The sequence below is a fragment of the Priestia sp. FW507-14D1A genome, from assembly GCF_058781295.1.
Map to the genome: position 1 here is coordinate 57,672 of NZ_JBYSWQ010000002.1, position 57,671 is coordinate 115,342.

The window sequence follows — 57,671 nt, forward strand, 5'->3', positions numbered from 1 at the left end:
CCCCTACTCCGTATTTTTCAGTGGCTTCGTTGCACGCGTTAATAAGCCTCTTGTCTGTAGCAAGCCCCAAATAATTGTTGGATGATAAATTAATTAATTGCTTTCCCTCAATTTGAATCACAGGTCCATTGGGCCCCTCTACCGGATTAATGACATTGTATAATCCTTTATCTTTTAAATCTTCTAAATTATTATTCAAGAATTCTTTTAAACGTCTGCTTGTCATCTTCCATACCCCCTCATTGTTGTTCAACACGTCTTATAAACTTCTCTTTTCCCCATTAAAAGATTCATCTAAGCACTTACAGTATATGAGTTAAAAATCAAGTGTATTCCTGAGAAAGACAAATGTTTCTCTTGAAAGCGCTTAAAATTCAATGCTTATAGAATTCATAATAATCAACAACTAGGTAAATGTCCATACTAAAAAAACAAAAAATAAAAAATTTTCTGCATTGATAAAAATCCTTCTTATTATGAATAAGTTTGCGGGAACGTTATCAGACAATATCTTTTTTCTTTCTTTGATATTTTTTTAAAAGAAGAAACTGATATATAACGAAATCAATCCAATCAACAGCTAAAAGCAGCTAGATATGTGAAAGCTACATTCACCATACCTATAAAAAAATCCGAACGAGTTTGATTCCTAATCAAACTCGTTCGGATTGTCCTTCAACTAAAATATTTGTGTTTCAGCCTCTTTCGTTACTTTTGCACAGATATATTTTTTATTTTTTCATGTCTTGTTTTTACTAGGAAGCATGAAACAGCAAAGCTTAGTAATGCAGCTAAAAATGTTCCACTGTAAATAATGTGAACACCTGATGCAAGAATTTCATGCAGCTTTGACAGTTCTTCTGCTGGTACTCCGCCTGTCTCAAACGAAGCATTTAAATTTTCTTGCCCTAATTTCTTTGCTTGTGAAAGTGTCACTAAGTTAAAGATTGTACCAAACACCGCAGAACCTAGCGTTTGACTAAATGTATTTGTAAACGTATTAAGAGCCACCGCTACTCCTCTTTTGCTAGCCGGGACCGCTGATTGAATAACCAGCATAAAAATAGGCGTAATAATACCCATTCCTAACCCAAGGACCCCAACGGCTACATAAATTAAAAATACGGGTGAGTGGGTGGAAACTAAAAACAGCATAAAACAAGCCGTACTTACAATGGCCGTGCCCAGCGTAAGGATGGAGTGCGTTTTAAGACGCCCTACTAAATTCCCTGAAAGCAGTGAACCAATCGTCCAGCATACTGGCATAGGCATTAATACAAAACCAGCAGCGGTTGCACTTTTCCCCAGCACTCCTTGACTCCAAATTGGAAGGTAGACCGTAATACTAATAACTACTGATCCGACAAGAAGTGTTAATAAGTTTATAACAGATACACTTCGAATGGAAAACAGTTCAAGCGGGATAAGAGGTTCGGGCGATTTCTTTTCTATATAAATAAAGCCAATGAATGTCAGAACAGCTAGAACAAATAACCCTATAATGGTCGGATCTCCCCAGTTTTGATGCTGACTTCCGGTTAAAAGGGCATATAAAAACGCAATTGTTCCCACTGAAAACGTCACCGCTCCAATATAATCGATATAGCGTTTTTCTTTTACCACTTCTTCTTTATAGTTTACTAAAAGAACAAAAAAAGCCATTAGTCCAAACGGTATATTCAAAAAGAAAATATAGCGCCAAGACAGCGTATCCACTAAGAATCCCCCAAGAAGAGGTCCGAGAACTCCCGCAACTCCCCAAACTGCGCTAATCCATCCTTGCGCTTTGGCTCTTTCTTTTGCTTCTTCATACAAGTCGCCAATAATAATCATTGTAAGCGGCATAACGACCCCGGCGCCCAGCCCTTGGATAGCTCTATAGACAATTAATTGCTGCATCGAAAAGCTAAGTCCGCAAAGTATCGATCCGATTAAGAAAATAATGATTCCAACAAGCATCACTTTTTTGCGGCCGAATAGATCCGCTAACTTTCCGTATATAGGTGTAGATACAGCAGTTGTCAGCATATAAATGGCATATACCCAGCTAACTAGCTCAATGCCCGACAAATCACTTGTAATTCTTGGAACAGCCGTACTGACAATGGTTCCTTCCATTGCAGCTAAAACAGTGACAAGCAGCAGCGCTGTCATGATTCGTTTTCTCATCTTTCTCTCTCCTTGCAACTGCGGGCATACCATGGTTTTTCTTCTAAAACATAAAAGCGGTTTCAATATACGTATACCCTTTTAGCCTTTATATGTATGTGATGCCCCGCATATAGTTGCTGCCATATGCAGCCAAATAATTATTTTACTATAAATTTTTTCAAAGCGATAGATAATTTCAAAAATATGACTTTCCTCACATTGATAGAAACATGCGTACATGATGTTTTATTTCCTTTTCAAATTACAAAAAAGCACCCCGTAACACCTGGTACGGGATGCTTTTTTGTAATTTGTATGATTAACTTAGTCGGGGATCTTTTAATAAACGTTCCATTTCTTCCATATGATTTGTTTCATCTGCAATCATATCTTCAAGCTTTACAACAAGCTCTGTTAACCCTAACTCTTCCGCTTGTTTTTTACGCTCTTCGTAGCGCTGGATAGTTTCTTTTTCAGCCTTGCTCGCTTCTTTAAGCATTTCCGTCACGTTTGAAACGTGCTTCACCTCAGCCGGCTTTGTTGTTGGCTCACCGCCAAGGTTTTTGATTTTTTCCGATAAATAAAGGGCGTGTCCTTGCTCGTCAGGAATTTCTCCTTCAAAGAAAGGTTTTAAAATTTGATATTCTAGGCCGGTTACTGTAGACGCATAGTAAGTGTACTGAATAACCGCCGAATATTCACCCGCTAAATCGGTATTAAGTCCCTCTATTAGTTGTCTCATTTTCTCTTCCATTTGAATAAACACCCTTTCATTTGCTGTTAGTAGACATGTACCCTTTCTGCCTAGTCCTAAACCACAATAAGGCGATATTCTGCTCCTTCTTTTTAAAAGTAGGGAAATTACTGAATGGAACGAAAATGTTTGATTTCTATATTTTTAAAGAGAGACGTTCCTCCTTGAGAGAAAAGCGTAATTCCTTGGTCGTTGTGACGCGGAAACATTTCGCTAGAATGCACGGTTTTTCCATCATCAACAAAGACTTCAATGCTTGTTTTATCTACTAATATCTTCAAATGAACATTTTTCTTGCCTGCATCAAAGTAATCACGGCTTTCCACATACTTTTTGCTTTGATCAGGCTGATTGCTATAGCTTCTGTTCACATATGAGACGTTATCTTTTGCAAAAATACCCACATCAATGTGCCGCTTTTGATCGGCGGACTCTCGAAGTCGTAAGCCTACATTTTCTGCATCTGACCATGAAATATCTGTATCAAGCTGATAAGCCTCACCTTTTATCTTTAACTTTTTCTCTCCATTCACTTCTACTTGCTCAAAAGAGTTTGTTGAATCAGTTAGCTGATTTAATTCTTCGACAGGCTTTGATAACAGGCTGTACTGATTGTCGTCTTGTTTTGAAAGCGTAATTTCACGGGTTACTGAATCGAAGCCGTTAAACCCTTCTTTCATCGTTGGCGTCTTATCTGGATAATCCCAGTTGTTCATCCATGCAAAAGCGTAGCGTTTTTTTAAGGAACCTTTATTTTTACCGTCTTCAAACGTGACTGCTCCGTACCAATCGAAGCCATGATCGAGCCATTGCGGCTCGTCCAGATCGGGAGTGAATGTTGTTCCATCGTAATTTCCTGTCCAATAAGCATAAGTGTTTGGCTTTCCGCTTTCTTTTCCATTTGCACTTGTCCCGAGAACCCACTTAACTGTCCCGTCATCTGCCTTCATTTGAAAAAGGTCTGGACATTCGGTAATGCCAATATCTTTAGTTACAAATCCTCCCGTATATGTCCAATCCTTTAGATTAGAAGATTCATAAAATCCGATTTTTTCACCTTCTGACATGACGAGAACCCACTTGTCATGTTCATTATCCCATATGACTTTGGGATCTCTAAAATCTTTGGTGCCTGGATTAGGCATGATAGGATTTTTGCTATATGATTTAAAGGTTTTTCCTCTATCGGTACTATACCATAAATACTGTTCTTGCTTTTGTCCATCGGCAGAAGGCTGAGTCATAATCGCTACAATTGCGCCTTTACCAAAGCCTGCTGTGTTCTCTTTATCTTCTACAACCGATCCGGACCATATATCGCCATTTTTATTTGTATACTTTGGAATAGCTACTCCTTCATCTTTCCAATGAACCAAATCTTTAGACGTTGCATGTCGCCATTCCGTCCCGTTCCCTTTAGGATAATCATGATTGTATAAGTAATAGTAATGATATTTCCCGTCAAAATAAATGGGCTTTTGGGGATCATTTTTCCATTTATCAGGCGTGCTGAAGTGATACACTGGGCGATAAGTGGATTCACTTTTATTCTCTTTTTCTTTTCCTTGGTCTTTTGTATCCTCTTTTTTGGATACGGCTGCTATAATGAGTCCGGCTATTACAACTAAAAGAACGGCAAGCGCTATCCATTTATAAGCACCTTTTTTCTTCAAACAAACCCCACCTTTCTCTTTTTTGTCTACATCGAATAAAACAAAAGAAAATGGTGATTACAATCACCATTTTCTTTTGTTGCTATTGCAAAGCCCTCAGTCTTCATCTACTGTTAACTGACCTTGCTCAAGAACACTATCTTTTACAACAGATGTTTTTGAACCGTCAATGTTCACTAAGAAGCTTGGTGCAAATGTAGAGTGGTTGTCTTCATAAAAGCCTCTATTTGTCATGTAGCTTGTAATAACGACATTATCGCCTTTTGTTTGCGGTACAGCAAAGTGAGAATACGTAAATGTTTTATCATTAGGATCTAAATCCATATGAAGAACTAATCCTGTATCATTTAAAGGCTTATATTTTCCTGTTAACGTATTTGAAACATAGCCTAGCATATACACATCATCTTGTCCGATTCCATCAATCGTCATTTTAGATCCGCGAGAATCGGTGAACAAATACCATTTTCCATCTTTTTTGAAGATGTTTGCACGTTCAATTTCGTCTGTAACTGTGTTTGATGTAATAAGCGGCTTCATTACTTTTTTAAGCGTATAGTCGTCATTTAACTCAATAATGCCTAAAGCCCCATTTGCTAAAGAAGCTTTTTCTTTATTAGATCCTTCAAGAAGCTTTTTCTTTTCAGATTGGAAGAAAGGATTGTTTCCTCCATAGTATGCTCTGTTATATAAAGAGTCTTCGCCTTGGTAGCCATCTTCTGTTCCAGTGTTCGCTTCGAAAACAAGGTACTTATGTCCGTTGTCTTCTATGTAGTGAGGATCTCTTAGCGTATGGTTATCTCCTGTGTCATACCCGCCTTCATCAATAAACTGCTGAACCGTTTGATAAATCTTTCCGTCGCCATCAAAGATTGACTTGTAATCTTCTACTCCGTCAACTTTTAACGTAGTATCGTCTGGCTGAGACATGTTCACTTGAGCTGTCGTTAACGTTTGTTTTCCGTATTGTTTACCTGAATAATCCGTATAGAATAAACGAACTTTACCATCTTTTGTTAACGTGGCAGAACCAGACCATTCTTGTGTTTGATTTTTAAGATGCGGGTCATTCGGAACGAATTTATCGCTGTCTTTAAACACTCTTCCAGCGTTTTTCCAGCTGTCAATAGATTTGTCTCCAGCTTTTTTATAGAAAAGATAAACAGACGTGTCATTCGAATCTTTTGGGTCACCTGCTAGGGCAAACACAATTTGATATCCATGATAAGTCGCCACTGTTCCATCAGCATTTTGTAATGGCCAGCTGTCCCATACATCTAAGTCAATTGTATTTCCTGATGCATCTTTTCCTTTAGCAGAAGCAATGTTTTTAATAGTTGATTCATTAAAAGCAGGAACTTTAAACTGATCACTGTTTTGCTGCTGTGGAATTTTCACCATATTATCGCGAGTAATATGCGAAATGCCGTAGCTATTATTAAAGTCTTTACTGTCATTTCCTTTAGCAAATGTTTGATATCCTCCACCTACTAGTAGGGCTGCAGCCAATGTAGCAGCAGTTGTATGCTTAGCAACTCGTTTCATTTTCATATGTTTTCTCCTTTTGTGTTAGTAAAGAATATAAATTTATTAATTCAATTAGCTATCAAAAATCCGAAAACAGAACCGGTTCCGTTCAACCAAAAGATTACTTGGATAAATGACGAAAGTCAAACATGCCAAATGTAGCTATTTCTCATTTTTATCTTTTTCATTGAGCTGTAACTAGGACCAAAGTTTACGTGTAAGAGCCCTTTTTATGTAACCGTTTTCCCAACGAAAGTGTACGGCTTTTTTTACATTTCAAACCACGATTTCCAGACGTTTCGTTTTATACTTCTACATGATTAAACACTTTATCTTTCCAGCATTGAAAACGCTATTCCGTTTTTTATACTTTCCGACCATTCTGTTTTCATTAATCTCTTAAAAAATCACTACCTTTTTTTTTATTAGCCGGACATGAAAACGTTCTATTCTTTTTCCTTTCTGAAGATTAGGCTGATAATAATAAAGGTCTAAAGTATGTTTTCAGAAAAAAATATTCCTTCTTTTTACCTACTCATTTTTATCTTTTTTAATGCATTGTACGCCCTCTCTTTTTACAAAAGAGAGGGCGTACAATGCATTTTTTAACTATTAAGAGTCTAAGCCAGTTGCTTTTCCTTCACGGCTGGAATCAGCTGCTCCAAATAAACGGCCGTTTTCTTTATCGATTTGAATCCCTTGAACATTTCCGATTGGGAATGGCTCATCTCCAAAATTAAATCCCATGGCTTCTAGCTCTCCTTTGGCATTCATATCCACTCCGGCTTCCCAACCGATAAGTGATCCTGTACTATTAAAAATTCTTGGTTCTTCAATCGCTTCTTTTATATCCATTCCATAGTCTAAGACATTCATAAGTGTTTGAAACACAGACCCTACAATCGTTGGTCCGCCTGGAGAACCTAGAGTGAGTACAGGTTCGCTATCTTTAAAAACGATGGTTGGACTTTTACAGCTAACCGGACGCTTTCCTGCATCTGCTTGATTTAATCCTCCAGGAATAGCATCAAAATCAGTAAGCTCGTTGTTGAGTAAAAACCCATGGTCTTTAACCATAATTCCTGTACCAAAAGGATGTTCCACAGTTGATGTACAAGCGACAATATTACCCCAGCGGTCAACTACGGTGAAGTGAGTTGTTTCACTAAGCTCACGTTCAGGTTCATAAGGCTGACGCACAACGTTCACTTTTTGGCCTTTCTCATAATCCCACGGGTTGCCAAAATCAACTTTCTCATTTTTATGTTTCCAATTAATTAATTTTTGACGTTCCTTTATATATTCGTCATTTAAAAGCCCTTTTAGTGGAATGTCACTGTAGGCTGGATCTCCAGAGAATGCAATTTTATCTGAAAATGCAATGCGCATAGCCTCTGCAAACAAATAATACTTTTCCCAAGATTTCACGTCGTATTGAGACACATCAAAGTCCTCTAATAGCTTTAAGATTTGCAGCACGGTGGTTCCTCCTGCACTAGGCATGTTGGAAGAAGCAATTCGGTATCCTTTATAATCTCCCCACACGGGCTCATCGATCTTAATCTGGTATTCTTTCAAATCCGACAGTTCCATAAAACCGCCGTGCTCTTTGATCGTTGAAATAATGGCTTCTGCAATTTCACCTTCATAAAAAGCCTCGATACCTTTTTCTTGAAGAATACGAAATGTTTTAGCAAGATCTTTTTTATTAATCATATCTCCTTCTTGCATAGGCTTGCCGTTTGGAGAATATAGCTGCTTAGCATGTTCTCCTAGTCGGTAAGCGTATGTTTTTAAAATATCTCCAAGAACCCAGTTTGTTTCCACACCTGCTTCTGCTGCTTTGGCAGCCGGTTCAATCAATTCAGCAAGGGGTTTTGTTCCATACTCTTTACGAGCTGCTTCCATCGCCTTTAAAATCCCTGGAATTCCAATTGCCGTTGCATGAGTAGAACGCTTTCTAAACGGAATAACTTCTTTATTTTCATCAAGAAACATTTCAGGATAAGCTGCTTTAGGAGCCTGAGAATGCCCATCAAAAATTTTAGTTGTTTTGCTTTCATTGTGATACACCATAAAAAAGCCGCTGCCTCCAATACCGGTCATCATCGGTTCTCCGACGTTGAGCCCAAACTGAACGGCAATTGCTGCATCAATTGCGTTGCCTCCAGCTCTTAGCACTTGTTCTCCGGCGTCTGTTGCAATTGGATGAGCACTGGCTACCATTCCTGTTTTTCCAACCGCTGTTTCTCTTCTATATGAACTCTTTCCTGAACGAGATAAGCTTTTTCCGTTAATCATCTTTTACGACCTCCTAGTTACTTACTTTATCTGGGATATTGTTAAAATACCCTATTGCTTTTGAGATAAAACTGTTTAAATATGTATTGATTACCTTAGTAATCACGTTCATAGACCGATATCCCTAGAGTTATTTTTAAGCTCTCAAAAGCCATAAAATAAAAAACACCAGCCTTTTTATTCAGAGGAAAGGACTGGTGTTTTTTTGTTTCTTTTATTATATATTTTACACTTGTAATGAAGCTGCTTCATTACTTACGTTCAGCAAGTCATAAAGCTCTTGAAGTCTTCCTATTTCGTAGGTTGACACCCACTTTGTATCGTTCTTTTTTGCCTGAGGATTAAACCAGCATGTATCAATACCGGCTAGCTGCCCGCCTTGAATATCTGCACTCAAAGAATCTCCGACAATTAATGTTTTATGTACGGACAGCTCTTCTATATGTGAAAAAACATAATCAAAATATTCCTTCATAGGTTTTTGAAAACCTGTATCTTCTGAAACAAATACTTCTTTAAAATAAGGATATAGGCCTGAGTCTTGAAGGCGCTTATACTGTGTAGCCGAGACTCCGTTTGTAACAACGTACAAATCATAGTACCTGCTCAGTTTTTTAATTACCTCAATTGCTCCGTCAATTAGCTGATGGCCATTATTCAAATACGTTCGGTACTCTGCTTCAAGTAGCTTTCCGTCTTTTTCTATTCCATATTCTTTACATAGAGTAGAAAAGCGGGTATTTACAACTTGCTCACGGCTTATTTTATTCTCTTCAAAAGCTGTCCATAACCCCTGGTTAATTAAACTATAACGTTTTTTGCTTTCCTCAGTCAGCGGAATATCGTGGTTAGCAAAAAGAAGCTGTAAAGCCTGCTCTTCGGCTGCGTTAAAATCTAAAAGCGTATTATCAATGTCAAATAGCAGCGTTCGGTATGTTTTCATTCTTCTCTCTCCCCTTCAACTAATCTATTACTTTTTCTACTCGTATATATTGTCGTTTGCTAGACAGCTCAGTTTTTCCTTATCTTTGAGAATAATGGAGCCTTTCTTTTTTTCAATAACTCCTTGCGCTACAAATTTTTGAAGAACACGATTTAAATGCCGGTAAGTCGTTCCGATTAAATTAGCTATATCTTTTAAGCTTTCTGTTTTTTGATTCATAACCAAATGCGATTCTTCACAAAAAATAGAGAGCAAGTAACTAGCCAGCCGCACTTCCACTGGGTACATTAAATTAAAGCTTAGCGAGTTCGATTTTGCGCAAAACTTTTTTGTGAGCATTTCCAGTAAAAACGTCAGCAGCTGTGGATCATTGCTCGCATGCTGTTTTAATCGTTTGTATGGTATGCCGATAACAACTAAAGGTGAAACGGCTTCAACCGTATTCATAATCTCAACATCTTGTACATACTCAATATCGCCTATTACTTCAAGAGGCTGTTTAAAGGAAAGAACAAGTGTCTTGCCTTCGGGCGATATGGTATAAACTTTAACCTTGCCTTTCATCAATATGTACAAACAGTGAGACGCATCTCCTTGAGAACAAAGACGTTCCCCTGCCTCGACATCATACAGTGACAAATGCGGTAGTAACTCTTTTTTGAAAACCGACTCTAATTTATAAGTATTTATATACTCCATCAGCTGTTTTTCACTCGTAATTTCCCTCATGTTTTCCTCTCCATCATAACGGTTTCTTTTATTAAACAATAACACTTCCTAAAATAAAAAGGACATATGTCTCAAATAAAGTTTTAATTTTTACGTTATGTTCATAGATCACTTTCAAGAGAAATATATACACAAAAAAGACTCTAGCTTGTTCGCTTAGAGTCTTTTTGTTAAGCGCTCTTGTTCTTTCTGGCGTATCCAACGTAAATAAAGACGCCAATCAGCATCCAGCCGATTGAATACATCCACGTTTTCATTGATAAGTTGAACATGAGAAAGATACAGCAAAGAATAGCAATAATCGGAATAAATGGTACAAAAGGTACTTTGAAACCGCGTTTTAAATTAGGCTGACTTTTTCGCAGAGCCAAAATCGAAAATGAAACGGCAGCAAACGTGACGATCGCCAGCATATTCGCTAAATCTGCCAGCTGTTTTAAATCAACAAAACCAGCTACGATCGCGCCTAACGCCCCGACAAGCCATGTGGATATGACAGGTTCACTGTTTTTTCGGTTTACTTTCGCAAAAAGAGACGGCAATAATCCATCATGGCTCATTGACATCAGTATGCGAGGCACGACAAACAAATAAGCAAATACGACGGCCATAATACCAATAACCGCTCCTATAGATACAATGAGCGCTGCCCATTCTTGTCCTACGCTATTGAGCGCATATGACAACGCATCGCCTACGTTTAGCTCTTTATAAGAAACCATTCCTGTTAATACTAATGCAATTACTACGTAAATGACTGCACAAACACTCAGTGCAATCAAAATACCTAGCGGCAAGTTTCTTTGCGGATTTTTCACTTCTTCTGCCGAAGTAGAAATGGCATCAAATCCGTTATAAGCAAAAAAGACGGAAGCTGCGCCTGCAAAGATTCCTTTCACACCAAAAGGGGTAAATGGGTGCCAGTTATTTGTATGAATAAAAAAGACGCCCACGGCTACAAATAAAAGAACAATACCTATCTTGATTAAAACCATTAAGTTATTTATTTTTTTACTTTCTTTTACCCCTCTTGTTAATAAAAACGACATGCACAGCACAATAAATACTGCAGGAAGATTGATAATACCTCCATTGCTTGGTATGGCCGTGAACGATTCAGGAAGTCTAATACCAAATTCAGTAAGCACATTATTCACATAAGATGACCATCCGCCCGCTACAGAAGCTAAAGATACCGTATAGCATCCTACGATGGACCACCCTATCAAATGCGCTACAAATTTTCCTAGTGAAACATATATGTATGTATATGCGCCTCCCGAACTTGGAACAGCTGAACCAAATTCTGCATAACACAGCGCAACAAGAATACAGGCTACTGCAGAAATAACAAAGGAAATGGAGACCGAGGGCCCTGCATCCCTGGCGGCAACTAGCCCTGCTATAACCAGAACTCCTGTCCCAATAGTTGCTCCTACTCCCATCAAAATAACATCAAATAACCCTAGTGTCTTAGTTGATTCTTTTGCTGCATTTTCCTCTAACAGCTTGTTAACATCTTTTTTTGCAAACAGATTACTCATGATGACTAACCTCTCTTCATCTCATTACGAATGACTACTTTTCAGTGGTAGATCTTTCTATATATGTAACAGTGAATTATTTTACTACATTTAATTTTCTGTGTAAAATAATTTAGTTTTTGAACTTTTTAATGATTAAAATAAATTTACTAGTGATGTTTTTTATAACACCATTATGATGTACCCGAACAGACTAAAAATATGTGTTAACAACTTTCTCAAATTTGGCTTCATTCACGATTGCTTTTGTACTATACTAAAGAAAAACTTCATAGGAGCAACGTAAAAGATGAACTTATTTTATTTTCTAAAGGGGTTAGTGATCGGTTTTTCCGTTGCTGCTCCCGTCGGTCCCATTGGTATTTTATGTATCAATCGCACGTTATCTAAAGGGCGATTACACGGATTTGTATCCGGGCTGGGAGCAGCTACAGCAGATGCTCTTTATGGATGCATCGCTGCGTTTGGCCTAACGTTCATTACAACCTTTTTACTAACCCAAAAGATTTGGCTTCAGCTGATTGGGGGATTATTTTTATGTTATTTAGGTGTACAAACTTTTCGTTCTCGACCTGCGGAGCACGCTGCCGCTGCTAAAGGAGAAGGTTTACTTCGTTCTTATACATCCGTTCTTTTTTTAACAGTTACGAATCCAATGACGATCTTATTTTTTATTGGCGTATTTTCTGGTGTAGGCATTAGTAAATCAGCATTTGATGCTGCTTCTGCTTTGACAATGGTTGCAGGCGTATTTTTAGGATCGGCCTGCTGGTGGCTTTCGCTCAGTTTTGCTATTAGTCTTGCCCGTTCGAAGTTTACGAATAACAGCTTAATTTGGGTAAATCGTATTTCGGGAGCGGTTGTACTGACTTTCGGGATATTTGCGTTATACAAATTGCTATAAAAAGTCATTTGTCTACTTTTCTGGGGACGAATGACTTTTTTAATAGAAAAGAATAATCTTAAAAAATACCCTAAACGCTCTGTTTTCTGTATAATAGATAAATAGAAAAACAGAAAAAGTATAAAAAATGCTTGAAAACTACATACTCAATCATTAGTCTTCAAACATAATAAGGGGAAATAAAGCATGACCATTCTTCTAGTAGATGACAATCAAGTCAATCTATTTGTGATTGAAAAAATTTTAAAAGGCGCTGGCTACGATAACTGTGTGTCTCTTACGTCTGCCCATGCCCTTTTTGACTATCTTAACCTGGACGATGAGAACTCAAAAACGAATTCGGTCGATTTGATTTTACTTGATATTATGATGCCTGAAATTGATGGAATCGAAGCCTGCAGGCGAATTCAACAGGTAGAACGCTTAAAACATATTCCAATTATCTTTGTCACAGCCCTAGAAGACAGCAGCAAATTAGTAGAAGCTCTAGACGCCGGCGGAACAGATTACGTTACAAAGCCGATCAATAAAGTGGAACTGCTGGCTCGTATGCGGGTAGCCTTACGTCTTAAAGCAGAAATTGACTGGCACACGGAACATGAAAAGAAAATTCAAACTGAGTTAGATTTAGCTACGCACGTACAGCAAAACTTACTCAGTCCCCCTTTACGAGAGAAAAATATTCAAATGGAAGTTTCATATTATCCTTCTTTTAAATTAGCGGGTGATATGTACTATTGGCACAAAATTGATGAGCACCGGTACGGGATTATCCTTTTTGATATGATGGGGCACGGCATCTCTGCCTCGCTTGTTTGTATGTTTATTTCGTCTGTGCTCAGAGAAGCTATCAAGTCTCTCGTAGACCCTGAGCAGGTTATTACAGAGCTGAATCGCTACATGGAATTATTGCACAGCGAAAAAGATGAAATCCCTTACTATTTCACTGCTATTTATTTAGTGATTGATACGGAAGCTAAGACAGTAGAATATGTGAATGCCGGGCATCCAGAAGGTTATATGTTAGTGGATGAACATACGCTTGTTCCTCTTCAACGAGGAAGCTGCCCTGTAGGGTTTTTTGAAGAAATGGACGTTCAGAAATCTGTTGTCAGCTTTGAGAACGATGTGCAAATTTTGCTATTTACAGACGGAGCTCTTGAATCAATGGGCCCTTGCGAAAATGAATCTGCCCTTCGTCTTCAAAAGCTTACTGAACAAAAATGGACAAATCCACAGACATTTATGAATGAAATTTTTTCAGAAGAACAAAAGTTAAATCAGCCTGATGATATGTGCGTGCTTATGATTCAAGCCCAAGCACAATAAAAAAAGACCTCATAAATGAGGTCTTTTTTTATTGCTTTTGATAAATGCGCTCGTTCCCTGCAAACTCGATATAAGAAGCTGCTCCTTCAGCAAAGCGAAGCGTTTCTTTATCACCAAGCCCAAGAAATCCTTTTGCACACAGGCTTTCTGAAAATAAATTATACACTTGATTTTGCAGCTGAGCTGTAAAATAAATAAGGACGTTTCGGCAAATGATGACGTGAAATTCATTAAATGACTGATCCGTGACTAAATTATGCTGAGCAAAGATAATATTTTTTAACAGCGACGGATGAAAATATGCATAGTGATGATCCGTCTGATAATATTCTGAGAAGGCGTTCTTTCCACCGGCTTGAATATAATTTTTTGTATATGACTTCATTTTACGTAAAGAAAAGGCACCTTGTTTTGCTTTTTCTAACACATCTTCGTTCATATCGGTTGCGTAAATGACCGTTTTATCCATTAACCCTTCTTCTTCTAAAAGAATCGCCATAGAAAATACCTCTTCACCCGTTGCACAGCCAGCGTGCCAAATGCGAATTTCCGGATAATCCTTTAATACCGGAATCACTTTTGTGCGAAATGCTTTAAAAAAGCTTGGATCGCGAAACATCTCTGTTACATTTATCGAAAAATCATTTAAAAGCTGATTCATAAATTCTTCTTCGTGAATCGCTTTTTCTAGCAATCGAGACACAGTTGGAATACGTTCAATTTTCATTCGATTATAGACCCGGCGACAGATAGAAGATTTAGCGTACTGTCTGAAATCGAATCCTGTTAATCGATAAATAGCCGTCAGCAGTAAATCAATCTCCAAATCTGTTTTTTTATTCATAACTAAGTCTTCACTTAAATCTAGGTGCTTCATATCCATTTATGTTTCATACCCCGCTTAATTTACTAGCCATACACGCATAACGGAGAACAGCTGATTTAAATCTAAAGGTTTGCTGATATAATCTGATGCTCCAGCTTCCAAGCATTTTTCACGATCATTTTTCATCGCTTTAGCGGTTAATGCAATAATAGGCAAATCAACAAGCTTTAGCTCTCCTCTAATTTTCTGCATCGCTTCATATCCGTCCATTTGCGGCATCATAATATCCATTAAAATGAGATCAAATGGTTCACTATTCTTCATCATTTCAAGACACTCTATTCCGTTATGAGCTGTCATAATGGTCATACCTTGTTTAGCTAGCGCAGTTTTTAAGGCAAAGATGTTGCGCTGGTCATCATCTACGATGAGCACTCGCTTATCCTGAAATACATTTTCATCATCTTGTAATGAAGGTTCAACTGGTTGTACAGGATGATCAACTTCAGTTATTTCTGCTTCAGGTTTAGCTTCTTCTACAGCTTCTTCTACAGATACTGCTACTTCTTCATATGCAAAATTTACTTTTTCATAGTCAACAAGACCGTTAGAGAGACTAGGAAGATAGAGTGTAAACGTACTTCCTTTTCCTACTTCACTGCTTAGGGAAATCCAGCCGCCCAATAATTTTGCAAACTCACTGCAAATAGATAAGCCAAGTCCCGTTCCTCCGTACTTGCGAACCGTAGCTCCATCGGCCTGCTGAAACGCTTCAAAGATAAGCTGATGCTTTTCTTTTGGTATACCAATCCCTGTATCAGCTACAGCTATTTCTAGCCAGCAATCCGTATCGACTGTACGCATAGCTGTTGTAAGACGATGGTCAGCTACTTGTTGAATAGATACTGTGACAGATCCCGATTCCGTAAATTTAAATGCATTTGATAAAAGATTTTTCACAATTTGCTGGAATCTCTTTTCATCTGTGTGAATGATGTCCGGTACATCTTGTGCTTTATTAATTTTTAATTTTACTTCTTTCTGTTCAGCAACGTGGCTGAAATTACGTTCAATTTGATCTGGAAGCTCACTCATATTCATCTCAGCAAGCAAGACATCTAGTTTTCCAGACTCTACTTTTGATAAATCCAAGATATCGTTGATTAATGCCAACAAGTCTTTTCCTGAAGAATGGATAATACGAGCATATTCTTCTTCATCTTCAGATAGCGTTTTAGCTGCGTTTTCCTCAAGCATTTCAGACAAAATAAGAATGCTGTTAAGCGGTGTTCGAAGCTCGTGCGACATATTAGCAAGGAATTCAGATTTGTATTGAGAATTCAATTCCAGCTGATGAGCTTTTTCTTCTAAATCTTCTTTTGCAGCCTCTAATTCAAACGATTTTTCTTCTGCATCTTTTGTTCTTTCTTCTAGCTGTTCATTAATCATACGCAGCTCTTCAGACTGCATTTGCAGTTCTTCTGATTGTGTTTGAAGTTCTTCAGACTGAGCCTGGAGCTCTTCTGTCATCGCCTGAGATTCTTTTAATAGACGGGCAATTTCCATCCGTCTGATTACACCATTGATAGTGAGACCAAACGTTTCAATCACTTGACTAATAAGTTCTTGCTCTAAAACTGTAAATTCGTGCAGCGATGCCAGCTCGATAACTGCAATTACCTCATCTTCAAATAAGACGGGCACAATAAAAATACTCTTAGGTTTTACATCTCCTAATCCTGAAGCAATGAGCTGGTACGTGTCAGGTACATCGTTTATGACAAGGGTTCTTTTTTCTAAAGCAGCTTGTCCAATGAGCCCTTGGCCTATCAAAAAGCTCTCTCTTCCCGCATCGCCTTTTCTATCTGCAAAAGCAGCTTGTTTGACGAATAGATCTCCTTTATCATTTTCCTCTCGAACATAAAATGCTCCGAAAGAAGCTCCTGTCATTTCTGAAACCGTAAAGAGAAATTTTTCCGCAAGCTTGTCTACAGATGCTATGCCTTGGTACATCGTTACAGCATGAGCAATGTTCGTTTGAAGCCAGTTTCGCTCTTCAATATTTTCTAACAACGCGTTCGTGGCTATCCCTAAATCTTTAATTTCATCATTAGATCGAACTTTAATTCTTCCTTTTAACTCGCCTTTTGAAGCCGTAATTCGTTTGATCGTTTGCGTAACTTCTTTAATCGTATTCACAATGGAATTGGACAAAACAATAGCGATAGCAAGTGAAATAAGCGTAACAAATAACAGCAAACCGTAAAGTCCAATTTTTATTTTTTGATTTTTCTCGTCTAACTCTGTTGCTCTTGTTTCAGTCGATTTTTTCTCTACATTTCTAAAAGAAGTAAACTGGCTGCGTATATCATCCATATACTGGCGCCCAGGATCTTTCTCAAAAAACTGCTGAAGCTCTTTTGTATTATTTTCTTTTTTTAATGCAATGGTCGGTTCACCAGCAGCTTCAATCCAGTCTTGAATGCTTCCTTTAATCTTCTCCAGTTTCTCCTGCTGATTTGGATTATTATTTAGAAGCTGATACAGCGCATTATAATCTTTTTCCCAACTTGATGCTGCGCTGTTATAAGGTTCTAAGTAACTCGCTTCTCCTGTAATAATATAGCCCCTTTGTCCGGTTTCCATATCGAGCAGGTGTTTTTCAATTCGATTGGTCAAATCATGCACTTCAATATCATGATCAATGATAAAATTTCGTTCTTTTTGCAAAGATGAAATTTGACTGTTTAAAACAATAAATGCAATGAATAAACAGACAATAACAATTAAATATCCAACAATAATTTTGGATTTGATGCCAAACCTCATTTTCTTTTCCATAATGTTCCTACTTTCATTCTAGATATTCTTCTAGAAGCATTCGAAAAACATGTTTATTTTTGCTGCTGGACAATTTCACTTTCAGTACACACTCTCCACTCCATCTTCCTTTGCTTGATAAGGCTCTCTCTTTTTCCTATCAAGTCAACATTCCTATTATACACTCTATTTTTGTACAGAAGAATATTTATTGTACAAGAGGGAAAGATTAATTTTCCAGTTTGCAAATACCTATTTTCAAGCTGTCTATAAAAATAGGCCCATGCTGTTAAAAGCATGAGCCTATCTTACAATATTTTTGTACACAATAAGGTAATGAAAAGTAATTTATGCTTTGGGGAATCACATAAATTATGACAACATAGGTATAAATAAATACTTACATGCGAAACGTAAAGCATTCATTATTTAAATTGTACTTGGATAATAGAAAGCAATGCCACTTTTTTTAATTTAAATATATTTTTTTAATTTACATATCAGGTTAAAAAACTTTCATTTATTGAGATTTTACCGAACTTAATCCGTTAGAAAAACTGCAGATAAAAAGTTCTCCCCCAAAAAAACAGTCTCTAAGTTAATAGCTTCACTTATGAGACAGCCTTTTCTTTTCCATCTATTATTTCACCCAGCTTTCCGTCACTTTTTTATTTTTAGAAATCCAGTTTTTCACACCTTTTGTTTCGTCTTTTGCACTGTTAATTTCTGATTCTAAAGATGCTAGTTGATCGGCACTAATAGAAAAATCTTTCAGCCACTTTGCTGCTTCTGGATAATCTTCTTTAAATGCCTTTTTGCTAATCGACTGTATTTTTTCAGGTCCAGTTGGATTCATCGTATTTTTGGGATCTTTTAAGTATCTAAGATTATACTTTTCAAAAGCCCAGTGGGGGCGCCATAACGTAACAACAATGGGTTCTTTATTAGCAATGGCTTTATCTAACTCCGATAACATGGCGGCTGTGCTGCTTTCTACTAAATTCCAATCTGTTAACCCATAGCTTGGCATCGCATGATCTTTAGTAAGGCCGTTTATTCCAGATCCTGGTTCAATACTAATAATCTTTCCGTTAAACTCATCTTTCTTATTTTTTAAATCAGCTAGTGACTGCGCGTCTACGTAGTCGGGAACGGCCAATCCGCTATCTGCTTGATCATACCAAGTACCGAGCACGTCAACTTGTTTTCCAAATCTTTTCATATAAGCACTATGGGTGGTCGGCATCCATACATCCAAAAATAAATCAATGTTTCCTTGAGCAACTCCTGAGAAAAGCGGAGCTACGTCGCTTTGAACTGCTTTAACTTTATAACCTTTTCCCTCTAATAATTCCTTCCATAGAAACGTAACAGCTACGGCTTCGTCCCATGGTATGTATCCAATTGTAATTTCTTTTTTAGTCGTCGTGCCGCTTGCTGTATTGCTATTGCCACATGCGGAGACAAGCAGCATAATGACGATTGTTAGCATAATAAAAGAAAATTTTTTTGATTGTTTCATATACTCCCACCTTTATTCATTTTATTTACTTGATTGAATACCTTTTCTTTTTTGAGTAGAAAGGTGCGTCAGACGATCTAAAATAACGGCAATAATGACAACCGCAATCCCACCGATAAATCCTAAGCCTACATCCAACATACTGATGCTTCTTAATACCTCAGCACCCAAGCCACCTGCACCGACCATTGAAGAAATAACAACCATCGAAAGAGATAGCATAATAACCTGGTTTACACCCGACATAATCATAGGCAAAGCGAGCGGCAGCTGGACTTTAATTAATTTTTGCCATTCCGTCGCTCCAAAAGCTTCTGCTGCTTCTAAAGTGGTTTGGGGAACTTGCTGAAGTCCAAGCAGCGTCAGACGAACCGCAGGCGGCATTGCGAAAATAAAAGTAGCAATAAGAGCTGTAACATTCCCTAATCCAAATAAAAGTACGGACGGAATTAAGTAAACAAAAGCAGGCATTGTTTGCATAATATCAAGAATGGGCTTTATCACTGCTCCAACTTTGTTAAAGCGGTGTGATAATATGCCTAAAGGAACGCCAAATAGAAGTGAGATAATAGTAGAAGCTAAAACGAGAGATAAGGTCAGCATCGATGCTTCCCATAAATTCAAGCTAATAATAAGAAGTAAACCAAAACACGTAAATACAGCTATCTTCCAATCTGTTAACCATAGCGCTAATAGAACAAAAACAAGGACCGTTACTAGTGGAGGAGAAGCCGTCAATGCCCATTCGAGACTGCTTATTAAGCTGGTCATTATCTGGTTGATTCCAGTAAATACACCTGAAAAACTATCAATCATGTAATCAACAAATGAATTTGCCCATTTATCTAAAGGGATGCGAGGAATCGTCGCGGAATTTACCATCATATTTATCGGACCTCCATTTGATATGACTTAACTTCTTGTTGCTCGGTCACTGAAGTACGTTCAGTGAGATTTGCAATAAGAGTGCTTGGGGAAATCATACCTTGTAGGCGATGATAGTTATCAACAATGACTACAGGCGAATGACTGTCTGTAAATAGAGGAATCATTTCTTGTAAAGACATATCAGGATTAACACAATGCGGCTGTGTCATTTCTTTTCCTTTTAAATCATGCTTATGAGCTTCTATCAGCTCCATCACTGTATAAATGCTCATTAAACCCAATAAGCGATCAGCGCTATCAAGAACAAAAATAGTAGATAAATGATTGGTTCTCATTCTTCTTAATACGACTTGCGGTGATTCATACTCATAGGCAGCCGTTTCTACCGGAATCACCGCGTCTTTAGCAAGGCGAATTTTGCCGTAATTAACGTCTTGAACAAGCAGCTTTACATAATCAGTTGCCGGTTGACTTAAAATATCTTCAGCGGTTCCAAGCTGTACAATTTCCCCGTCTTTCATCACGGCAGCCCGGTGGCCTAAAGTTAATGCTTCATCCAAATCATGCGTCACAAAAATAACTGTTTTTTGTACTTCTCCCTGAATATCAAGAAATAGCTTTTGCATATCTCTTCGAATAAGAGGATCTAAAGCTGAAAAAGGCTCATCCATCAGCAAAATCTCCTGTTCAGAAGCAAGAGCTCTGGCTAGTCCAACCCGCTGCTGCATACCTCCTGATAATTCATAAATTCTTTTATAAGCTTGTCCATTTAAGCCCACCATTTCAAGCGCCTTTTTCCCTCGCTTTTCTCTTTCGTTTGCTGATACACCCTGTATCTCTAGACCAAACGTAATGTTGTCAATCACAGTACGGTTTGGAAGGAGGCCCACATTTTGAAAGACCATCCCAATTTTATTTCTCCGGACTTCCTGAAGCTGTCTTTTTGGCATATGAGAAATATCTGTGTTTTCTAGATATATCGTCCCTTCTGTCGGTTCTACAAGCCCGTTCAAGCATCGAAGTAAAGTAGATTTTCCGCTTCCTGATAATCCAATTAACACAAAGGTTTCTCCCTTTTTCACTTCGAAATGAGCATTGTAAATAGCAACGGTTGTCTTAGTAGCTTGTTCGACTTCATATTTACTTTGTCCAGCTTCTCGCAGCTTAAGAGCCTGTTCTTTTTGGCGACCAAATACTTTTGAAACATCGGTAACGCAGATAATGGGTTCTGTTAGTTTAGAGCTTGTACTCAATTTATTTCCCCCTTATTTTAAAGTAGATTGTTAGAGGTGGTCTGACACCTCAAGGTAACGTGTCAGACCACTTCTACTTACTATTCGACCTTCATACCGATTGCTTCCAATACATAATTGTAAAAATGAGAAACGTGCTGTTCGATAGGTACTAAAATACCTCCTTCTTTATAAGATTTTGAGCTCATATTTTCTTGACACCACTCACACGCTTCAAAGTCTTGTAAATTCACGCGGTGAAATAATTCCACAGCATCTTTTGGGTCAAAATCAGGCTTAGCCATTTCCTCCGGGTCGAATAACCATTCACAAATCACTTTAGACTTTTCTGCACTAATTGGAATAATACGATGAATAATAACGTGATCCGGTGTTAAATTGATAAATACAAGCGGCAGAACGGTAATGCCAAAATACGTGCGGTCATCTTCAGGAAGCAATCCTTTTAACATAGGGCGGCTTCCTTTCCCGCTGATTGAAAAAGCTTCTAATTCATCCCCAAACTTAGCTCCGCCTCCCACGGAACTTTGAGTGCCGACTCCCGAACGAAATTCAGGCAGCGTTGCCGTAAGTTCAGGGTGAATAGAGGAACAGTGATAACACTCTTGAAAGTTTTCTACAATAAGCTTCCAGTTTGCCTCAACTTCATATTCTTCACGGTGAGCAGATTTCAAGTTTTGAATTTCATATCTAGTAAACGTATAAAGTTCTCCAAAACGATCAAAAATTTGTGCGTCTAGCTGGTATTCAACAGACATAGGATTGTCAGATAAATTAACCCAAACCATGCCGTGCCACACTTCAATGTGAACGGATGTTAGTCCATAATTTTCATTATGCACGAGTTCCTCTCGACAGTGGCTTGTGTTAGGAACACCTACTAAATCACCATCTAAGCTATAGCTCCACGAATGATATGGACAGCGAATGACACCTGCTTTACCGGATGCCTGGCTGCACAGCTTAGCTCCTCGATGCCGACATACGTTCAAGAATCCACGCAGCACGTGATCTTTTCCTCTAGTAATTAAAATATTTTCGTCTTCAACTCTCGTCGTAATATATTGTCCTGGCTCTGCTACTTCGTATTCAAATGCAACTAAACTCCATGATTTAGAAAATATATGATCTTTTTCTAACTTAAAAATGTCCGAAGATGTATACAGCTCTCCTTTCAACGTGGGCTCAAGTCTCCCATTATCATTCACTAAACCATGTTCCATAACCATCTACTATTCCTCCTTCGCTTCTTTAGAAACATTTAAATAGAACCATTCGCAAGAGCTGACGACGATTTATACTATTTTATTCGCCGCAAATCGCTGCGGAGTAAACAAATCAATTGGGTGATTGGTTTTTCCCTCTATCACTAAATCTGCTAAAATCTCTCCTACTACGCTTGCAAACTTAAAACCATGTCCAGAAAATCCAGCTGCAATCGCTACTTGAGGATATTCAGGATGCAGTGAAATGACAAAATGCTCATCTGGTGTGTTGGTATACATGCACGTTTTCCCTTGTAAAAATCGACCGTTAAGCTGTGGAACACCTTGAGATAGATAGTGCCGCATCATGTTCACTTCGTCTTCATATATATTTCGATCAATCGTTTCCGGCGTACACGCTGTTCCTTTTCGAAAAAACGCCACTTTTGCTCCTTCAGCCTTTAATCCAAAAGAAGGGAAACCATACAACTGTACATAATCATCTGCTTCCCAAATATAAATCGGCTGTTTTCCCACTGAAAAAATATCTATTCCTTGTGTTGGTTCAAAAAACATTTGCACATGACGCTCTACTTGTAAGCTAACACCTAAATCCCGTAATAAATCGGGTGCCCAAGCGCCTGCAGAAATAATGATTTTTCCAGCTTCATATATTCCATTAGCTGTTACAACGCGCACGCCTTCACCAGAAGGGTGAGCTTCCCACGACATCACTTCTTCAAAAAAATGAAGCTCAGCTCCGTACTTTTCTGCTTGAAGAAGGTGAGTATATACGCTCGCTTCCGGCCTGACGAATCCAGCTCTTTCTTCATATAGAGCAACCGTAGCAGGTGAAGGTGTAAACACCGGAAACCGTTTGTAAATATCCTTTGCTTCTAGAATCTCATACGCAAGATTCCACTGTTTAGAGCTTTCGATGCTTCCAGCAACCGTCAAGCTATCAGGAGGTCCCATCATAAGTCCACCGGTAACTGTAAGAATTTCTTGACCGCTTTCTCTTTCAATTTCATTCCATAATTCATAAGCGCGAAGCAATAATGGAACGTAAGCGGGGTCTTCAAAATACGACTGTCGAATGATTCTAGAACCGCCGTGACTCGATCCTAGGTCATGAGCGGGACCGTATTGTTCTAACCCCAATACCCGCTGACCTTTTTTGGCGAGCTGATAAGCAGCCGTACTCCCCATAGCTCCTAATCCGATAATAATGACATCATAATGTGTTGACATCTGCATTCCTCCTGTCTTTGGATTGATCAATTAAACTACTGCCGGGGAGTGTGTCATCATTGTTGCTTTATAACGCTGACCAAAGTATTCAACTTCTAAAACCATTTCTTCATGTACAGCTTGAGATAATAAAGTGTGTACAATTCCTTTTCCTAAGCTGTATGAATAGCCGGCACTTGTCACAAATCCGAGGGCTGTTTTTCCATAAAAGACCGGTTCATATCCCATTACTATCGCTGAAGGATCATCTAATATGAGCGTCGCTAATACTGTATCAGAGTCTTTTCGCTGACGATCAAGCAATGCCTCTTTTCCAATAAAAAATGGTTTTGTTAAATCAACCATTTTATGAAGGTTAACTTCATATGGATGATGCTCGCTCCAAAAGTCTTTCCCGCTTTTTAACGAAAAAGATTCAATCCGAAGATTTTCAAGAGCTCGGTCTCCCGCGGCAATCAGCTGATAAGGCTGTCCTTGTTCAATTAATAAATCCCATAAATTCAGGCCTTGATCAGAAGTCGTAATCAACTCCCAGCTCTCCATTCCCCCGTAGGAATCACGCAGAGCAAGAACTAAAATATTTTCGATAAACATCGTTTTCGCTTGTCCTTCAATCCAAGTGCTGCTAAGGTCTGAGCGTTGAACCACGGACTTCATTACTCCTGTAGCTTTAGGACCAATTAATGCTATACTGCATGTCCCTGACGTTACATCTTGAAAAACAACTTGACCGTTTTGAGGCACGTGTTTTTGAATCCAGCTTGCTTCTACAGCTCCCGTACAAACAATCAAGAAAGTGGATATATTTTTGCGGATAACCGTTATTTGATCTTTTATGCCGCCTCGCTCATGCAACATACACGTACGTATGCTTTGCCCTACTGTAATGTCTATATTTCCTGTCGTTAGCTTCTGTAAAAACTGGAGAGCTCCTTCCCCTTTAATTTCCAACCTTTTCTTTGCTGCCGTTGTATCGTAAATCGCTGCGTACTGACGAGTATGCAACTGTTCAGCCTCGATAATCGGTGACCAATATTCAGCGGACCACCCCTTTCTTATTACCATCTTCTTTTCATACGTGGATATAAGCGGATAGTTAGCTTCATACCACTGCGGCTGCTCCCACCCTGCTTTTTCGTTAAAATACGCTTTTAGTTCTTGCTGACGCATATAAAATGGACTTACGCGCATGTTTCGCGATACTTTTCGCTGCATAAATGGATGATGAATGCTATAAACCTCTTCATACTCTTCAATAGACCGCTGTTTGTAATAAACAGGGCTGCATGCATACGTATCGAAACGATTAATATCGCATAGCTCCAAATCCACAGTCGGTGCACCATTCATCATCCATTCAGCCATTTGCCTAGCGACACCTGCAGAGTGCGTTACCCATATGGCTTCGGCTACCCAAAATCCCCCTACTGCTTGTGATTCGCCAAGCAGCGGCATCCCATCAGGTGTGAAAGAAAAAATGCCGTTTATTCCTTTTTTTATCCCCCCTTTTTTTAATGCCGGAATTAATTCCATTGAATCTTCCCACGGTTTTTCAAAATCTTTTGGTGTAAAAGGTTTAACAGAAGGCATTTCTTTTGTTTCTCCGTATTTTGTAATGTCACTGAGTTCGATTGGAAACGGCTCATGCTGATATGATCCAATCCCAAGCCCTTTGTCTACCTGACGAAAATAAATTGCATTATCCTGATCTCGAATAAGAGGAGTCGCGACTTCTTCCGTTTCTCCGTTTAATTCAAGTAAATCATTTGTAAACACATATTGATGAGCCATCGGCTGAAGAGGAATCGTTACACCGACCATTTCCCCGATGCGAGGTCCCCAAAATCCAGCACAGCACACGATTACATCTGCTTCAAATTTTCCAGCGCTCGTGTACACTGCTTTTACTTGACCATTTGTCACTTCAATATTCGTCACTTCTGTATGACCGTAAAATTCTACTCCGCACTCCTTAGAAAAACGAGTCATTTTATCAACGGCATGCAAAGGTTTGGCAATACCGTCTGACGGAACATAGAGACCTCCGCAAATACGCTCAGGACAAATCAGCGAATTTTTTTCTGCGCATTCTTGCGGTGAAAGAAGAAAAGCTTCGATTCCCCATGAGCTAGCAACACCAGCCTTTCTCTTTAGGTCTTCTAATCGCTCGGATGTACGGGCAACTTCTAAACTGCCGACAGGATAAAACGAGCGCTGTTCATCTGTACTCAACTCTTTAAAGGTCTCGACTGTTTGAGAAGCTAGTGTTGTAAGGATTTTTGAAAAGCTAAGCTGAAATACAAGCCCCGGAGCGTGAGAAGTAGATCCTCCCGTTTCAAACAAAGGGCCTTGCTCAATCACTGTTATGTTTCTTTGCCCCATTTTGCTTAAATAGTAGGCAATGCTGCACCCGACAATTCCAGCTCCTATCACTACTATCCTCTTATGTTCCATCACTTTATATCTCCCTCCTTTTTTGGTTTAAAGATGTTAAATATTGTCGATAGTTAATTATATTTTTAATTTTTATAATTTTCAAAGTATTTTGTTAAAAAGTGTGACATAGATTTTTTTTGCACTTTCTTTTGCTAATGTTCGGATAACGCTTTCTTAACTTTAAAATCCCAGAAAAACCGTCGTCTTTTTCTTTCGAATAACGAATTTTAAAGAAACTATCTATCTATCAAAATGAATCTTATCAATGAATGGTTATACTAAAAATGACGGAAATAAGATAGCTAAAATAACTTAGCTATCTTATTTTTCAACCATTTACCGATTAATTAATTTTGAAGGTCTAAATACTTTTGCTTATTTTTAGACCAAAGTTGCTTGTTTGACTACTTTTTTCATTTCTTCTGCAACGTTTCTTTTGTCTTTTTCACTTGTAATCCCCCCGCCTACAATCACAAGATCCGGCTGTGACTGCACAACTTCAGGAAGTGTATTCAGTTTAATGCCCCCTGCCACCGCTGTTTTTGCATTTTTCACAACTCGTTTAATCGTTTGAAGCTGCTCGAACGGGGTTTCTCCTTCAGCTTGAAGATCATACCCTGTGTGTACACAAATATAGTCAACACCGAGTGCATCGACTTCTTTTGCACGTTGTTCAAGGTTTTTTACATTAATCATATCAACAAGAATTTGTGTTCCTTGTTTTTTTGCCTCTTCTACAGCGCCTTTTATAGTCGAATCATCAGTAGCGCCAAGAATGGTAATAATACTAGCCCCCGCTTCAGAAGCTTTCATTACTTCATAAGCACCTGCATCCATAATTTTCAAATCAGCTAATACCTTTAAAGACGGAAAGGCTTCCTTGATTTCTTTGACTGCTTTTAGCCCTTCGTTAATCACAACTGGAGTTCCAATTTCTACAATATCGATATACTCTTGAACCTCCTGCACTACTTCTTTTGCCTCTGAAATATTTACAAGATCCAATGCTAATTGAAGTTCCATACTGACTTCACTCCTTCATTAAATAGGGTTGTCTAGCATGAATTCATTGTAAAACCGTTACTTTCAAAAAAAAAGTAGGCACTTTTAAAACATATAGTCACTAAAAATATACTATGGACGCTTCAATGCAGCGTATCATTTTTATTTATAGAAAATTCCGAATAATAAGGACAGTTTTATCCTTTTCAACAAAAGATTTTAACCCATATGGCTGGAATTGTTCATTTCAGGCTCTATAACGGTTTCCATATAATTTTTCCCCCACTCATCCATGCTCTTAAGGATAGGCATCAAGCTTCTCCCGTGTTCAGTCAAGGAATATTCAACTTTTGGAGGGACAACCGGATAGACTTTTCGGTGAACGATTTGATCTTCTTCTAATTCTCGCAGCTGACTTACTAACATTCGCTGAGTAATTCCCGGCATCATGGACTTTAACTCCCCAAATCGTTTCGTCCCTTCTTTTCCTAGGTGCCACATAATCAACATTTTCCACTTTCCACCAATGATCGTTAACGTTAATTCCTTTTCACAGTTAAACGTTTTGCTAAAGAGTCTGCTCAATCCTTTTTCCTCCCTTTTTATGCGTAATAGTATAGTTTTAGACACTATATGAAAATAAAGTGTCTACTTATAAAGGAAAATTGTACCTGCTATACTGTAATCTGTAAAGGTGATAAAAGACTATATTCACTGCACTAGACCGTTAAAATAAAGGAGGAGATCAATTGGGCAGTGTAGCTCGTTCACGTGATAATTGTCTCAAGTCTCATTCACCACAAGCGTCAGAAGTGGATTCCATGACCTTTATCTTATTTGGAGCAACAGGAGATTTAGCTAAAAGAAAAATTTTTCCTGCGTTATATAATTTATTTTTAGATAAAAAGCTTCCTTCTTCCTTTTCTATTGTTGGTACGGATAGAAGCAACTGGTCTGATGATGCCTTTCAAATATATGTAGAAGAATCAGTAAAGACTTTTTCAAGACGCTTTAGACAAGGTGAATCCAGGATAAGAGAATTTCTTAAGACAGTTCGCTATCATAAAATGGATGTTACCAATAGTGATGGATATGAACAGTTGCTGCATGCTATTCAAGAAGGCGAAGTAGAATTAAATATTCCTGAAAATCGTCTTTTCTATTTATCAGTGGCTCCTGAATTTGTAGACGTTATTGCTTCAAATATAAATAGCGGCGGATTGGGATCTACAAAAGGCTGGAAACGTCTTATTATCGAAAAGCCTTTCGGACACGATTTACAATCTGCTCAAGTGTTAAATCAAAAGCTTACTGAAACGTTCAATGAAGAAGAGATTTATCGTATCGACCACTATCTGGGAAAACCCATGATTCAAAATTTGGAGGCTCTAGCATCTGCAAACCCTATTTTACAAGCACTATGGAACCATCACTACGTTGCAAATGTTCAAATTACAGCTAGTGAAACAGTTGGTGTAGAAGAAAGAGCGCCTTACTATGATCAGTCTGGTGCAATTAGGGATATGTTTCAAAACCATATGCTTCAAATGCTTATGATGACTGCCATGCAGCTGCCAAAGACACTTAACATCGCAAAGACTCGCCAACAAAAGATAAAAATTATGAAAAGCCTTCGCCCTCTACAAAAAGAGTTTATCCATTCGAACGTCATAAGAGGTCAATACGAAGCGGGAAAAATCCAAAATCGTTCCGTTATAGGATATAAAGATGAGCGCGGCATCAATGCTGCTTCCGTTAATGACACATTTATAGCAGTGCGGGTATGGATTGATCATGAGCTTTGGAAAGGAGTACCTTTCTATCTTCGCACAGGAAAAAGAATGAGTAAAAAATGCACGCGTATCGTCATTGAATTTAAACATCCTTTAAAGGATGTTTATACAGATGAAGAAGTTATTCCCAACCTTTTGGTTGTCGAAATAAGCCCAAATGAAGGTATATCACTGCAATTAAACAGCAAAAACCCTTTGAATGACAATAAAATCGAACCTATTTTTATCAATTTCTCAACAAATCAAAAAGAAGTACCCGAAGCTTATGAACTGCTGTTAGTTGATGCTTTACAGGGAGACTCCACATTTTTTGCTCATTGGGAAGAAGTTGAATTATCTTGGAAATGGGTGCAACCTATTTTAGAAGTTTTTAATGATGAACGCTTTCCTCTTCATTTTTATCCTGCGGGTACGATGGGACCAGCAGCTTCAAATCATTTGTTAGAAGACGACGGGTTTAAGTGGTGGTGATTACTTTTAATCTGGTTAAAAAGAGGCTGGGGTAAAAGTATTTTATTTGAAGAAAGATCCGAACGATGAAGCGAGATTCTTGATGGAGAATCGAACTCGTTCGGATTTTTTCATTGTGGTTGTAAACGCAGGTTTACTGTATGTAGTTGCTTCTAGTTGTTGATTGGAGGGCAAGACGAAGACTCCTGCGGGAAAGCGGAACAGGTGAGACCCCGCAGGAGCGTATGCGACGAGGAGGCTTACCGGCCTCCCGCGGAAAGCGAAGTCTTGCACGGAAATCAACTGCGGTGTAACAAGCAGTCGATACTAGCTCATGTATTCAATTTGTGCGTCTTTAGATTGGGTTAATGTAGTTATATCTTAATCTCGTTTATCAATGTTTCAAATACATTCAATTGGCTAAATCTATGTTACTTAAAAAATTAAGCCTTCGTATCTTCTTTATTTAAGATCAGCCATTTGATTTTTCGATCTCGCTCTTTTTTTTCTTGTTCATCAACCAAATCATATTTCTTCAGCAAGTGAAACATCTCGTTTAATGTTGTTTGCGAAGGATTTCGTACGAGAAACTCATGAAATAACGAGCGAATATCTTCTGGCAGCCATTGTGACTGCGAGTTAAACTTCTGTTGGACATCTTCTGCCGAGTGGTCTAAATTACATTTACCCATCCCTTTTCCTCCCTTTTTATGTAACTGTTTTGCATTTTTAGTCTTCTTTGCGTTTAAACGTACTTGGCATAACAACTGCCACAACTTCTCCGGTCGCAACAATGATGTCGCTTGCATATACTTCTGTTTTAACTCTCCATTTCTTCGGGTGAATTTCTTCAACCGTTCCTATTGCTTTTAGTACTTCACCCTGCGGCGTTGGTTTTTTAAAATCTACGTGGAGAGAACCGGTAACAAATCGCGGCGGCTCTGCTGAATCTCCTATTTCGTAGCCATTTTTACGATATAGAGCAAGAGATGCAGAGCCTGTTCCATGGCAGTCAATCAGTGATGCAAGAAGTCCGCCATAAACAAATCCTGGTATGGCTGTATGTTCAGGCTTAGGTGTATAAAGGGTAATGGTTTTTTCTTCTAACCACCCTGTCCGAAAATGATAGCCTTCTTGATTTAATCGGCCGCAGCCGTAACACCATGCAAAATCATCCGGATACTCGTCTTGAATCGCTTTTACTACTTTTTCCATGGTTCACCACTCCTTTTTCCGGAATATTTTAACACATTTTCTCCTACAATCGTTAGAACTAAACGGACTATTTTCAAGCTTAAATAACTAAAAATCATAATAGAAGAAAAGCCTCACTTAAAAAATAATCGATTAACTAGGGTTTTATTTATAAATGATGGTGACGAGAAAGCATCTTTCTAATTGAAAGGTGCTTTTTTATTTCTTATAAAAATATAAAAAAGAGGAGAGTTTTTATGAAGAACATTTTCATGAAATCAATGACCGTTCTTACCTTATTAATGGTCGCATTATGTGGAGTAAATCAGGTGAAAACAGAAGCAGCAAGCAAGCCTACGAATCAAGATTTGATATTATTAACAAGTACTACAACAAGCTTGCCTATTTTCACAATGGCTATATTGAAATGTTTGATCCAGTAGCAACGGGAAAAACATGGGATAAAACACCTGTTGGCTTCTTTAAAGTGGTAAACAAAATTAAAAACCGTCCTTACTATACAGGACATATTCCTGGGGGCGATCCTCGCAACCCATTAGGAAAAAGGTGGTTAGGATTAAATGCAAACGGTACGTATGGTGATACATACGGTATTCACGGCAATAACAATGAAAGTAGCATTGGAAAATATGTGAGTCAAGGGTGCGTAAGAATGCATAATGCAGACATCGAAAAGCTTTATGATAAAGTCCAAGTAGGCACACCGGTTGCTATCACTTATTCCTATAAGAGCTTTGTAGAGTTGACGAGCGTGTACGGTTACGAGTTCAAAGGGTATCATTTAAAAGAAAATTAATCAAAAAGCAGTATTAACAATTTTTCTATGATGCAGGCATTAACCATGAATTAAGAAGCTGACTTTTTATACTCTACTGACATCTTGCAAATTAACCGAGCGTTTGAAAAATTAACTGTAAAGAGCTTAAAGCGTTACGCTGCTTATGCTGTTGGAGGACTTGCTTTGACAGCCGTTGTTATACTGGCCTTTACAATGGAGACAGGAACAAGTTCCAATTCAGTTACAGGTTCTGAAAAAGCTGTGGTAGTTGAAAATGTAACTCTCGAACAAAATAAGTAAACAATATGGGCGGCCTTTCTCGTTAGAGAAAGGCCACTTTTTTTGTAAGGCTGATTTTTACTTGTTCTTAAGACTCAGTCCATCCTCAAAAGCATTTCCTCTTTGGCCATTTCATCTAACCAAAATGAGACTGTGAGAGTTTTCTTTACCGATTTATTTAGTCTGTACCAGGTCCGTGATTAAATTTAGTACCTTTTCCAATAGCATAGAATTGACCGCCAGCAACATAGTGTATTGTACGCAATTCATCAGGAGCATCATCAAAAATCCAATGTCCGTTGTTGAATACTCGATCATCACTCCAAGCACCAACAATTTCACCCATGAAAAGATCATGTTCTTGTTCATTTTCAGAATTTGGAAGAACCTTGCATACTAGCCAGCCAGCGGAACCTTCAACTAGTGGTAAATCAAACTCTTCTTGGTAAAATAGTGAGATCTTATCAAGTTTATTGTCTATTTCTTTAGAGCTGTGCTCACCAACATACAAGACAGTTTCCATTTGTTTAACAGTTGGAACATGTACTACAAAATAACCACTCTTTTCAACGAGTTCACGTGTGAAAGCTTGTTTGCCGATAAACGCCATCACTTTATTATTTCCCACCAGACCGACCCAAGCGGCTGCCATTACATTTTCTATCCCATCGTGTTTAGCAGAAATCATGGTTGTTGGACCTACTTGTAATAAACGGTATGCTTTCTTTAAATCAACAGGCTTAATTGCCATTATTCATTCTCCTTTTGTTTTATATTTTGATATTTCTAGAAATATAGATTTAAGTTCATACATTAACCGAGCGTTTGAAAAATTAGCTGTAAAGAGCTGATTTTTGCACGTAGACAAAGGGACCTTTACAATTTCTTCAGAAATGTTTTATAAAGGTGACACAACATGAATTTAACGCGCTTATAATAACGATAGATGATTTGCTTTAGCCTTTTTATCTAAAGTACTAGTAATGGATATACTCAGAATTTAGATGAGGATACCTACCAAGCAATTTAGCCATAATCCAGACAAGAAAAATCATACCTCTTAGTTCTATATTTCCTTAAGTATAGAAATATAGAACTAAGAGAAATTACTCCATTACATATGGAGCATACTTTCCAATTAACTCACGGTCTAGGCTGTAGTATATATATGTGCCTTCTTTATAAGTACTCAGAAGTCCGCAATCAGTTAATTGTTTTAAATGATGGGATAAAGTTGATCCAGCAATTGATTCAAGTTTTGTCCCGATATCCGAACAACATAAATTTGCTTCATTAGCAAGCAAACGAGCAATCTTTAATCGGGTCGGTTCACCGAGTGCTTTATATATTTTTGTCGCCTGCTGTAACTTCGAGTTATCCTCCATTGTTAGTACCCCTTTTTCTGAATGAATTAGATACCCCATATGAGTACAAGCTAAAATTATAGTTGCAAGTATACTATAGAGATCTCATTTTCCTGATGGATGATTATATAGTATTGCTAAAGCCAACTGCACTTTAAAAATAAAATCCTCAAAACAGTACTATAAGCACAAATGAAAATAATTTATTACAATCGCTAATCCTAATTATCTTCGGTTAATTTCTTGAAGTTTAATTCTCTTTCATGATACATTGGATTCTAATACAAATGAAATGCATATTAATTATATAGGAGATAACAAAATTGATATGAACAAATCACAAATTGAACTTATTGTCCGGATATCAGAAACAGGAAGTTTTACAAAAGCCGGTGAAGAGCTACATATGACACAACCTGCGGTAAGTCGTACCGTTGCAACAATTGAATCGGAATTAGGAACGAAGTTAATTAAAAGAGATAAGAAGAATGGAATATCTTTTACAGATGTAGGAGAGAGAATATTAATTACTTTTAGAACAATCCTGAGTGAATTACAAAAAGTAGATGAATTAATTGTGGCTGAACAGGGGTTAGAAATTGGAAAGGTACACATTGGCGCTTACCGAACTGCTTGTACTAGGTTTATTCCTAAGATCATACGTGCAATGGAAAGTCAGTATCCTGGTATAGAAATCAAGCTTTCGGAAGGTAGTGTAGATCAAGTAAAAGAGTGGTTACGTTCCAGATGCATTGATGTAGGAATTATCATTCCTCCTGATAAAGATTTTGATACCTTACCTTTAATTAAAGATCAACTGATTGTACTTATGCACTCAAGCCATCCTTTATCTCAGAAAGAAACAATAAGTATTCCTGACCTACAAGGTGAAGATATACTAATTGGAAAATGCGGTTATGAGGTACAGATTCATGCTCTATTCAACGAGTATAACTTGACTCCTAAAGTACGGTTTGAGATGGATTATATAGAGACAGGATTAAGTATGATACAAGAAGGGTTAGGAATTACCATTACAACAAAACAAAATATTTGGTGGTTGCCAGACCAAGTTGTTGTTCGTGAGTTAAAACCAGATACGTATAGAGATATCAATATAGCAGTGCTAGATATGAAAGATATATCCAAAGCGACAGATGCTTTTATCCAAACAGCTCGTACCCTTTTTGCTCAAGAAGATGCTTAAATAGTACTTAAATAAACATGTGTTGCTATTTAGTGCATATAAAAAAGACAGCTGTTTGATTCAAAAAGTGGCTGTCTTTTTTATTTCTACTATTTATGAATGGTAGTGGCTAGGAAGAGTATTTATTGAATGCTTATAAAAAAGGTTTCTCTTTATAAGGAATATTCAGTAACACGGCTTATTGTATACCGTTATATACCTTGTTTAACAATGTCTTTAGTTGAGTATTTTCTTCATTACTTAATTGACGCGTGATGAAGAGGTGAGCGTCTTCAACTAAAGGTGAAAGAATTTTCTTTAACTCTTCCCCCTTTTCTGTAAGAAATAGATAGTGTAAGCGACGATCTCGTTTACTGTATATTCTTTTTAAGAGTCCTTTTTCCTCCATCGCATAAATCATTTCTACAATAGTTGTTTGTTTCTTATCAATTGCTTCTGCTAGTTCTGTTTGGGTGATCCCTTTTTGAGAATCTAGAACACTAATGATGCTCCATCGTACTGGAGTCATGCCATAAGGTTTGAGCTTTTTCTTGAAATAATTCATTGCTCTTACATCTGTTCGATGAATAAGATGGCCTGTTAAATCATGTAAATCCATAACGTCACCTCAGAAATGTGAAAAATATGTCTTAAGCTAATAATCGAGTAATATAAGTCTTTATTAGTAGGCGGTATCCATGTGTGATTCTATATAATCGCTACTATTTATCTGACCAAATGTATTCATGTGGCTAAACCTTCTCCTGCACACAGTAATATCATTCTATACTTTGAAAGTTGTTTAGCTTTTTTAAAAGCTAAAATAAAAACCACGATTTACTTCGTGGTTTTTATTTCACAGGTAAGCCCCCTGTTTTACCTTTAGCTGGTTTGGTGATTTTCCACCCTAATAAGATGGCAATGAATCCTATAATTATAAGAAGATATAATGTCGGAACGAAACTTCCTAGATAATCATGCAGAAATCCAATTATAAATGGGCCGACTGCACCAATCATATATCCAATTGCTTGAGTCATTGCTGACCAAGTACTTGCTTCTAGAGGGGAAGATGCCATATCTAATGGTAACAACAAAGTTAGCGACACAAGACCACCGGCACCAACTCCTAAACATATACTTGAAACAATAGGTGTTACGTTTGTAAAACATAAAAGGGATAAACCAATTATTATACTTAAGGTAAAGGTTGTAATCCAAAACCTTCTGCTCGGTAGCACTTTTAAAAGACTAGGTAATAAAAGAGTAGCTGGTAGCTGTGAAATCATAGCAATTGTACCTACAAGACCACCAAATGCTGGTGTCCACCCTTTTTCCTCTACAATGGCTGGTAGCCATGCTGCAAAACAGTAAAATAGAAGAGTTACAATCCCTACAAAAGAAGTTAATAGCCAGGCTTTTTTGTTTTTTAATGGTAAAGAAGCCTTCGTCTTTTGTAAAAAATTACTTACAGGAATACGGGATTGTTTTATTACCATAAGCCAAAGTGGAATAGCGAGTAGAGCAAGAATACTCCAAAATGCCAATCCATTTTTCCATGAATTATTGAACCAGTGTTGAAGTGGTGTTGTTAGCCCAATAGAAATAGATGCACCCACTACCATTGAAGTAGAGTATATGCCTATCATCGATGCTGCCTTGTCTGGAAAATGACTTTTAATAAAACCAGAAAGCAAAGGGCTTACAACACCAATTCCTGCACCAATTAATAAAGCCGTTATTAACAGGTAAATTGAAGAATTTGTAAAGGCCCTTAGAAATGTTGCAATACCTATGCAAGTTATAGCGAAAGTAATCATCTTCTCTGGTTGATAGCGATTTGCTAAACGACCAGCAAATAACGAACAAAAACCAAAACATAACAAAGGAATGGAAGTGAGCAAACTAGCTAAAGTAGAACTCATACCTAGATCCTTCGTTATTCCATGTAATACTGGGCTAACTGAAGTTAGACCCGGCCTAAGGTTAAATGCAGCTAGTATAAGTGCAAATAGAAACAATTTATTACGATTGACCATACTAATTACCTCCAGTTAATTTCTTGAAACTTAATCCTCTTCTATGGTACATTAGGCTTTTTTATAAATGAAATGCATATTTTTTATAACGCATATAACAAAAATGTTATGAGGTTGGGAATGGAAAACAAACATGGAATACAGCAAACTCTATTAGAAAAAATAGAGTGAATGAAACTAATGTGAAAGTGAAATAAGTATACCTTTATCATTTTAGATGAATAAAGTAGAGAAACATATAATACTTAAAGACATCTGAACAAGTAGGTTTATCTTGTGAAAAACGACCAATACAATATTGGTCGTTTTTATATTCATTATAAGTACAATACTTCATGTATATAGTTAACTTACTCTTATTAACAAAAGTAATAGTTAACGCACTTTATTAAAAATAGTGTTAACTATTACATATCTTGTAGAAAAACTCCATATTTGTCGTCACTAACTGTAAATAGTAAAACTTTAATAATAAATAAAATAATTTAGCATTTACTCAACGTACAATAAGACCTATACAAGGTTATTTTATATAAATGTAGTGAATGACAACATTTGTTTTTAAAGGTATATGTATATGAATCTACAAATCTGACCAGACTAATAATGTATTCCCCCCTATTCCAATAAATTTGAAAATCCTTTGCCTGGGCAAAGGATTCTTTTTGTATATGTAAATATTTCTTAAGGCGCAAAGTCTTGAAAACTAGTGACAAGATATATACTAAATGAAATAGCACATAAAGAAATAAAATGTAATATTAAAAAGGGGATTTTCTGTTTGCCTTTGATAAAGAAAGAATAAATAAACCCTAGGATTGTAACTAAAATTAAAATAGGCACAGTAATCTTAATTACAGCACCAAAAATATTTGCTGTATCAATTGATAAAAGAAACAATCCAATTATAACTACATACAAAATTATTGAAGTGACTAAGGAGGCTATTGATACCTTTAAAGCATTTTTAAAAAAGTTTTTCATATAATTTCCTCCTATTTTTAGCATTGCACATTCCCTATAGTATACAGTATAAAAGGAAACAATTACCTTTTATTTCAGAGTATAATATATTTCTAGTTACCATAATGTATGTGGTCGGTAAAAATAAAGCCCTAAAAGTGTTCAACACTCTCAGGGCTCTATTTCTTATACCTGTTATGTATGTAACTAATGTTTCTGTTGACTTTGACTAGACAGATATTCAGATACATCATTTGGAACTTTAAGCTTTAAATTAAGATTTTTAATTTCAACGTCAATATAAGGAACACCTTTGTAAGTAGTAACTGTAGCAACTTGTTTAAGATCTTTTTTACCCTTATTTGATGACTCCCCCAACTTAACAGTTCCTTCCTGATACATTTTATAGACATTCTCTTTTTTAGCATCGGCAGGGATCTCTGCAGCATCCCATTTATCCACTTTTAGTTTATTGATAAATGTATTTATATCTTGCTGCTTATCAATAGTATTTAATACTACGTCTGGATGATTTACAGATGATACTTCGACTTTTTTAGCTTGGTCAAACCCTAAGTTTACGTCTTCCTTCACCTCTTTTTCCTTAGAGCTACAACCAAACAAGAGTATAGATATACTCAAAGCTGCTATGACCCCAATATAAACTTTTTTCATAAAGATCCTCCATGTAATATCCATTAATTTACATAGAAAATTTTAACACTAATTCTTCATTATTACTATACATCTAGAGACGTAGATTGTTATAAATCTCCTGTACAGGTTTAGTTAACGCAAAACGTGTTATCGGCATCAAAAAAGACCTTAAAGTTTAAGGTCTTTTCAGTGCATATATCTAAAGTTTTATATTTGTAGTCCTTTTCTTTCCTGTATGTAATCTATCAGTATTTGGCGTTCGTCCTCAAATAACATTTTTAAGTTACTAATCTCTGATAGAGGCTTCCAGCAAATATCTAATATCAACTCATCTGGATCTTGAAGTTTCCTTTCTCCACCTAACAACTTCACTTCAAAATACTCAATATGGACATTTACATCATATGTGACTGTATCACGTTCACATATTTTATCAATGACCGAAATCTTGTATCCCGTTTCTTCCCAAACCTCTCTTATACAGCATTCTTCATATGTCTCAGATCTTTCTATACCACCTGAAGGTACTGACCATAGTTCCGGCTGATTCGGCTTCTCCTGAGCTACCATTAACAGTTCGTTTTTATCGTTTATACAAATTGCAGCAGCGCCTCTCCACTTAGTCATTTGATCCCCACCTTATTTTACAAAAATATACAATTTCATTTTAACACAAGAAGATAAGGAGACCTTAACTATTTAAACACTATATATATATCTAGTTTCCATAATGTGCTTTTTCGGAAGTAATTTATGTATATGAATGTATAGCGTATAGTCCTCCTTGGAAGCCTTCGTGCTGTTATTCTGCACAAAAATGCACAATGAAAAGATATCCTATTTTTAACAAGGCATAATTATAGTTTCTCCTTTTGTTTCGACGAAAACTTTATAATAGCGTAACTGATAGTTAACACAAGAATAGCGCAAGTGTGCAAAAGTGTATTAACTGGGTTATCATGCTCCACAATAACCAGACGTATCAATGCAGTAATGCCAATATAGAGAAAGTAGCGTAGAGGAAAGTGATAATTCTCTTGAAAATATTTTACGATCATTGCAATAAATTCAAAGTACAAAAAGAAAACTAAGATACTTTCAAGAATTTTGTAGTGAGTCTCAATTCCTCGATTAAAAATAGAAAAATGAATGAAATGGAAAATTTCCTTACCAAGCAAAACGGATAAAGTAACAGCTAGTAAAATCAATGCTGTATTTAAGATAAGCCGGAGAACGTGTGAAACCTTAAAGTTCGGTCTTTTGTTTTGTTGTATCATCAATATTCCTCCTACATACATAGACTCTTTACTTTATTATATCTTCCGTTTTAGATTTAGCGTTAGCCGTTACAACTTGTTTGTTGGAATGTTTATTTTGATTCATATATTGCAATACATGAAGACGATATTTGGAGAACGTAAAATATTTTGTGTAAATGAATAAATACAAAAAGGAAGACCTTTTCTTGTAGAATTAAGTGACCACAACCAATTCAAAGAAAGAAGGTCTTCCTATGAATCAGTTTACAACAGATCTTGTTCAAGCTCTAGTCCAAAAAGAAGATGTAACGAAAATTTTCCGTTCTCACTTAGAAAATGCCGTTAATACGCTCTTAGCGAGCGAATTGACAGCTTTCTTAGACTATGAAAAATATGATCGTATTGGATTTAATACAGGGAATTCACGAAATGGTTCGTACGAACGCACACTGCACACAGAGTTTGGAGAACTTCATCTCGTTATTCCTCGTGATCGGAATGGCGACTTTAAGCAACAGACGGTGGCTCCTTATAAAAGAGCCAATGATACGCTTGAAGCTTTTGTTATTCATATGTTCCAAAAGGGCGTAACGACTGCTGAAATTGCCCATTTGATGGAGCGCATGTATGGTCACCATTACACACCTCAAACCATTTCAAATATGACAAAGGTGATGTCTGAACAGGTAGAAGCCTTCCGAGATCGAACGTTGTGTGCACGCTATGCGTGCGTTTATTTAGACGCTACATATATTGCTTTAAAACGGGATACAGTGTCTAAAGAAGCTGTCTATATTGCCGTTGGCATTCGCGAAGACGGTTCAAAAGAAGTGCTTGGCTATACAATCGCTCCTAACGAATCTGCCTTTGTCTGGAAAGAACTTTTAGAAGACATCAAAGTTCGTGTATCCGACCGAGCTGAAATCTGTGAAGACTTCAAATCTGTGTACCGTGCAGAAAGCCTTGAAATGGGCCAACAGGCCCTACATTCGTTTATTGAAAAGTGGATAGTCAAAGTACCCAAAAGTTACAAAGCCATTGCTCAATAACTCTTATTTGTTCACGTTTTATAGCTTTCCTAAGTCTATTTGGCGCAGTATTTATTCGACCAATCTCATTGAATCTTTTAATAAACAAATCAAGAAATATAGTAAGCGTAAGGAACAATTCCCAAACGAAGAGTCACTTGAACGCTTCCTCGTTTCCCAATTTGACCAGTATAATCAGCGATTTGCTACAAGATGTCACATTGGTTTTGATCAAGCTCGCGCAGAGCTACAAATGATGTTTAAAACAAACTAGTGAATAACGTCTATAAGAAAAGGAAATTCGTATTTACACAAAATTATTGACGGTCCCGATATTTGTCGTCAGGTAGAGTAAATGGTTAAACTAATGATTTACATAAAATACTTAACTATTTATTTATATATTTAGGTTAGTTTTATATAGGTTTTAAATAACTTGAATATGTTATATTTCTATTTAATACATTAGGTCAAAATAAAAAAACTGAGTGATTTAACAATTTCCATTATAATTCTTCCATGCAGCCTTTATTTATAACCTTACCATATTGAAATATCTTCCCTCACCTGGAATGTAATATATTACTAATGAAAACAATAAAAAGCATATTGTACACTTAATGGGTATGTAAGTAATATTTTATGGAGGTTTTAAATTGAAAGCTACTGGCATCGTTAGGAAAATGGACAACCTGGGAAGAGTAGTCTTACCCATCGAATTAAGAAGAACATTAAATATTAAAAAGGACGAACCTGTTGAAATTTTTGTAGATAATGAAAACATTGTGTTGAAAAAATATTCACCTATTTTAGCTTGTAAAGTGACAGGTGAAGTTGCTGAAGATAATCTAATCTTGGCAAAAGGAAAAGTAATTCTAAGCCGTGAGGGAGTAAAGCAACTGCTTAGAGAATTAGAAGTAAAGTTATAACTCAAATATGAAGGATGAGAGCAGACTCTTTTCGACTTTTATACCTTGTCTTTTAATTAAAATGTCTGTCCGACCATTTTGAGCAAGAATACTGTAAAGTATCTTCTATGATAAATATATTAAAAGAGATGGGAAAACAATGGTTTTATTAATGAGATTGTTGTTTCTTCTTTATATCCTTTATGAGTAATGCTTATTTATATAGAAATCTACAGCTTTTTAAAATATTTCCATTTATTTGTTTCGTGTACACCATACATACTTAGTCAACATTACGTACATTATCGGCATTACAAAAGGATCTTCAATTGAAGATCCTTTTGTGCTACTTTTTTTATTATTCCTTTCCACCCAAATCTTAACTTCTTGATTTTATGCCGCGCTTCGCATTGCTCTCCGGCGGTCATGCAATACCATCAGGATGACCATTATCATCATAACTCCTAAGACGCTACCTAACTCCGTGGTCAATACATGTACAAGTGGGTACTCCAGTGCAGGTTGTGTATCAGGGCGAGTGGCAGACAAACGATTGAAGAGATTATATGAGAACAGCATTCCCGAGGCGATCCATGCTGTGGCCATAGGTGGAAAAAAACTCTTCGAACCGCGGCGGTTGGTTAGTACCAATAAACCCCAAGACCCTGCAAAGGCCCACACACCGGTACTCAATGACAATAGGTACCACCATAAATCTCGGTTATCTAACATAGATGGGTTAATGCCAATAGTTCCACCAGCTGCCCAGAATAACTTAATAAATCCAAGCAGGATACAGCCAGCCGCAACAAGTCTAGCCAAGGTGATATACAGTTTCTGACTGTTGCCTGGAAGTAAATCGGTATCGATTGGACCAACAAATGCCTCTGGCCAACGCGTCTTGGCATATCCAGCTAAAGCAAAAGGTAGGCAGATGCCGACTCCAACCAGTGAAATTATTACAAAAATCTGCTCATATACCCAAACGTTGGCGACGGCCCCTGTCTGTTGATCCCGTATCATAGCAGCAGGACCAAGCACCGGTGCCAACAACAACATAGGAATAAGTAAACCAGTACCTACCCAAACGGGAAAGACAACCAACCAGGCAGGCAGCTTCTCACCCCAAGGCATGCTGAACGCAAACGCTAACAGGATACCAACTGCGGCGAGAACCATTGTTATGGCATTTGCAGTGCGCCAACTTATATCACCCATTTGTTCAGTCGGCATGAAGAGTCCGAAAGTCCAGGCAATTTTGATTAACAGATAAGGCGTTACTGCTATAGCAGCACCATAACCCCAAGTTCTACGCTTCTCTATTAATTGAGAAATTATCTTTTTTATTGTCATAAGGTCATCTCGGCAGCTAAATCAGTAAGGTCGAAAATTCCTATCGCTACAATGTATAGAAGGATTCCAATTAAACTATCATCTTTATTTCTATTTATAACCATAAATAAACACCCCTTAAGGTTTATAAATTAACCTGTTTTAGTTCATCAAAAGGATAATGAATGATCTTACACATAACTCTCACCACCAATACCTTATCAAAATCAAACTGCTCTCCTCTCTAAAATACTAATATTCCAATTAAAAATCGCTTATTCTAAAAAATTGACAAAATAAAAAAAGATCGCCTTCATTGAAAACCTTCACACGTCAATTCGTGTACAACAAACCTGCTTCGTTGAACAAGACCTTAAGTAATTTCAAATAGGAATGCTAGTTAACATAATCACCATTTCCGGAACACATCACAAAAAACAACCCTTCTGCCTGAACTGCGACCCAAGGGTTCTCATAAGGATACACATTACCTTGTTATGCAGCTTTTTACTATGTTTGGGGCACAACCAAAGAGAGGTTGATGTATAAAAAGCGCACATTTTATCCATATCTTAATCTTATAATAAATCGCTTTCATAAAGAAAAGATGTTATAATTAGTTTGCTAAAACACACACATTTCATATCTAGTTTTATAAAAAGCTGCCTCTTCTAACGCTCCGAGGCAGCTTTTTATTTTGTTAATATTAAGGTTTGTTCAATATACATAGTATAATCAAATGATAGAACATCGATTTAGTTAATAAAATGAACCTTTATGAAAGTACAAAAGAAAGAGCGTGTTTTGAAAAAAAGTTTGATTAAAATACGTTTTAATATATTCAATTGAATCATTCTTTTATAAAAAGGTTCGATCACTTTTGGGATTCCTATTCAAAATCTATGTAATATCTTACTTATTTTGATTTACTTCTTTAAAGATAACTCGTTCCACTAATAATTGATAAAGGTAGATAATAATTGCAGTTGAAACCGACAAAATGAAAAAATGTTTAGGTCTCATTTTCTTAAACTCAAAAACCCCTACCTTTTTGAAAAACTTTGCGATAGGGAATGAAAGAAGATAATCGAGAACTATATTTAATGTTAAGTACTTTATAAAGCTACCGTATGTTAATTTAAACACCCAAATAGTTGTTATAAAAAATAAGCCTAAAAGGTAAGAGAAATCTAAACGATAATTTGGAAATAAAGCATTTTTTACTTTCCACCACTTACGTCTATCAGCTATTTCGCCTAAAAGACTAAAGATATAACCAATAAAAGTTGCGACTGGAAGAAAACGAACAAAAGAATTTTTCCCTATCAATGGAGTAGTTAACCAGGGAATAACTAGTGTACTAAATGATAAAGCCTTTCTTTTATTAATCATAAGAACCCTCACAAGATACAATTTTTATTTATTATCCTATTTATCCAGAAATTTTATTCAATTAAATGGCTCTAAAAATGAATAAAGCCCTTTCCTTATTACAGGAAAGCGCCCTTTTTTTGAATAAGAAATTAGTATATATTAGCTAATTTAGTTCAGAAAACCTTTGCTAATTATAAAAGGGAAAGTAAAGGTGGAAATGCTATATTAACTTACAAATTGCATGATATTCATTATCCCATTTTAAGTGAATTATCCATTATGAATAACATCCAATATTTTGAGCAAACTACCCAAGATGTAAGCAATGGCATCACAAGGACATTCTGTTAATGCAAAGAGAAAAACTCCTGTTCAGACACAGCAGGAGTTTTTCTCTTTTTAAGCTGTATATGATACACAAACGTAGTTAACATAATGTATATTTCTAGGAATTAAAAACAATAATATCTTATGAATTAATAAAAATGAAGCCAGATATCATGCAGATATCTGGCTTCATTTTTATTAATTCATTTCACCGCCACCACTTACTGGCATATAACTTCCTGTAAGGTAGGCACTGTCATCACTTGCATAAAAAGCAATTGCTTTTGCAATGTCTTCTGGACGGCCAAGTCTTCCAAGTGGAAGAAAAGCTTCTTGTTGTTGTTTAAATTCTTTGGGTAAGTCAGCCGTAGCCTCTGTCTCGACTAAACCTGGAGAAACCACATTTGCCGTAACCCCGTGCTTACCTACCTCTTGAGCAATATATCTTCCAAAGCTATTAAGTCCTCCTTTGGATGTTCCATGCGCGATGAAATAAGGAGATGGATGATTGCTTAAACCACTTGATACATACACAAGTTTTCCATAGTTTTGCTTTTTCATATAAGGCAGTACCATTTTGGTTGATACAAATGCAGCCTGAAGCTCATCATTTGTTTTTTGAATAAATTCTTCCCATGTCATATCTTCAAATGTCTTTTTAGCAAAGCTCATGCCTGCATTATGAACAAGAATATCTACTGTTCCATATGTTTTTACAGTTTCTTCTACCAGATGTCTCATTTGTTCCATATCTCTGGCATCTGCTTGTATAGCAATCGCTTCACCGCCTCTTTGCTGAATAAATTCCACGACTTCTTCTGCTGCAGTTGCACTTCTTGCATAATTAACAACTACTTTTACTCCACGTTGAGCTAATAGTTTAGCAGTTTCTGCACCAATTCCTCGACTGGATCCTGTTATGATCGCTACTTTTCCATTCATTATTGTTCGTCGACTCCTTCAGTTAAGTTGTGAATAATTAATATAAAACACCATATAAGAGGTGGCAATATATGTGCTATAGCACACACATATTCAAATTATATTCCTTATAAAAGCACAGCTTTTATAAGGAACTTTCTATTAGTAACTTATATCATATATTTTATTTAACAATATCTTTAACTGTTCAACCTCTTCAGAAGTTAAATTACTCGTTACAAAATCATGAGCATCCTTAACCACAGGTAAAATAGTATTTTTTATTTCTTCACCCTTTTCAGTCAGGAATAGGTAATGTGAACGCTTATCTCGTTCATTAAATTTCTTCTTCACCAACCCTTTTTTCTCCATAGAATGAATCATTCTAACAACAGTACTGTGATCTTTATCAATTTCTTGAGATAATTCTTTTTGAGTAGTACCTTTTTGACTGTCAAGAATACTAATAATACCCCATTGTTCAGGAGTGATTCCATAAGGTTTTAATTGTCTCATAAAATAATTGGTTAACTTTACATCGGTACGATGAATAAGGTACCCTGTTAAATCATCTAAATGCATATGCCACCTCTAATATATGTGCTATAACACATATATTAGAGGGATTATTATTGAATGTCAATTTTTTCACTTAATTAATGGATAATCTATTTATTTTTTAAAAGGATTAGTATCATTACTTATAAAAAAGTAATGATTAACGTACCTTATTAAAAATAGTTTTATTATTTCCACTGTCTACTTGACAGGGGGCTGTTCAAAGTAGCAAAGGATTTTTTTATTAATAACTATATAAAGTTAACCTATGTTGAAGGATGTCCAGTGTAGATAGTTCAAAAAGGTATACATGTTTAGTTCACATAATGGATTTTACAGGAAGCTATGAATTGGAAAAGAAGATCACATTTGTGACCTCCCTTTTCTCTACTTTTAAAATATTTATTATTGAATCATCATTACTTTTTTAACACTGGTATCCATATTTCACTTTTAAAAGTCGGTGATGTTATATCTTTATGTTCATTCCATAAAATTTCTGGTCCTTCTACTTGTTCATAATTTGAGGATGGAAACCATTCGGAATAAATCCGTCCCCATACATCCTGTAATGTGTCAGGAAATGGCCCAACTGCCTCAAATACAGCCCATGTTAAAGCAGGTACTTCAAGTTTTATCAAATTATCAGGACATTCCTTAGTTGTTGCTACACCGATATAGTGATCAAGCTCCCCTTTTTCCTCCATTCGCCCTTCAGAAAAATTCAAGGATGCACTAAGCAGTCCCATTGGGTCAACATTAGAAAGGTTTTTTAACTTATTTATCGTTTCATCACTTAAGCTTTCCCACATAGCAGAAATCTTTGGGTTAACTCCGTGAAAAATTATAGGCACTCTTTCTTTAATACCGACTATATGAAATGCCTCTTTTTCTTCAATTCGATAGTTCATTTCATTTCCTCCTTTGATTGATAGCTGAAAGGTCATTTATGGATAGGCTTTAAGTGAATAACCATTCTTTTTGGCTTCTGAAGGAGTTAGACCATGTAGATTTTGAAAAGCTCTTGTAAAAGAATCTGGTGAGTTATATCCGTATTTTATCGCAATATCAATGACCTTCATGTTATTATCTCTAAGTTCGAATGCTGCAAGAGTAAGGCGTCTTCGGCGAATGTATTCTGACAAAGTAATGCCTGCAAGAAAAGAAAACATCCTTTTAAAATGATACTCAGAGCAAAGAGCTAGCTTTGCTACTTCTCTAAAATCTATATCCTTTGTTAGGTTCTCTTCGATATAGTATAAAGCTCTATTCATATTTCTAAGCAAATCCATTCATATGACCTCCCTTATCATCAGAATAGCAAGATTTAAATAGATCTATCCGACATTTCATGCACAATTATGTAGGTTTTTCTCTTTTCCCTTCATAAGTTCTTACGAATTTGAGCAAACTACTCAAGATGTTGTGTAGCATCATCCAAGAGTAATTTCATATATCCGGCAGGAAAACCAACCTTTAGGACTCAGAGGTTGGTTTTTCTGTTTTTTAAGCTGTATAGGATATATAAAACTAGTTAACATAATGTACTTATCGGAAACCATATTTTAAAAGCTGTGCCTTTAACAGGTTATATCTCCTTATAATAATTATTGAATAAGGGCAAGCTAAACGTAAAAATGGATCAACAGGTGATTGAATGTCTCACTCATTAAACCAATCTTCACACAACATTTCAAAGCAGCTTAATCAACAATTTGAGATGACAAGTGATTTCGAGAAAAGGACAATTTTTAAAGGTAAGATTTCGATTTTTTATTTAAATACAATCGTAGATAAAGTTCAGATACAAAGCTATATTATTGAGCCTTTGCAACAAAGCTGTGAAATAAACAATGAAAATAAGCTATCTATACAACAAATTAAGACTATTGTTAATTCAGCTTCTTTAAAAGAAACTCATTCGGTCGAAGAGATAAAACATGCTTTAGTCAAAGGAAGTACCTTTCTATTTATAGAGGGAGAAACCAATGGATTACTTATACCTACAACTAAATGGATTGAACGAGGATTAGAAGAAACTTTAGGAGAACGAGCAATAAGAGGGCCTGCTATAGGTTTTACAGAAAATTTAACTACCAATATAAATATCCTGCGACGAATTATCCAGACACCAGAACTAACTATTGATACAAAACCATATGGAAAATATTCGAAAACAGATGTATCTGTCATTTATATTAACCATTTGGTTGATCAATCTATTCTACAAAAAGTACAAGAGCGAATTTCTAACATAAATGTAGACTACATATTAGCATCAAGGATAGTCGAAGATGCTATTGAAGGAAAACCTAAGACTTTTGCTAACCTTGTTATGATAAAAGAGCGTGTAGACACAACCACTTCTGCTCTCTTAGAAGGTAAAGTAATTGTGTTAATAGATGGATCCCCTTATGCGATTATATCTCCAACTTTATTTGTTGATTTTTTTCAATCCCCTGACGATTTTCATTTGAAAACAGGAAGGTTTGTCAATCGATTAATTCGCTATTTAGGGTTTATGCTTTCAATTCTTATCCCAGGTATTTATGTTGGTTTGGAAAAATTCCACAGTGACGATTATAGTAAAAAAATACAAAAAGATGTGTTTAACAATGGAGAGGTGTTACCTACCTTTTGGGAAATCTTCATTTTACTTATTTTATTTCGTATATTAATTGATATTGGCTCACGTGCTCCGAAAGGGACTGTTATTATAATTACACTGTTAGCTACTATTGTTATTGGTGAGATGTCTGTCTCTGCTAAACTTGTCCACCCTGCTAGCCTAGTAGCGACCGGATTAAGCACTTTCCTGTCTACCTTAGTTATTTATCGAGGGCAAACTGGATTATTATCCTTAAGATATGTATATCTTATTACTTGCTATTTTTTTGGTTTGCCAAGTATTATGGTTGTTTCAACTATCCTTATTTTATATCTTGTGCAACTAAAGTCAGTAGGTGTGCCATATTTATCACCCCTCATTCCATTCAGATGTGATGAATTTCAAGATATATTTTTTCGAGGGAATTTACGTAAGCTTCAAAACAAGAAACACGAATTTCCTAATACAGAGTAAACAAAGCATACTATTCGACCCCAATCAATAATTTAGTCAAATGAATATAAGAGAAAAACCTCTGGTTAAAATCAGTGGTTTTCTTTTTTTATGTATACCATATACAACCTTAGTTAACATAATCACCCTTTCCGGAAGACATCAAAAAAGAGAAACCTTTGGGAGTAAGGGTTCCGATGAGGTTCTCTTTTCTTCTTTATGCAGCTTTTTATACATCCTTGATATAACGCTGATTATCCAAGGCTTAAGTAGCAGAAAAATGTATAAAAAGCGCACCTTTTATTCATATGCTAAGTACTTCAAATAATTGATTTTATATGTAAATATGATATATTAAGGGTCAGACTATTTTTACAAATTTCTACATAACCCTATTTATGAGCAACCTCGCTTCCACTGGCGAGGTTGCTCTTTTATTTTGTTAACGATAATAATTACTTTAACATCTTGTAATAGATTTAAATATCTTATCCGTAAAAGTATATCTTTTTAGAAAAATTCGCGTCGAAATAAAAGAAATAACTGTTAAATAATCATTGATATTCTGTGATTTAGAAGCGTAATACTTTGTAGAAAAAAGTTTCATTTGTCTACACGGAGTAAAATCAATAACACTACTTTTAATAAAATACGTTTAGTTTTACTTAATGATATGACGAAAAGTAAACTACACATAATCAGCTTTTTTAAAGGGGGGGAAGAAAGACCGATATTAAAAACCAACAATTCCTAGAGACTATTGATTATTTGCTTTCCTCAATTTTAAGTATGTATATGTACTTAACGTGATGGCTACCATTACTATACAAGTAAGAGGAAATAGAATTGTATTAACAAAATGATCATAAAACCAGGTATACATGAAAACCACCTCAAATAGTGTAAATTCACCCTGATAAGCCTTGTCTTATAGGGGTTTAACAGATTGTAAGAACCACCTCATCTTCGAAGGAAATAATGCAAATAAACCTTTTATGCCCTCTGTTTCTTTCTATTTTTCAAGAAAGCAACAAGAAGAAGCAGAGAAGGAATAATCCCGAGGATAGGCATATGCAGAATAAACATTTCTACCTTTAGTCCTTCATGTAGATGTTCTTGAACATTGCTGGCAATCGTGCTAGCCATAAATAGAATAACGAAGCCCAAAGGGTATGAAAGGCGTGAAGGTGATTTAATCTTAAATAAGTTAGCCGTACCTATGACAGCTGCATATAACAACACACTAATCTTAATGAAACCACCGATAACTAAAGCAAGCATAAAAAATACATCAAGACGTTCCAAAAAGTCAGCTACCTGGATGCTTTGTACGGTACTAAGAAGAGGAAATTGTGAACGTGCAGTCAAATCAACCCCAAGTACACTAATGTTAATAAGCATGGTAATAGTTAAGTTGATTCCACTTAGTCCTGTTGCACATAACATCGTCATTTTTGCCTTTTTTTGGTTTTTTAAATAGGGTAAAATCATTGTAAATACCATCGCTTCTGCAAACGGGAAATAGATAGTTTGAGTAAATGCAACTTTCAGGACGGGGAATACACCCTCCTCAAGTACTGGCTGTAAGTTTGTAAACTTGATTAAACCTGAACATACGATGAGAATAAATCCCATGATGGCAAAAATATATATAAATATAAAAAGGATCTCTCCTGAGCGAGCTACAACCTCGATTCCTTTTCGAATCGTATAAATAACGACAAGCATTAATAAAGTATGTGCAATGAATAAAGGAGTCTCAGGGTAGGCGGAGGTTAACAACATCGCCCCAAAATCACGGAGAACCCTTGCTGCATCATACATAAAATAAAGGATGTAGACAAAGGCAAGTACCGTTCCAATCCCTTTACCCATGATTTTTTGCATGTACTCGGTAGGCAGGAGATCCGGGTAATAAGAATGCAGCTTATTATAGACTAGAAATAGAACAAAACTTCCTACCATCCCAAGCAGAATCGCAAGCCAGGCGTCTTGTTTTACATCCATTGCAATAGGTACCAATAAAGAACTACCTAGTTCAAACAAAACCATTAGAATAAATAATTGACTGGCACTAATTTTTGCCTTCTCCATTCCACTGGAACCTCCTTTCTAATTTTATTTAAATTAATCTTTTGCTTTCTCGACCTTTCATAACGTACAATCTTTTAAACGTTATGTAATAGATAGCAGATTTACTTTAAGGTTAATTCTAGGCTAAAAGTATTCTTTCTACGGGTAAGAACTTTACTGGAGAGCTTAACAAGAATGACAATATTACATATGAAAATTAGCTAGTTAAATGTGTTTTCCTCATGCTTCTTCCTGTTTTTAAAGAAAGCTACAAGAAGAAGCAAAGGAGGAATAATCCCAAGAAGAGGAATGTGTATAGTGAACATTGCCACCTTCAGCCCTTCATAGTTATGTTCTTGAAGGTTACTCGCAATGGTAATAGATAAAAAGAGAATGATTAGCCCTAAAGGATACGATAACCGTGAAGGTGATTTAACCTTGAACAAATTGGCCGTACCTATGACAGCCGCATAAAATAATAAACAGATTTTGAAGAAGATAGTGATAATTGAAGCAAGCATAAAAAATACATCAAGCCGTTCTAAAAAATTAGCTACTTGGATGCTCTCTACTGTGCTAAGAAGAGGATATTGTGAACGTGCAGTTAAATCAACCCCCAATACACAGACATTAATGAGCATTGTGATAATTAAATTGATTCCACTTAATCCCGTTGCACATACCATGGTCACCTTTACCTTCTTAGGATTATTTAAATACGGTAAAATCATGGTAAATACAATGACTTCTGTAAACGGAAAATACAAAGTTTGAGTAAATACCACTTTTAGGATGGGAAATAAACCTTCTTCTAAAATAGGTTGTAAATTTTTAATCTCAATTAATCCAGAAGATATAATTAAGATAAAACCACCAACCGCAAGGACATACATAAAAATAAAAAGCAGTTCTCCGGATCGAGCTATGACCTCAATTCCTTTTCTGATTGTATAAATAATGACAAGCATTAATAATGCATTGGCAATGAATAAAGGTGTGTCAGGATAAGCAAAGGTTAATAGCATTTCACCAAAATCACGTAGAACCCTTGAGGCATCGTACATAAAATAAAGAATGTAAACAAAAGCCAGTACGGTACCTAATACTTTACCTAAGATTTTTTGGATATATTCTGTAGGCAAAAGGTCAGGATAATAGGTATAAAGCTTGTGGTAGACTAACAATAGAACGAAACTGAATACCATTCCAAGAAGAATTGCAAGCCAAGCGTCTTGATTTGCATCTATCGCAAGAGGTACCAGTAAAGCACTACCCAGCTCGAACAGAACCATTAAGATAAAGAGCTGACTAGAACTAATCTTAGCTTTTTCCATTCAATTGAGACCTCCTTTTTGGTTTTATTAAAGCGTCCTTCTGCTTTTTGAATGGTTATTTAACTTTCTATCACTTTCGAACGTTATGTAATAAAGATGAGATTTGTTCTAAAGGTAACTCTAATGTAGAGAGAACCTTTCTACGGGTAATTACCTTATTAGGAAATGTCGCTATAAAGACTATATTCTATATAAAAACTAGCTGATCAAATATGTTTACTCCCATGACTCTTCCTTTTTTGTAAGAAAGCTATAAAAAGAAGGATAGGAGGAATTATGGTGAATAGAGGAATATGCAGAATAAACTTGGCTATATATAATCCTTCATGGAGATGTTCTTGGAAATTACTCGCGATTGTGACAGATAAAAATAGAATAACAATACCTAAAGGATACGCTAACATTGAAGGTGATTTAATTTTGAATAAGTTAGCTGTTCCTATGGTGGCTGCATAAAATAATATGGTAACCTTAAAAAAAATCCCAATCACCATAGCAAGCATAAAAAACACATCAAGCCGTTCTAAAAAATCTGCTACTTGGATGCTCGCGACTGTACTAAGAAGTGGGAATTGGGAACGCGCAGTTAGATTAACACCAAGTACACTAATATTAATGAGCATCGTAATAACCAAATTGATTCCACTTAACCCCGTTGCACATAGCATAGTCACTTTTGCTTTCTTAGAATCATTTAAATACGGTAAAATCATTGTAAACACAATAGCTTCAGTAAACGGAAAATATAACGTTTCAGACAATGCAACCTTTACCGATGGTAATAAGCCTTCTTCCAAAACAGGTTGTAAATTCTTAAAATCAATTAAACCAGAAGATATAATTAAGATAAATCCAGCAACTGCAAGGATATACATAAAAATAAAAAGCAGTTCTCCTGATCGAGCTATGACTTCAATTCCTTTTCTGACTGTATAAACAATGACAAGCATTAATAATGCATTGGCGATGAATAAAGGCGTATCAGGATAGGCAAAAGTCAACAACATTTCACCAAAATCACGTAGAACTCTTGAGGCATCATACATAAAATAAAGAATGTAAACAAAAGCCAGTACGGTTCCAAGTACTTTACCTAAGATTTTTTGCATATATTCTGTGGGTAAGAGGTTGGGATAATAGGTATAAAGTTTATGGTAAACTAAAAATAAAACGAAACTGCCTAACATTCCCAATAGAATCGCAAGCCATGCATCCTGTTTGGCTCTGATGGCAAGAGGTACCAGTAAAGCACTCCCCAGCTCAAATAAAACCATTAGAATAAAGAGCTGATTGGCACTAATTTTTGCTTTCTCCATTTAACTGGCACCTCCTTTTCCTTATTTTTGATTCTCTTTTATTCCTGAAAGAAATGACTTGTTTCGTAAGCCAGCGCGACGTACATAGGCTTCCACTGTAATATCTACATCTAACTTCGGAAAGTACACATCATTCCATTCCATTTTCATTTTCTTAAATTGATTTGGTCTAGTACGGTGAACTACTTCTCCAAATCCCAAAATATCCGTTTTGTTTTTTTGGGCACGTTCAATAGCTACCCTTAGCTCTTTTTTAATTTCTTTCCTCACGGATTGTTCGATTTTTGTAATGACCTTTGGATTGGTGATATCAACAGGTACCTCCATGTCACCGATATCTCCTTCAACACGTGTATGAACAGAAATATGAGGTTTGCCATTCTTCACTTGAGCAGACACACTTGTTTTTTGTCGTACAGTTTGATAAGCAATAGCTTCTTTCTTTCCTGCCCAATCAATATTAATATCCGTTCCTTGGATTTTATCAAGAATCCATACCGTTCCTCTTGCTGGTTTTCCATACAACCAATCTACTAGCTTTCCCTGTTTTAAGACAGCAATTCCAGAAGCACGAAGCGTTGCTTCGGGTGCACTTTCCTGAAGGTTATCCAGCTTTTGTGCTTGCTGGGGATTTCCATCTAGACGAAATCCTGATACGACAGTTCCACTTCCGGGAGATTCAAGGCTCTTCATCACCTCTTGAAGCGATGTTTTTACATTCTCTCCCCATTTTCTTTCCGTAAATTCTAAGGTTTTCAGCACTTTATTCGCTGGAATCTTATCAACCGGCGTTAACGTTTTCACTAGATCAGCTGCGGACGAATGGTTGGCAATCACGAGGGTGGAAGTATTTCGAAATTCTGGATCTCGATCAAACGCATCAATTAATGTATCAAGCCCTTCTTCTTTAGCCAATTTTTCACCAACCACGACCAAGTTTGTATGAGCATAATACAATCGTCGAGAAATTCTGCCCGAAGCCCGTCTACTTGCTTCGACTACATTGTCTCCTGAAGCTGAATAAATGGTAATAGGAGGGCTTTGAGTACCGCCTCCCCCTCCTTGTATACCAGCCACATTCCCTGGATTAATAATTTGGAGCGTTATGTGATATCTTCCATCTTTTGTTTTATCGACGCCCAGAGCTGCCACGATAGCAAGGTCAGTTAACTCTTTTTTACTCCAACAACTGGTGAGCAAGATGGTTACCGTCATCATCAATAAAAGAAAAACTCCTTTACGCTTCATTGTTGTCACCTTCTTCAAAATCACGATTCACCATACCACGAGATGCAGGGGGGTGCGGGTTTTGATTTGATCCTTCTCGAACCGTGTTAGCAGTAATTAATCGCGGTCTTTGTCTCAGTGTCCACCACGGTAATCTTATAACGGTATCTCCATTGTTTACAGGGATGAAGGGAGCAAATGGAGCCATATAAGGTACCCCAAACGAACGTAAACTGCATAAATGTACAACCATCATTAAAAGGCATAAAATGATGCCATAGAAACCAAATGTTGCTGCGCCAATCATAAACAAAAACCGAATTAAGCGAGCTGAAATCGCCATATCAAAAGAAGGTGTGGCAAAACTGGCAATGGCTGTGATCGATACAATGATAACCATTGCTGGTGACACAATACTTGCTTGAACGGCTGCTTGACCAATTACAAGGGCCCCGACAATGGATACGGCTGAACCAATAGCTTTAGGTAAACGTATCCCTGCTTCTCGTAAGATTTCAAAGGTTAGCTCCATAAGAAGGGCTTCCACAAATGCTGGAAAAGGAACAGCTTCCCTCTGTGCCGCAATTGCTACAATGAGCGTGGTTGGTACCATTTCCTGATGGAAGGTTGTTACCGCGACATAGGTAGCAGGCGCGATTAACGAAATCATAAACATAAAAATACGTAAAAGACGAATTGAGGTTGCAATGTCAAAACGCGCATAATAATCTTCAGCCGATTGGAAGAATTGCATGAACAAAGCAGGTGCAATCAGTACAAAGGGGGTTCCATCCACAAATATAGCAATCCGCCCTTCTAGTAGGTTTCCTGCTACAACGTCAGGTCTCTCCGTGTTGTACATAGTTGGAAAAGGGGTGAATGTTTGATCCTCTATTAGTTGTTCAATATAACCTGATTCCAAAATGCTATCAATATCAATTCGCTTCAATCGCTGACGAATCTCTTTAACGACTTTATCATTGGCAATGCCATGTATGTACATAAATGTCACATCTGTCTTTGTTACGCGTCCCACTTTTAAAGACTCCATCCATAAATCAGGGGTTTTAATGATGCGGCGTACCATAGCTGTATTGGTCCCAAGAGACTCGGTAAAGGCACCTTTTGGTCCTCGCACCACCATTTGAGTAGTAGATTCCGCGATGGAACGTTTGTCTCCCCCTTTAGTGCTAGCACTCAGTGCTTGATCTACTCCATCCACTAATATAAGAGTATCTCCTGCCATTAAAGATGCAAACAGATCATCCAAGTTAGTGACAAAAGATATGTTTCCAATTGTCATTATATCTTTAGAAAGCAGGTCTATCGCATTGTACTGATTTAATTCTTCTTTATGATCATCCTTCATCATAGATTGCAGTAAAAACTCTTGAATCGACTGATTGTCTACAATTCCTTCTACATAGACAATTGCTGTTTTTATGTCGGAATCCCCTCCCATTTTTATCTCACGAATAACGACATCTGAACTATTTCCGGTTTTCTGCTTAATCATATTAAGGTTGTCTGATAATGAAACTTGTATCCGTTCTATTTGATGATCAGGAGTTTGATTCTCTTCACCCTGTGATCGTTTCTTTTTTGGTTTGCGATCTTTAAAAAACGAAGGCATAGATCTAAGCACCCTTCTTTAAATTTTTATTAATTTAACCATATAGAAACTTTTTATGTAAAAATTAACAATAAATATTTATGTATCATCATAGAAGAAAAAGAAAAACCTATTAAATGGAGCGTGATTGATATGAAAATCATAGGTATTAGCCTTTTAATGATGGGATGCTTAATGGGATTTTCTTTAGGCATTGATATTCTTCAAGGATTTGATTTTTCTCAGGCGTTGTACAACGCCTTGAGTCCTTTTCGAGTAATGGAAGTTGCCGAATTATTTGTGCTCTTTTTTCTTCTTTTTCTTTTTTTTGCTGAATCTTTATATCTTTTTATGAAGAAGAAAAATCAAAGCAAGTAACTATATAATCATCAATTATCATTTTTAAAAATAGGAAATGGACATAATGGTAATTTAGTTCAGGCTACCCGTTTCAATCAGTTCTTTCATTAATCAAGATTCATATAAAATAATTCATCATCTGTGTTATTTAGTTGTTCATTTATCCATTTCCTTACATTATTCATTCTGGAATCAAAAGCCATTTGAAAGAGACCAGTTAACTGAAAATCGGTAAAATGACTTCTCTTTAATTGAAGAAAAGCCTCCTGATAGGAAGAGAAATGAAGCTGTTTGAATAAGAAATCATCCATTGCCTCTCGAATATATTCTTCATTTTTCCAACAATTCATGGGAACATGAGCAAATTTCCAAGGCCTAAAGACACTAGGATAAATCGCTTCAACTATTTGAAAAGGGGAATAGCCTAAAAGCGTAAAGGCGCCACCTAAACCATGTTGTCTAAAAAAATTAAAATTAACTCGAAAGGGTATTTCTTCCATAGGAATCTTCATTTTTTCCTCTATTACATATCTTACTGCCTCAATAGCTCTTCTCTTTCCTTCTTCTCCCTCCCAATATTTATCAGGAGTTTGTTGGAATTGCCAAGGTTTAAATTTTCCTGGATAGGCATTATCAATGACTTCATAATAATTCCATCCATATAGCATAGCAGGGGGTCTGAGACGATGAGACCATAATGTATTGGCACCTACTTGAAAAGGGATTTCATCGATGGGGATCGATAAGTGTTGCTCAAGTAAATAGCATGTCATATAGCGCATATATTTTTTTCCTTCCTTACCTACAAAGAAATAATTAGGAAATCTTTTTCTTCTCTTTTCTAGAACATCTTGATAAACTTCAATGACTTGTTCTCTATTCACTATCGAAAGCCCCTTTTGAGAAAGTATATTTTTTATTATTATGTATAATAATAGGATTTATATACGAATGGAGCAGAATCTGATAAGCTACATAATAAAAAGAAAAGCTACTTATCCTTTATCAGTAGCTTTTCTTTTTATTATGTAAATAGGGATAAGGTAATTGATAAAGGAAAATATATACTCGTGCATATTGGTTCTTGAAACCCAACTCCAACGAGTCCACCACTCTTTCTAAGCTGCGAATTTTTTGTGTTTAAAACAAAAAAATGTAATCGTTTTCTAATTTGATTTGTTGTAAAATAAAAAAGGCAT

At 36.5% G+C, this 57,671-nt stretch carries 48 protein-coding genes and 2 pseudogenes (1 of these 50 only partly in view); 10 read left to right on the forward strand and 40 right to left on the reverse strand.

The features are described 5' to 3' along the window. The 9 genes from AC3WJG_RS08780 to AC3WJG_RS08820 form a co-directional block, all read right to left on the reverse strand. Positions 1-226, reverse strand: partial view of a glycine C-acetyltransferase gene (locus AC3WJG_RS08780; RefSeq protein WP_102813249.1) — the 5' end (the start) only. 965 nt of this gene lie to the left of the window's left edge; only the first 226 of its 1,191 coding nucleotides appear in the window; it begins with the start codon at positions 224-226; its stop codon lies beyond the left edge, outside the window. A gap of 482 nt (positions 227-708) precedes the next feature. Further along, positions 709-2,169: an MDR family MFS transporter gene (locus AC3WJG_RS08785; RefSeq protein ID WP_060747529.1), complete on the reverse strand. Its 1,461-nt coding sequence runs from the start codon at positions 2,167-2,169 to the stop codon at positions 709-711. A gap of 301 nt (positions 2,170-2,470) precedes the next feature. Then, positions 2,471-2,905: a ferritin-like domain-containing protein gene (locus AC3WJG_RS08790; protein ID WP_013056263.1), complete on the reverse strand. Its 435-nt coding sequence runs from the start codon at positions 2,903-2,905 to the stop codon at positions 2,471-2,473. A 107-nt stretch (positions 2,906-3,012) separates the two neighbouring features. Next, complete coding sequence (locus AC3WJG_RS08795) at positions 3,013-4,578, reverse strand: glycoside hydrolase family 32 protein (protein ID WP_492588136.1); 1,566 nt, start codon at positions 4,576-4,578, stop codon at positions 3,013-3,015. Between the two features lie 96 nt (positions 4,579-4,674). Continuing rightward, positions 4,675-6,129, reverse strand: coding sequence for a glycoside hydrolase family 68 protein (locus AC3WJG_RS08800; protein WP_028408105.1), 1,455 nt, complete (start codon positions 6,127-6,129; stop codon positions 4,675-4,677). Positions 6,130-6,717: 588 nt separating this feature from the next. After that, positions 6,718-8,406: a gamma-glutamyltransferase gene (gene ggt / locus AC3WJG_RS08805; protein ID WP_028408104.1), complete on the reverse strand. Its 1,689-nt coding sequence runs from the start codon at positions 8,404-8,406 to the stop codon at positions 6,718-6,720. 226 nt (positions 8,407-8,632) lie between these two features. After that, a complete protein-coding gene (locus tag AC3WJG_RS08810) occupies positions 8,633-9,349 on the reverse strand; it encodes a YjjG family noncanonical pyrimidine nucleotidase (RefSeq protein WP_028408103.1) in 717 nt (238 codons plus the stop codon). Between the two features lie 36 nt (positions 9,350-9,385). Beyond that, on the reverse strand, positions 9,386-10,078 hold the full coding sequence (locus tag AC3WJG_RS08815) for a Crp/Fnr family transcriptional regulator (protein WP_028408102.1): 693 nt from the start codon (positions 10,076-10,078) through the stop codon (positions 9,386-9,388). 170 nt (positions 10,079-10,248) lie between these two features. Beyond that, positions 10,249-11,622: an amino acid permease gene (locus tag AC3WJG_RS08820; RefSeq protein WP_098248931.1), complete on the reverse strand. Its 1,374-nt coding sequence runs from the start codon at positions 11,620-11,622 to the stop codon at positions 10,249-10,251. A 289-nt stretch (positions 11,623-11,911) separates the two neighbouring features. Between AC3WJG_RS08820 and AC3WJG_RS08825 the strand changes: the two genes are divergently transcribed. Further along, positions 11,912-12,526 carry a LysE family translocator gene (locus AC3WJG_RS08825; protein WP_043979180.1) on the forward strand — a complete coding sequence of 205 codons (615 nt, stop codon included), beginning with the start codon at positions 11,912-11,914 and terminating at the stop codon, positions 12,524-12,526. Positions 12,527-12,712: 186 nt separating this feature from the next. Next, positions 12,713-13,855, forward strand: coding sequence for a fused response regulator/phosphatase (locus AC3WJG_RS08830; protein WP_263035856.1), 1,143 nt, complete (start codon positions 12,713-12,715; stop codon positions 13,853-13,855). Positions 13,856-13,883: 28 nt separating this feature from the next. Here the strand turns inward: AC3WJG_RS08830 and AC3WJG_RS08835 are convergent, their stop codons facing one another. From AC3WJG_RS08835 to hxlR, 10 genes are all read right to left on the reverse strand, one after another. After that, complete coding sequence (locus tag AC3WJG_RS08835; protein ID WP_013056253.1) at positions 13,884-14,738, reverse strand: CheR family methyltransferase; 855 nt, start codon at positions 14,736-14,738, stop codon at positions 13,884-13,886. Between the two features lie 18 nt (positions 14,739-14,756). Continuing rightward, complete coding sequence (locus AC3WJG_RS08840; RefSeq protein WP_337133382.1) at positions 14,757-17,522, reverse strand: CHASE3 domain-containing protein; 2,766 nt, start codon at positions 17,520-17,522, stop codon at positions 14,757-14,759. A gap of 619 nt (positions 17,523-18,141) precedes the next feature. Further along, a complete protein-coding gene (locus AC3WJG_RS08845) occupies positions 18,142-19,023 on the reverse strand; it encodes a glycine betaine ABC transporter substrate-binding protein (protein ID WP_252124348.1) in 882 nt (293 codons plus the stop codon). Between the two features lie 21 nt (positions 19,024-19,044). Further along, complete coding sequence (locus AC3WJG_RS08850; RefSeq protein ID WP_337133383.1) at positions 19,045-19,908, reverse strand: ABC transporter permease; 864 nt, start codon at positions 19,906-19,908, stop codon at positions 19,045-19,047. 2 nt (positions 19,909-19,910) lie between these two features. Then, positions 19,911-21,164 carry a quaternary amine ABC transporter ATP-binding protein gene (locus tag AC3WJG_RS08855; protein ID WP_337133384.1) on the reverse strand — a complete coding sequence of 418 codons (1,254 nt, stop codon included), beginning with the start codon at positions 21,162-21,164 and terminating at the stop codon, positions 19,911-19,913. An 80-nt stretch (positions 21,165-21,244) separates the two neighbouring features. Further along, on the reverse strand, positions 21,245-22,393 hold the full coding sequence (locus AC3WJG_RS08860; RefSeq protein WP_098248937.1) for an aromatic ring-hydroxylating oxygenase subunit alpha: 1,149 nt from the start codon (positions 22,391-22,393) through the stop codon (positions 21,245-21,247). Between the two features lie 66 nt (positions 22,394-22,459). Then, positions 22,460-23,620: an N-methyl-L-tryptophan oxidase gene (gene solA, locus AC3WJG_RS08865; RefSeq protein ID WP_337133385.1), complete on the reverse strand. Its 1,161-nt coding sequence runs from the start codon at positions 23,618-23,620 to the stop codon at positions 22,460-22,462. Positions 23,621-23,650: 30 nt separating this feature from the next. Continuing rightward, the gene (locus AC3WJG_RS08870) at positions 23,651-26,074 is read right to left on the reverse strand and encodes a GcvT family protein (RefSeq protein WP_337133884.1); all 2,424 of its coding nucleotides are present in this window, start codon (positions 26,072-26,074) and stop codon (positions 23,651-23,653) included. Positions 26,075-26,437: 363 nt separating this feature from the next. Beyond that, on the reverse strand, positions 26,438-27,079 hold the full coding sequence (gene hxlA, locus AC3WJG_RS08875) for a 3-hexulose-6-phosphate synthase (RefSeq protein ID WP_013056245.1): 642 nt from the start codon (positions 27,077-27,079) through the stop codon (positions 26,438-26,440). Between the two features lie 198 nt (positions 27,080-27,277). Next, complete coding sequence (hxlR, locus tag AC3WJG_RS08880; protein ID WP_028408091.1) at positions 27,278-27,643, reverse strand: transcriptional activator HxlR; 366 nt, start codon at positions 27,641-27,643, stop codon at positions 27,278-27,280. 164 nt (positions 27,644-27,807) lie between these two features. On the opposite strand from hxlR, the gene zwf reads away from it, so the two are divergent. Beyond that, on the forward strand, positions 27,808-29,322 hold the full coding sequence (gene zwf / locus AC3WJG_RS08885) for a glucose-6-phosphate dehydrogenase (RefSeq protein WP_337133386.1): 1,515 nt from the start codon (positions 27,808-27,810) through the stop codon (positions 29,320-29,322). Between the two features lie 146 nt (positions 29,323-29,468). After that, on the forward strand, positions 29,469-29,615 hold the full coding sequence (locus AC3WJG_RS08890; RefSeq protein ID WP_195697139.1) for a hypothetical protein: 147 nt from the start codon (positions 29,469-29,471) through the stop codon (positions 29,613-29,615). A 129-nt stretch (positions 29,616-29,744) separates the two neighbouring features. On the opposite strand, the gene AC3WJG_RS08895 is transcribed toward AC3WJG_RS08890, so the two are convergent. Both AC3WJG_RS08895 and AC3WJG_RS08900 read right to left on the reverse strand, forming a co-directional pair. Continuing rightward, entirely contained in the window at positions 29,745-29,993 is a 249-nt protein-coding gene (locus tag AC3WJG_RS08895) for a hypothetical protein (RefSeq protein ID WP_336064625.1), read from the reverse strand. 37 nt (positions 29,994-30,030) lie between these two features. Beyond that, complete coding sequence (locus AC3WJG_RS08900) at positions 30,031-30,516, reverse strand: PaaI family thioesterase (protein ID WP_057241907.1); 486 nt, start codon at positions 30,514-30,516, stop codon at positions 30,031-30,033. A gap of 292 nt (positions 30,517-30,808) precedes the next feature. Between AC3WJG_RS08900 and AC3WJG_RS08905 the strand changes: the two genes are divergently transcribed. Then, a complete protein-coding gene (locus tag AC3WJG_RS08905) occupies positions 30,809-31,312 on the forward strand; it encodes a L,D-transpeptidase (RefSeq protein WP_051421052.1) in 504 nt (167 codons plus the stop codon). Positions 31,313-31,751: 439 nt separating this feature from the next. Here AC3WJG_RS08905 and AC3WJG_RS08910 read toward each other — a convergent pair whose 3' ends face one another. Together AC3WJG_RS08910 and AC3WJG_RS08915 are read right to left on the reverse strand one after the other, a co-directional pair. Then, positions 31,752-32,324 carry a flavin reductase family protein gene (locus tag AC3WJG_RS08910; RefSeq protein ID WP_025753556.1) on the reverse strand — a complete coding sequence of 191 codons (573 nt, stop codon included), beginning with the start codon at positions 32,322-32,324 and terminating at the stop codon, positions 31,752-31,754. Between the two features lie 355 nt (positions 32,325-32,679). Continuing rightward, the gene (locus AC3WJG_RS08915) at positions 32,680-32,958 is read right to left on the reverse strand and encodes an ArsR/SmtB family transcription factor (protein ID WP_025753557.1); all 279 of its coding nucleotides are present in this window, start codon (positions 32,956-32,958) and stop codon (positions 32,680-32,682) included. Between the two features lie 307 nt (positions 32,959-33,265). Between AC3WJG_RS08915 and AC3WJG_RS08920 the strand changes: the two genes are divergently transcribed. Further along, complete coding sequence (locus tag AC3WJG_RS08920) at positions 33,266-34,144, forward strand: LysR family transcriptional regulator (RefSeq protein ID WP_057241905.1); 879 nt, start codon at positions 33,266-33,268, stop codon at positions 34,142-34,144. A gap of 178 nt (positions 34,145-34,322) precedes the next feature. Here the strand turns inward: AC3WJG_RS08920 and AC3WJG_RS08925 are convergent, their stop codons facing one another. The 6 genes from AC3WJG_RS08925 to psiE all read right to left on the reverse strand — a co-directional run bounded on the left by AC3WJG_RS08925 (position 34,323) and on the right by psiE (position 39,059). Next, a complete protein-coding gene (locus tag AC3WJG_RS08925) occupies positions 34,323-34,742 on the reverse strand; it encodes a MarR family winged helix-turn-helix transcriptional regulator (protein ID WP_028408085.1) in 420 nt (139 codons plus the stop codon). A 232-nt stretch (positions 34,743-34,974) separates the two neighbouring features. Further along, positions 34,975-36,162, reverse strand: a complete 1,188-nt coding sequence (locus AC3WJG_RS08930) for an MFS transporter (RefSeq protein WP_337133387.1) — start codon at positions 36,160-36,162, stop codon at positions 34,975-34,977. Between the two features lie 684 nt (positions 36,163-36,846). Further along, a complete protein-coding gene (locus tag AC3WJG_RS08935) occupies positions 36,847-37,146 on the reverse strand; it encodes a hypothetical protein (RefSeq protein WP_261590712.1) in 300 nt (99 codons plus the stop codon). Positions 37,147-37,332: 186 nt separating this feature from the next. Continuing rightward, the gene (locus tag AC3WJG_RS08940; protein WP_492588142.1) at positions 37,333-37,800 is read right to left on the reverse strand and encodes a hypothetical protein; all 468 of its coding nucleotides are present in this window, start codon (positions 37,798-37,800) and stop codon (positions 37,333-37,335) included. 189 nt (positions 37,801-37,989) lie between these two features. Beyond that, positions 37,990-38,409 carry an NUDIX hydrolase gene (locus AC3WJG_RS08945; protein WP_492588144.1) on the reverse strand — a complete coding sequence of 140 codons (420 nt, stop codon included), beginning with the start codon at positions 38,407-38,409 and terminating at the stop codon, positions 37,990-37,992. A gap of 230 nt (positions 38,410-38,639) precedes the next feature. Then, entirely contained in the window at positions 38,640-39,059 is a 420-nt protein-coding gene (gene psiE, locus AC3WJG_RS08950; RefSeq protein ID WP_016764251.1) for a phosphate-starvation-inducible protein PsiE, read from the reverse strand. 236 nt (positions 39,060-39,295) lie between these two features. Between psiE and AC3WJG_RS08955 the strand changes: the two are divergent. Next, a pseudogene (locus AC3WJG_RS08955) lies at positions 39,296-40,343 on the forward strand (IS256 family transposase). A gap of 382 nt (positions 40,344-40,725) precedes the next feature. Then, complete coding sequence (locus AC3WJG_RS08960) at positions 40,726-40,998, forward strand: AbrB/MazE/SpoVT family DNA-binding domain-containing protein (protein WP_492588147.1); 273 nt, start codon at positions 40,726-40,728, stop codon at positions 40,996-40,998. Between the two features lie 372 nt (positions 40,999-41,370). Here the strand turns inward: AC3WJG_RS08960 and AC3WJG_RS08965 are convergent, their stop codons facing one another. From AC3WJG_RS08965 to AC3WJG_RS08985, 5 genes and pseudogenes are all read right to left on the reverse strand, one after another. Then, positions 41,371-42,330 (reverse strand): hypothetical protein, encoded by a 960-nt coding sequence (locus tag AC3WJG_RS08965; RefSeq protein WP_492588149.1) that lies wholly within the window; start codon positions 42,328-42,330, stop codon positions 41,371-41,373. Positions 42,331-43,221: 891 nt separating this feature from the next. Beyond that, complete coding sequence (locus AC3WJG_RS08970) at positions 43,222-43,701, reverse strand: hypothetical protein (RefSeq protein ID WP_455931230.1); 480 nt, start codon at positions 43,699-43,701, stop codon at positions 43,222-43,224. A 507-nt stretch (positions 43,702-44,208) separates the two neighbouring features. Beyond that, positions 44,209-44,952, reverse strand: a complete 744-nt coding sequence (locus AC3WJG_RS08975) for an SDR family NAD(P)-dependent oxidoreductase (protein ID WP_492588151.1) — start codon at positions 44,950-44,952, stop codon at positions 44,209-44,211. Between the two features lie 141 nt (positions 44,953-45,093). Continuing rightward, positions 45,094-45,513 carry a MarR family winged helix-turn-helix transcriptional regulator gene (locus tag AC3WJG_RS08980; RefSeq protein ID WP_261590537.1) on the reverse strand — a complete coding sequence of 140 codons (420 nt, stop codon included), beginning with the start codon at positions 45,511-45,513 and terminating at the stop codon, positions 45,094-45,096. 395 nt (positions 45,514-45,908) lie between these two features. Continuing rightward, a pseudogene (locus tag AC3WJG_RS08985) lies at positions 45,909-46,781 on the reverse strand (AraC family transcriptional regulator). A gap of 365 nt (positions 46,782-47,146) precedes the next feature. Between AC3WJG_RS08985 and AC3WJG_RS08990 the strand changes: the two are divergent. Then, complete coding sequence (locus AC3WJG_RS08990; RefSeq protein WP_492588153.1) at positions 47,147-48,571, forward strand: spore germination protein; 1,425 nt, start codon at positions 47,147-47,149, stop codon at positions 48,569-48,571. Between the two features lie 972 nt (positions 48,572-49,543). On the opposite strand, the gene AC3WJG_RS08995 is transcribed toward AC3WJG_RS08990, so the two are convergent. From AC3WJG_RS08995 to AC3WJG_RS09015, 5 genes are all read right to left on the reverse strand, one after another. Further along, positions 49,544-50,644 carry a GerAB/ArcD/ProY family transporter gene (locus tag AC3WJG_RS08995; RefSeq protein ID WP_098790727.1) on the reverse strand — a complete coding sequence of 367 codons (1,101 nt, stop codon included), beginning with the start codon at positions 50,642-50,644 and terminating at the stop codon, positions 49,544-49,546. Between the two features lie 200 nt (positions 50,645-50,844). Further along, positions 50,845-51,957 carry a GerAB/ArcD/ProY family transporter gene (locus AC3WJG_RS09000; protein WP_492588155.1) on the reverse strand — a complete coding sequence of 371 codons (1,113 nt, stop codon included), beginning with the start codon at positions 51,955-51,957 and terminating at the stop codon, positions 50,845-50,847. Between the two features lie 206 nt (positions 51,958-52,163). Then, the gene (locus AC3WJG_RS09005; RefSeq protein WP_492588157.1) at positions 52,164-53,273 is read right to left on the reverse strand and encodes a GerAB/ArcD/ProY family transporter; all 1,110 of its coding nucleotides are present in this window, start codon (positions 53,271-53,273) and stop codon (positions 52,164-52,166) included. A 21-nt stretch (positions 53,274-53,294) separates the two neighbouring features. Beyond that, positions 53,295-54,521: a Ger(x)C family spore germination protein gene (locus AC3WJG_RS09010; protein ID WP_492588159.1), complete on the reverse strand. Its 1,227-nt coding sequence runs from the start codon at positions 54,519-54,521 to the stop codon at positions 53,295-53,297. Then, positions 54,511-56,133 (reverse strand): spore germination protein, encoded by a 1,623-nt coding sequence (locus tag AC3WJG_RS09015; RefSeq protein WP_492588161.1) that lies wholly within the window; start codon positions 56,131-56,133, stop codon positions 54,511-54,513. The genes AC3WJG_RS09010 and AC3WJG_RS09015 overlap by 11 nt, the downstream gene beginning before the upstream one ends. 132 nt (positions 56,134-56,265) lie before the next feature. Here AC3WJG_RS09015 and AC3WJG_RS09020 point away from each other — a divergent pair, with 132 nt between their 5' ends. Then, positions 56,266-56,490 (forward strand): YczF family membrane protein, encoded by a 225-nt coding sequence (locus AC3WJG_RS09020; RefSeq protein ID WP_492588302.1) that lies wholly within the window; start codon positions 56,266-56,268, stop codon positions 56,488-56,490. 89 nt (positions 56,491-56,579) lie between these two features. Here AC3WJG_RS09020 and AC3WJG_RS09025 read toward each other — a convergent pair whose 3' ends face one another. Then, a complete protein-coding gene (locus AC3WJG_RS09025) occupies positions 56,580-57,356 on the reverse strand; it encodes a DUF4046 domain-containing protein (RefSeq protein WP_492588163.1) in 777 nt (258 codons plus the stop codon). Positions 57,357-57,671: the final 315 nt, after the last annotated feature.

Bases quoted from the DNA above. Each gene is read 5' to 3' on its own strand.
- AC3WJG_RS08785 (WP_060747529.1), bottom strand. From the start codon at position 2,169: ATGAGAAAACGAATCATGACAGCGCTGCTGCTTGTCACTGTTTTAGCT.
- AC3WJG_RS08790 (WP_013056263.1), bottom strand. From the start codon at position 2,905: ATGGAAGAGAAAATGAGACAACTAATAGAGGGACTTAATACCGATTTA.
- AC3WJG_RS08800 (WP_028408105.1), bottom strand. From the start codon at position 6,129: ATGAAAATGAAACGAGTTGCTAAGCATACAACTGCTGCTACATTGGCT.
- ggt (WP_028408104.1), bottom strand. From the start codon at position 8,406: ATGATTAACGGAAAAAGCTTATCTCGTTCAGGAAAGAGTTCATATAGA.
- AC3WJG_RS08810 (WP_028408103.1), bottom strand. From the start codon at position 9,349: ATGAAAACATACCGAACGCTGCTATTTGACATTGATAATACGCTTTTA.
- AC3WJG_RS08815 (WP_028408102.1), bottom strand. From the start codon at position 10,078: ATGAGGGAAATTACGAGTGAAAAACAGCTGATGGAGTATATAAATACT.
- AC3WJG_RS08820 (WP_098248931.1), bottom strand. From the start codon at position 11,622: ATGAGTAATCTGTTTGCAAAAAAAGATGTTAACAAGCTGTTAGAGGAA.
- AC3WJG_RS08825 (WP_043979180.1), top strand. From the start codon at position 11,912: ATGAACTTATTTTATTTTCTAAAGGGGTTAGTGATCGGTTTTTCCGTT.
- AC3WJG_RS08830 (WP_263035856.1), top strand. From the start codon at position 12,713: ATGACCATTCTTCTAGTAGATGACAATCAAGTCAATCTATTTGTGATT.
- AC3WJG_RS08835 (WP_013056253.1), bottom strand. From the start codon at position 14,738: ATGGATATGAAGCACCTAGATTTAAGTGAAGACTTAGTTATGAATAAA.
- AC3WJG_RS08840 (WP_337133382.1), bottom strand. From the start codon at position 17,522: ATGGAAAAGAAAATGAGGTTTGGCATCAAATCCAAAATTATTGTTGGA.
- AC3WJG_RS08845 (WP_252124348.1), bottom strand. From the start codon at position 19,023: ATGAAACAATCAAAAAAATTTTCTTTTATTATGCTAACAATCGTCATT.
- AC3WJG_RS08850 (WP_337133383.1), bottom strand. From the start codon at position 19,908: ATGATGGTAAATTCCGCGACGATTCCTCGCATCCCTTTAGATAAATGG.
- AC3WJG_RS08860 (WP_098248937.1), bottom strand. From the start codon at position 22,393: ATGGTTATGGAACATGGTTTAGTGAATGATAATGGGAGACTTGAGCCC.
- solA (WP_337133385.1), bottom strand. From the start codon at position 23,620: ATGTCAACACATTATGATGTCATTATTATCGGATTAGGAGCTATGGGG.
- AC3WJG_RS08870 (WP_337133884.1), bottom strand. From the start codon at position 26,074: ATGGAACATAAGAGGATAGTAGTGATAGGAGCTGGAATTGTCGGGTGC.
- hxlA (WP_013056245.1), bottom strand. From the start codon at position 27,079: ATGGAACTTCAATTAGCATTGGATCTTGTAAATATTTCAGAGGCAAAA.
- AC3WJG_RS08895 (WP_336064625.1), bottom strand. From the start codon at position 29,993: ATGGGTAAATGTAATTTAGACCACTCGGCAGAAGATGTCCAACAGAAG.
- AC3WJG_RS08900 (WP_057241907.1), bottom strand. From the start codon at position 30,516: ATGGAAAAAGTAGTAAAAGCGATTCAAGACGAGTATCCGGATGATTTT.
- AC3WJG_RS08905 (WP_051421052.1), top strand. From the start codon at position 30,809: ATGTGGAGTAAATCAGGTGAAAACAGAAGCAGCAAGCAAGCCTACGAA.
- AC3WJG_RS08910 (WP_025753556.1), bottom strand. From the start codon at position 32,324: ATGGCAATTAAGCCTGTTGATTTAAAGAAAGCATACCGTTTATTACAA.
- AC3WJG_RS08915 (WP_025753557.1), bottom strand. From the start codon at position 32,958: ATGGAGGATAACTCGAAGTTACAGCAGGCGACAAAAATATATAAAGCA.
- AC3WJG_RS08920 (WP_057241905.1), top strand. From the start codon at position 33,266: ATGAACAAATCACAAATTGAACTTATTGTCCGGATATCAGAAACAGGA.
- AC3WJG_RS08925 (WP_028408085.1), bottom strand. From the start codon at position 34,742: ATGGATTTACATGATTTAACAGGCCATCTTATTCATCGAACAGATGTA.
- AC3WJG_RS08930 (WP_337133387.1), bottom strand. From the start codon at position 36,162: ATGGTCAATCGTAATAAATTGTTTCTATTTGCACTTATACTAGCTGCA.
- AC3WJG_RS08935 (WP_261590712.1), bottom strand. From the start codon at position 37,146: ATGAAAAACTTTTTTAAAAATGCTTTAAAGGTATCAATAGCCTCCTTA.
- AC3WJG_RS08940 (WP_492588142.1), bottom strand. From the start codon at position 37,800: ATGAAAAAAGTTTATATTGGGGTCATAGCAGCTTTGAGTATATCTATA.
- AC3WJG_RS08945 (WP_492588144.1), bottom strand. From the start codon at position 38,409: ATGACTAAGTGGAGAGGCGCTGCTGCAATTTGTATAAACGATAAAAAC.
- psiE (WP_016764251.1), bottom strand. From the start codon at position 39,059: ATGATACAACAAAACAAAAGACCGAACTTTAAGGTTTCACACGTTCTC.
- AC3WJG_RS08965 (WP_492588149.1), bottom strand. From the start codon at position 42,330: ATGACAATAAAAAAGATAATTTCTCAATTAATAGAGAAGCGTAGAACT.
- AC3WJG_RS08970 (WP_455931230.1), bottom strand. From the start codon at position 43,701: ATGATTAATAAAAGAAAGGCTTTATCATTTAGTACACTAGTTATTCCC.
- AC3WJG_RS08975 (WP_492588151.1), bottom strand. From the start codon at position 44,952: ATGAATGGAAAAGTAGCGATCATAACAGGATCCAGTCGAGGAATTGGT.
- AC3WJG_RS08980 (WP_261590537.1), bottom strand. From the start codon at position 45,513: ATGCATTTAGATGATTTAACAGGGTACCTTATTCATCGTACCGATGTA.
- AC3WJG_RS08990 (WP_492588153.1), top strand. From the start codon at position 47,147: ATGTCTCACTCATTAAACCAATCTTCACACAACATTTCAAAGCAGCTT.
- AC3WJG_RS08995 (WP_098790727.1), bottom strand. From the start codon at position 50,644: ATGGAGAAGGCAAAAATTAGTGCCAGTCAATTATTTATTCTAATGGTT.
- AC3WJG_RS09000 (WP_492588155.1), bottom strand. From the start codon at position 51,957: ATGGAAAAAGCTAAGATTAGTTCTAGTCAGCTCTTTATCTTAATGGTT.
- AC3WJG_RS09005 (WP_492588157.1), bottom strand. From the start codon at position 53,273: ATGGAGAAAGCAAAAATTAGTGCCAATCAGCTCTTTATTCTAATGGTT.
- AC3WJG_RS09010 (WP_492588159.1), bottom strand. From the start codon at position 54,521: ATGAAGCGTAAAGGAGTTTTTCTTTTATTGATGATGACGGTAACCATC.
- AC3WJG_RS09015 (WP_492588161.1), bottom strand. From the start codon at position 56,133: ATGCCTTCGTTTTTTAAAGATCGCAAACCAAAAAAGAAACGATCACAG.
- AC3WJG_RS09020 (WP_492588302.1), top strand. From the start codon at position 56,266: ATGAAAATCATAGGTATTAGCCTTTTAATGATGGGATGCTTAATGGGA.